This window comes from Thiemannella venezuelensis (assembly GCF_014203605.1).
Classification (GTDB): domain Bacteria; phylum Actinomycetota; class Actinomycetes; order Streptosporangiales; family Streptosporangiaceae; genus Planomonospora_A; species Planomonospora_A venezuelensis.
Genome location: NZ_JACHJJ010000020.1, coordinates 115344 through 172090 on the forward strand (window position 1 = coordinate 115344; position 56747 = coordinate 172090).

At 72.9% G+C, this 56747-nt stretch carries 38 protein-coding genes (1 of these 38 only partly in view); 24 read left to right on the forward strand and 14 right to left on the reverse strand.

The features are described from left to right. A protein-coding gene (locus FHS22_RS26070; RefSeq protein ID WP_184945743.1) for a thioesterase II family protein crosses the window boundary here: on the reverse strand, positions 1–394 show its 5' end (the start). Its footprint begins 875 nt before the window's first position; only the first 394 of its 1269 coding nucleotides appear in the window; its start codon is at positions 392–394; its stop codon lies beyond the left edge, outside the window. 259 nt (positions 395–653) lie between these two features. Here FHS22_RS26070 and FHS22_RS26075 point away from each other — a divergent pair, with 259 nt between their 5' ends. The 6 genes from FHS22_RS26075 (at position 654) to FHS22_RS26100 (ending at position 18227) form a co-directional block, all read left to right on the forward strand. Then, a complete protein-coding gene (locus FHS22_RS26075; RefSeq protein ID WP_184945745.1) occupies positions 654–7319 on the forward strand; it encodes a non-ribosomal peptide synthetase in 6666 nt (2221 codons plus the stop codon). Continuing rightward, positions 7316–10438 (forward strand): non-ribosomal peptide synthetase, encoded by a 3123-nt coding sequence (locus tag FHS22_RS26080; RefSeq protein ID WP_184945747.1) that lies wholly within the window; start codon positions 7316–7318, stop codon positions 10436–10438. The genes FHS22_RS26075 and FHS22_RS26080 overlap by 4 nt, the downstream gene beginning before the upstream one ends. Positions 10439–10496: 58 nt before the next feature. Next, on the forward strand, positions 10497–11405 hold the full coding sequence (locus tag FHS22_RS26085) for a hypothetical protein (protein WP_184945749.1): 909 nt from the start codon (positions 10497–10499) through the stop codon (positions 11403–11405). Positions 11406–11490: 85 nt separating this feature from the next. Further along, positions 11491–16002: a HAMP domain-containing protein gene (locus tag FHS22_RS26090; RefSeq protein ID WP_260408282.1), complete on the forward strand. Its 4512-nt coding sequence runs from the start codon at positions 11491–11493 to the stop codon at positions 16000–16002. Between the two features lie 158 nt (positions 16003–16160). Continuing rightward, positions 16161–17354 carry a chromate efflux transporter gene (gene chrA, locus FHS22_RS26095; RefSeq protein WP_184945753.1) on the forward strand — a complete coding sequence of 398 codons (1194 nt, stop codon included), beginning with the start codon at positions 16161–16163 and terminating at the stop codon, positions 17352–17354. A gap of 75 nt (positions 17355–17429) precedes the next feature. Next, positions 17430–18227 carry an SAM-dependent methyltransferase gene (locus FHS22_RS26100; protein WP_184945755.1) on the forward strand — a complete coding sequence of 266 codons (798 nt, stop codon included), beginning with the start codon at positions 17430–17432 and terminating at the stop codon, positions 18225–18227. A 68-nt stretch (positions 18228–18295) separates the two neighbouring features. Here the strand turns inward: FHS22_RS26100 and FHS22_RS26105 are convergent, their stop codons facing one another. Together FHS22_RS26105 and FHS22_RS26110 are read right to left on the reverse strand one after the other, a co-directional pair. Next, a complete protein-coding gene (locus tag FHS22_RS26105) occupies positions 18296–18817 on the reverse strand; it encodes an aspartate carbamoyltransferase (protein WP_184945757.1) in 522 nt (173 codons plus the stop codon). Beyond that, positions 18807–19238, reverse strand: coding sequence for a MarR family winged helix-turn-helix transcriptional regulator (locus FHS22_RS26110; protein ID WP_184945759.1), 432 nt, complete (start codon positions 19236–19238; stop codon positions 18807–18809). Before FHS22_RS26110 ends, FHS22_RS26105 begins: the two co-directional genes overlap by 11 nt. A gap of 291 nt (positions 19239–19529) precedes the next feature. Here FHS22_RS26110 and FHS22_RS26115 point away from each other — a divergent pair, with 291 nt between their 5' ends. The 3 genes from FHS22_RS26115 (at position 19530) to FHS22_RS26125 (ending at position 21908) form a co-directional block, all read left to right on the forward strand. Continuing rightward, complete coding sequence (locus tag FHS22_RS26115; RefSeq protein ID WP_184945761.1) at positions 19530–20090, forward strand: DUF4396 domain-containing protein; 561 nt, start codon at positions 19530–19532, stop codon at positions 20088–20090. 31 nt (positions 20091–20121) lie between these two features. Further along, on the forward strand, positions 20122–20790 hold the full coding sequence (locus FHS22_RS26120; RefSeq protein WP_184945763.1) for a TetR/AcrR family transcriptional regulator: 669 nt from the start codon (positions 20122–20124) through the stop codon (positions 20788–20790). Between the two features lie 134 nt (positions 20791–20924). After that, a complete protein-coding gene (locus tag FHS22_RS26125; RefSeq protein WP_184945765.1) occupies positions 20925–21908 on the forward strand; it encodes an MBL fold metallo-hydrolase in 984 nt (327 codons plus the stop codon). Positions 21909–21953: 45 nt separating this feature from the next. Here the strand turns inward: FHS22_RS26125 and FHS22_RS26130 are convergent, their stop codons facing one another. Together FHS22_RS26130 and FHS22_RS26135 are read right to left on the reverse strand one after the other, a co-directional pair. After that, a complete protein-coding gene (locus tag FHS22_RS26130) occupies positions 21954–23468 on the reverse strand; it encodes a carboxylesterase/lipase family protein (protein WP_184945767.1) in 1515 nt (504 codons plus the stop codon). A 102-nt stretch (positions 23469–23570) separates the two neighbouring features. Continuing rightward, positions 23571–24509, reverse strand: coding sequence for an ATP-grasp domain-containing protein (locus FHS22_RS26135; protein WP_184945769.1), 939 nt, complete (start codon positions 24507–24509; stop codon positions 23571–23573). A 341-nt stretch (positions 24510–24850) separates the two neighbouring features. On the opposite strand from FHS22_RS26135, the gene FHS22_RS26140 reads away from it, so the two are divergent. Both FHS22_RS26140 and FHS22_RS26145 read left to right on the forward strand, forming a co-directional pair. Beyond that, positions 24851–26623 (forward strand): ABC transporter ATP-binding protein, encoded by a 1773-nt coding sequence (locus FHS22_RS26140; RefSeq protein WP_260408283.1) that lies wholly within the window; start codon positions 24851–24853, stop codon positions 26621–26623. Then, the gene (locus FHS22_RS26145) at positions 26620–28509 is read left to right on the forward strand and encodes an ABC transporter ATP-binding protein (protein ID WP_184945773.1); all 1890 of its coding nucleotides are present in this window, start codon (positions 26620–26622) and stop codon (positions 28507–28509) included. The genes FHS22_RS26140 and FHS22_RS26145 overlap by 4 nt, the downstream gene beginning before the upstream one ends. 78 nt (positions 28510–28587) lie before the next feature. Here FHS22_RS26145 and FHS22_RS26150 read toward each other — a convergent pair whose 3' ends face one another. From FHS22_RS26150 to FHS22_RS26160, 3 genes are all read right to left on the reverse strand, one after another. Then, the gene (locus tag FHS22_RS26150) at positions 28588–29244 is read right to left on the reverse strand and encodes a response regulator (RefSeq protein ID WP_184945775.1); all 657 of its coding nucleotides are present in this window, start codon (positions 29242–29244) and stop codon (positions 28588–28590) included. 50 nt (positions 29245–29294) lie between these two features. Further along, the gene (locus FHS22_RS26155; RefSeq protein ID WP_184945831.1) at positions 29295–30443 is read right to left on the reverse strand and encodes a sensor histidine kinase; all 1149 of its coding nucleotides are present in this window, start codon (positions 30441–30443) and stop codon (positions 29295–29297) included. A gap of 126 nt (positions 30444–30569) precedes the next feature. Beyond that, positions 30570–31184 carry a hypothetical protein gene (locus FHS22_RS26160; RefSeq protein WP_184945777.1) on the reverse strand — a complete coding sequence of 205 codons (615 nt, stop codon included), beginning with the start codon at positions 31182–31184 and terminating at the stop codon, positions 30570–30572. Positions 31185–31681: 497 nt separating this feature from the next. On the opposite strand from FHS22_RS26160, the gene FHS22_RS39030 reads away from it, so the two are divergent. The 7 genes from FHS22_RS39030 (at position 31682) to FHS22_RS38405 (ending at position 40577) form a co-directional block, all read left to right on the forward strand. Further along, positions 31682–32557 carry a CHAP domain-containing protein gene (locus FHS22_RS39030; RefSeq protein WP_184945779.1) on the forward strand — a complete coding sequence of 292 codons (876 nt, stop codon included), beginning with the start codon at positions 31682–31684 and terminating at the stop codon, positions 32555–32557. Positions 32558–32757: 200 nt separating this feature from the next. Beyond that, entirely contained in the window at positions 32758–35001 is a 2244-nt protein-coding gene (locus tag FHS22_RS26170; RefSeq protein ID WP_184945781.1) for an alpha/beta hydrolase family protein, read from the forward strand. Between the two features lie 96 nt (positions 35002–35097). Further along, entirely contained in the window at positions 35098–36699 is a 1602-nt protein-coding gene (locus FHS22_RS26175) for a methyl-accepting chemotaxis protein (RefSeq protein ID WP_184945783.1), read from the forward strand. 121 nt (positions 36700–36820) lie between these two features. After that, the gene (locus FHS22_RS26180; RefSeq protein ID WP_184945785.1) at positions 36821–37726 is read left to right on the forward strand and encodes an amidohydrolase family protein; all 906 of its coding nucleotides are present in this window, start codon (positions 36821–36823) and stop codon (positions 37724–37726) included. A 92-nt stretch (positions 37727–37818) separates the two neighbouring features. Continuing rightward, entirely contained in the window at positions 37819–38064 is a 246-nt protein-coding gene (locus tag FHS22_RS26185; protein WP_184945787.1) for a DUF2277 domain-containing protein, read from the forward strand. Positions 38065–38098: 34 nt separating this feature from the next. Then, positions 38099–39193 (forward strand): LLM class flavin-dependent oxidoreductase, encoded by a 1095-nt coding sequence (locus tag FHS22_RS26190; protein WP_184945832.1) that lies wholly within the window; start codon positions 38099–38101, stop codon positions 39191–39193. Between the two features lie 268 nt (positions 39194–39461). Next, entirely contained in the window at positions 39462–40577 is a 1116-nt protein-coding gene (locus tag FHS22_RS38405; RefSeq protein WP_377297003.1) for a hypothetical protein, read from the forward strand. A 31-nt stretch (positions 40578–40608) separates the two neighbouring features. Here FHS22_RS38405 and FHS22_RS26200 read toward each other — a convergent pair whose 3' ends face one another. The 5 genes from FHS22_RS26200 to FHS22_RS26220 form a co-directional block, all read right to left on the reverse strand. Next, the gene (locus FHS22_RS26200; protein WP_184945788.1) at positions 40609–43272 is read right to left on the reverse strand and encodes a glycoside hydrolase family 3 protein; all 2664 of its coding nucleotides are present in this window, start codon (positions 43270–43272) and stop codon (positions 40609–40611) included. 289 nt (positions 43273–43561) lie between these two features. Continuing rightward, positions 43562–44560, reverse strand: a complete 999-nt coding sequence (locus tag FHS22_RS26205; RefSeq protein ID WP_338047953.1) for an ABC transporter permease — start codon at positions 44558–44560, stop codon at positions 43562–43564. After that, positions 44557–45513 carry an ABC transporter permease gene (locus FHS22_RS26210; RefSeq protein ID WP_184945792.1) on the reverse strand — a complete coding sequence of 319 codons (957 nt, stop codon included), beginning with the start codon at positions 45511–45513 and terminating at the stop codon, positions 44557–44559. The genes FHS22_RS26205 and FHS22_RS26210 overlap by 4 nt, the downstream gene beginning before the upstream one ends. Beyond that, positions 45506–47041, reverse strand: coding sequence for a sugar ABC transporter ATP-binding protein (locus tag FHS22_RS26215; protein ID WP_338047954.1), 1536 nt, complete (start codon positions 47039–47041; stop codon positions 45506–45508). The genes FHS22_RS26210 and FHS22_RS26215 overlap by 8 nt, the downstream gene beginning before the upstream one ends. Positions 47042–47109: 68 nt before the next feature. Next, positions 47110–48192 carry an ABC transporter substrate-binding protein gene (locus FHS22_RS26220; protein WP_184945794.1) on the reverse strand — a complete coding sequence of 361 codons (1083 nt, stop codon included), beginning with the start codon at positions 48190–48192 and terminating at the stop codon, positions 47110–47112. Positions 48193–48458: 266 nt separating this feature from the next. On the opposite strand from FHS22_RS26220, the gene FHS22_RS26225 reads away from it, so the two are divergent. Together FHS22_RS26225 and FHS22_RS26230 are read left to right on the forward strand one after the other, a co-directional pair. Further along, positions 48459–49271, forward strand: a complete 813-nt coding sequence (locus FHS22_RS26225; protein WP_338047955.1) for a DeoR/GlpR family DNA-binding transcription regulator — start codon at positions 48459–48461, stop codon at positions 49269–49271. Positions 49272–49379: 108 nt separating this feature from the next. Beyond that, on the forward strand, positions 49380–50903 hold the full coding sequence (locus FHS22_RS26230) for a sugar ABC transporter ATP-binding protein (protein ID WP_184945796.1): 1524 nt from the start codon (positions 49380–49382) through the stop codon (positions 50901–50903). A 42-nt stretch (positions 50904–50945) separates the two neighbouring features. Here the strand turns inward: FHS22_RS26230 and FHS22_RS26235 are convergent, their stop codons facing one another. Next, complete coding sequence (locus tag FHS22_RS26235; RefSeq protein ID WP_184945798.1) at positions 50946–51965, reverse strand: LacI family DNA-binding transcriptional regulator; 1020 nt, start codon at positions 51963–51965, stop codon at positions 50946–50948. A gap of 168 nt (positions 51966–52133) precedes the next feature. Here FHS22_RS26235 and arfA point away from each other — a divergent pair, with 168 nt between their 5' ends. The 4 genes from arfA to FHS22_RS26255 form a co-directional block, all read left to right on the forward strand. Further along, the gene (gene arfA, locus FHS22_RS26240) at positions 52134–53639 is read left to right on the forward strand and encodes an arabinosylfuranosidase ArfA (RefSeq protein WP_184945799.1); all 1506 of its coding nucleotides are present in this window, start codon (positions 52134–52136) and stop codon (positions 53637–53639) included. 3 nt (positions 53640–53642) lie between these two features. Then, positions 53643–54983 (forward strand): extracellular solute-binding protein, encoded by a 1341-nt coding sequence (locus FHS22_RS26245; protein WP_184945801.1) that lies wholly within the window; start codon positions 53643–53645, stop codon positions 54981–54983. Between the two features lie 61 nt (positions 54984–55044). Then, complete coding sequence (locus FHS22_RS26250; RefSeq protein WP_184945803.1) at positions 55045–55983, forward strand: carbohydrate ABC transporter permease; 939 nt, start codon at positions 55045–55047, stop codon at positions 55981–55983. Continuing rightward, positions 55980–56747 (forward strand): carbohydrate ABC transporter permease (locus tag FHS22_RS26255; protein WP_184945805.1); only part of this gene is annotated, 768 nt, incomplete at its 3' end. The genes FHS22_RS26250 and FHS22_RS26255, both read left to right, overlap by 4 nt.

The window sequence follows — 56747 nt, forward strand, 5'->3', positions numbered from 1 at the left end:
CCGCGGCCAGCGGCACCCTCCGGTCCGGGGGGTGGGCTGCTCCGGCGTAGAGCCTCAGCGGCGGGGGCAGGCCCCGGCGGCGCAGCTCGCGTGCCACCTCGAAGGCGATCCGCGCGCCCATGCTGTGCCCGTAGAGGGCGTACGGCCGCCCCGTGTACGGCGCGATCTCGTCGGTGATCTGCGGCACGGAGAACCCGGGCGGCTCCGCGATCCGGTTCTCCCGGCCGGGAAGCTGGACGGCGACGACCTCGACGGCGCCGGAGACGCCTTTCAGGCCGTGATAGGCACCGGCCGCCCCTCCCGCGTAGGGGAGGCAGACCAGTGCGGGGGCGGACGTGGAGCTGGGAGTCGGAAGGGGGGTCGGTCGCGTAATCGAGAGGGGCTCGATCGCCATCTGCCAGGCGCTCCTCCGCGGGACAACGCCGTCCCGTACGGTTCAGAGGGATTTAATACGCACGATAAATCACCTTATATCCACCCGCACAACCCGACGTCAACACGAATTAGGTGCTTCCGGTATCGAGTATTTCGGTCATCCTGATTCACGAAGCAGTCATTTATGACTTGTCTTCCATCTCGACTCAGCACGGGCAGATATGCATGAATGTCCTTCATCAGATGTAACGCGCCGCCCACCCGAAAGTGAGCCAGGTGTGACATCCTCGCCCGGCCTGTCCTCGAGCAACCTCCGGCTCTCCGACACCAAGCGGGCCCTCCTCGAGCAACGCCTGCGCCGCCGCACCCCCGTGCGGGCCCCGGCCGTCCCCCGGCGTCCTCCGGACCGGCCGGTCCCGCTCTCGTTCGGGCAGGAGCGGCTGTGGTTCATGGAGCAGTTCGCACCGGGAAGCGCCGCCTACACGATCCCGATCCCCCTGCGGCTGCGCGGCCCCCTCGACGCCGACCGGCTGGAGCTCGCCCTGCGCGCCGTCGTGGCGCGGCACGAGAGCCTGCGGATGCGCTTCCCCGCCGACGAGGACGGCCGCCCGTACGTCCTCATCGGGGAGACCCCCGACGTCGAGCTGCGCCGCACCGCCGCCGACGAGGCGTCCGCCGCGGACATCCTGAGCGCCGAGACGGCCCGGCCCTTCGACCTGGCCGAGGGACCGCTCATCCGCTCCACCCTGATCCGGCTGGCCGAGGACGACCACGCGCTGCTGATCACGGTCCACCACATCGCGGCCGACGGCTGGTCCACCGAGATCCTCACCGAGGAGCTCCGCGCCCTCTACGGCGGCGCCGACCTGCCCGACCTGGAGGTCCAGTACGGCGACTACGCCCTGTGGCAGCGCGAACGCCCGGTCGCCGAGCAGGACCTCGCCTACTGGCGGGAGCGGCTCGCCGGAGTCCCCCCGCTGGAGCTGCCCGCCGACGGCAGACGCCCCGCCCAGCAGACCTTCGCCGGCGCCGCGCACGGCTTCCGGCTGGACCGCGGGCTGGCGGACGCGGTGGCCGGGTTCGCCGGGGAGGGCGGCGCGACCCTCTACATGGCGCTGCTGGCGGCCTACCAGGTCCTGCTCGGGCGCCACTCCGGCCAGGAGGACTTCGCGGTCGGCTCGCCGGTGGGCGGCCGGCCCCGCCGCGAGCTCGAAGGCATGATCGGGCTGTTCGTCAACGTGCTGGCGATGCGCGCCGAGCTGGGCGGCGATCCGACCTTCCGGGAGCTGGTCGCCCGGGTCCGCCGCAGCGCCACGGAGGCCTACGCCCACCAGGAGCTGCCCTTCGAGCGGCTCGTCGGGGAGCTCGGAGTCGTCAGGGACGTCTCCAGGTCTCCGGTCTTCCAGGTCGTCCTCACCCTGCAGAGCTACCGGAACGACCGCCAGGGCGGCTGGCCGGGCCTGACGGCCGAGCCGTTCGACATCGAGGCCCGGGCCGCCCGCTTCGACCTGGAGCTCTTCCTGGAGGAGGAACCGGACGGGATCAACGGGATCTTCATCTACAACCGCGACATGTTCGGCGCCGAGACGGTCGCGAGCCTGGCCTCGCAGTTCGAGACGCTGCTGCGCGCGGCGGTGGCGGAGCCGGACGCCCGGATCTCGGAGCTGGAGATCGTCCCTCCGGGCGAGAGGGAGCGGATCCTCGCCCACGCCGCCGGCCCGCGCGAACCATGCGACCGCGAGGCCACCCTCGGCACGCTGTTCGAGGCGCAGGCGGCGCGGACCCCGGACGCCGTGGCCGTGGAGTTCGAGGACGTGCGGCTGACCTACGCCGAACTCGACGCGCGGGCGGGCCGGCTGGCCCGCCGGCTGCGCGGACTGGGGGTCGGCCCCGGTTCCCGGGTCGCGATCTGCGCCGAGCGGTCTCCGGAGCTGGTCGCCGGCCTGCTGGGCGTGCTGAAGGCGGGCGGGGCCTACGTCCCGCTGGACCCGGACTACCCGGCGGAGCGGATCGCCTTCATGCTCGCCGACGCCGAGGCCGCGGTCCTGCTCGTCCAGCGGACCGTCGCCGACCGCCTGCCGCCGACCGGCGCGGTCACCGTACCGCTGGACGAGGTGGGGGACGGCGCCCGGGACGAGGCGCGGGACGAGCCTCCGCCCGGCGGCCCGCCGCCCTCCGCGGGTCCCTCCGACATCGCCTACATGATCTACACCTCGGGGTCGACGGGCCGCCCCAAGGGCGTGCCCAACACGCACGCGGCGATCGTCAACCGGCTGGACTGGATGCAGCGCTCCCACCGCCTGTCGGCCGGGGACGCCGAGAACGCCGGGGACGCCGGGGACGTCGTGCTGCAGAAGACCCCGGCCGGCTTCGACGTGTCGGTGTGGGAGTTCTTCTGGCCGCTCGTCACCGGCGCCAGGCTCCTGCTCGCCCGCCCCGGCGGGCACCGGGACACCGCCTACCTGCGCGATCTGATCATCGAGCGGGGCGTCACGACGATGCACTTCGTGCCGTCGATGCTGGCGGCGTTCCTGACCGAGGAGGGGATCGAGCGCTGCACCTCGCTGCGGCGGGTGGTGTGCAGCGGCGAGGAGCTGGCACCGCACGTGGCCGAGCGGTTCTTCGCCCGGCTGCCGGGCGCGGAGCTGTACAACCTGTACGGCCCGACCGAGGCGGCCGTGGACGTCACCCAGTGGCGGTGCGTCCCGGGGGACGCCACGGTGCCCATCGGGCACCCGGTGCAGAACACCGAGCTGTACGTCCTCGACCGGCGGCTGCGTCCCGTGCCCTTCGGGGTCCCGGGCGAGCTGCACATCGGCGGGGTCCAGCTCGCCACCGGCTACCACGCCCGGCCCGGGCTGACCGCCGAGCGGTTCGTGCCCGACCCGTTCGGGCCGCCGGGCTCGCGCCTGTACAAGACGGGGGACCTCGTACGGCTCCGCCGCGACGGGGCGATCGTCTTCCTCGGCCGGATCGACACACAGGTCAAGATCCGGGGCCAGCGCATCGAGCTGGGCGAGATCGAGTCGGTCCTGCGCGAGCAGCCGGGCGTGGGCGAGGCGGTGGTGACCGTCCGGGAGGACGGCGCTCCCGGCGACCGGCGGCTGGCCGCCTACGTCGTGCCCGCGGCCCGGCCCGGCCCGGCGGCGCCGGAGACGGCCGCCGGCCCGGCGCCCGACCCGGCCGGCCTGCGCACGGCGCTCAAGGCCCTCCTGCCCGACGCGATGGTGCCCTCCGCGATCGTGGTGCTGGACGCGCTGCCGCTGAGCCCCAACGGCAAGCTGGACCGGGCCGCGCTGCCCGCACCGGAGCGGCACGGCGAGGCGGGCGGCCGGGGCGCCGAGCCCCGCACGCCCGCCGAGCGGGCCATCGCCGGGCTCTGGCGGGAGCTGCTCGGCGTGGAGACCGTCGGCGTGGACGACGACTTCTTCGAGCTGGGCGGCCACTCCCTGGTGGCCGTCCAGGCGGTCGCGCGCCTGCGCAAGGTGCTGCCCGGCCTGGACGGAGGGCGCGCGGTCGGGGTCATGGACCTGTTCAAGCACCCGACGGTGCGCGCCCTGGCCGAGCTCGTGGAGCGGGCGGACGTACCGCGCGGACCCCGGTCCCTGCTGTACGAGCTGACCCGGCCGGGCCCCCGGCGGAGCATCACCTACGTCTGCATCCCGTACGGCGGCGGCCAGGCGATGGTCTTCCAGCCGCTGGCCGACGCGCTGCCCGAGGAGTGCGCGCTGTACGCGATGGCCTTCCCCGGCCACGACCCCGGCCTGCCCGACGAGGAGACCAAGCCCCTGGACGAGATCGCCGACCAGTGCGTCACGGAGATCCTGGAGGGCCTCGACGGCCCGCTGGCGATCTACGGTCACTGCGGCATCGGCGGTGCGCTCGCCGTGGAGGTGGCCCGGCGGCTGGAGGCCCGCGGCCGGGAGCTGGAGGCCGTCTACATCGGCGCGATCTTCCCGTTCGCCCGGCCCACCGGCCGCATCGCCGGCCCCCTGGGCCGGCTGCTCCGGACGGACCGGCTGCGCGGCGACCGGGCCTACGAGAACCGGATGAAGTCGATGGGCAACGACGTCTCCGGGCTCGACGAGGAACAGATCAGGTTCATGGTGCGCAACCAGCGGCGGGACACCCTGATCGCCGAGGAGAGCTTCACCCGCCTGCTGCAGGAGGAGATCGCCCCGCTCCGCGCGCCGGTCGTCTCGGTGGTGGGCGAGCAGGACCCCGCGACGGACTACTACCTCGAGCGCTACCGGGAGTGGCACTTCCTCAGCCCGGTGACGGCGCTGGTCATCCTCGACGAGGCCGGGCACTACTTCCTGAAGTACCGGGCCGAGGACCTGGCAGAGATCCTGACCAACACCCACATCGCGATGGGGTACGGCGCCGCGCACACCCTCGACCGGACCTCGCGCGGCCCCGCCGCGGGCTGGTGGATCGAGGAGACCTCCGTCCGCCCGCCCGGGGCCCCGGACGCCTCCGGGGGCACCGCCCCGGAGGCGGCCACCGCCCCGGAGCCGCCGGCCGCCCTCGCGGGCGGGAACGGCGCGCCGCCGGCGACGCGCGCGGGCGGCCGTACGGCACCGGCGGCCCGCACGCGGGAGCGCCCGCCGCGCCGCCGGGACGCCCGCCCCGCACCCGAACCCAGCATGCGGCGGTTCATGGTCGTCGCCCTGGCCCAGCTGGTCACGATGACGGGAACCGCGATCACGGACTTCGCGATCCCCGTCTGGATCTATCTGGCGACCGGGTCGCTGGTGGACTTCGCGCTGTTCACCGCACTGTCGATCATGCCGGGAGTGGTGGCCGCGCCGCTCATCGGCGCGCTGGTGGACCGGGCGGGCAAACGCCGGATGATGGCCGTGGGCGGCTGCCTGGCCGGGGGGACCCAGCTCGTCCTGGGCGCGCTGCTGTGGACCGGGAACCTGGAGATCTGGCACTTCTACCCGCTGACGGCCTGCCTGTCGGTCGCCCTGATCTTCCAGCGGCTGGCCTTCACCACCGCGCTCCCCCAGCTGGTGCCCAAGCAGTACCTGGGCCACGCGGCCGGCCTCGTGCAGATGGTGATGGGCACCTCCCAGTTCGTCGCGCCGCTGGCGGCCGTGGCGCTGCTGTCCTCCATCGGCCTGGAGGGCATCCTCGCCGTCGACGTGGCCAGCTTCGCGGTCCTGCTGGGCGTGCTGGTGCTCGTGCGCTTCCCCGCCACCATGGCCCATGTGCGCAGGGAGACGCTGACGGCGGAGATCGCAGGCGGTTTCCGGATGTCGTTCGGCAACCGCCACCTGCGGGCCGCCCTGCTGTACTTCGCGGCGCTGAACGTGATGCTGGCGGCGCTGCTGCTGTCGATCTCGCCGCTGGTGCTGTCCTTCGCCACGCTCTCCACCGCCGGGCAGATCTCCTTCGCCGGCGGCGTGGGCGCCACCCTGGGCGGCCTGGCGGTCGCGCTGTGGGGCGGCCCCCGCCGGCGGCGGATGCGGGGGGTGCTCCTGGCCACGCTGCTGCTGAGCTTCTTCGCGGTCGTCACCGGCCTGCACGCCTCGCCCCTGGTGGTGGGGGCCGGCGCCTTCGGCCTGTGGTTCAGCCTCTCGATCGTCAACGGCGTCTTCATGACGATCGTGCACGTGAAGGTGCCGCAGCGCTTCCACGGCCGGGTCATGGCGGTCAACCAGATGATCTCGTGGTCGACGCTGCCGCTGGGCATGGCCGTGGTCGCGCCGCTGGGCGAGCGCCTGCTGGAGCCCCTGCTGGCCCCCGGCGGCGCGCTGGCCTCCAGCGTGGGCGCCGTGATCGGCGTGGGCGAGGGCCGGGGCATCGCCTTCATGTACGTCATCCTCGGCCTCGGCATCGCCGTGCACGTGCTCGTCTCGATGCGGATCCCCGTACTGGCCCGGTTCGACGACGAGGTCCCCGAGGCCACGCCCGACGACCTCGTCGGCGCCCAGGCCCTGCGCGAGCGGGCGGGCAACCGGGTCAGCCTGGCCTGGAGCGCGCCCGCGTTCGCCAAGGCGCTCACCATGCCGCTGTCGCCGGAGAAGGCCTCGGCCCTGCTGGGCGCAGAGGTGGAGCGGGTCGTGCTGCGCACCGGAGGGGAGATCAGCGCGGTCTACGAGGTCCGCTGCGCCGACCGGAGCCTGCCGCATCCGGATCTGATCGTGAAGCTCTACCCCGACCTGTTCACGGCCAGGCTCCGCAAGGAGATGCTCGTCTACGACCTGCTGCGCGGCAGCGGCGTGCCGGCGCCCTCCGTGGTGAAGTGGGACGAGTCCAGGCGGGACCTCCCCCACGCCTACCTGGTCATGACGAAGGTCGAGGGCAGGCCCCTGTCGGAGGTGTCCGGGGCCCTGCCCGAGCCGGTGATCGCGGGCCTGTACCGGGAGATGGGGACCGCCCTGCGCGCCCTGCACGGGGTCGAGCTGCGGGAGTTCGGCCCGGTCGACGGGGTCCGCGAGCCGGACAACGAGGCCTACCTGGGCGGGCAGCTCGACCTGCGGACGGCCCAGTTCGCCGAGTTCGGCGGCGACCCGGCCCTGCACGCCGAGATCGTCGGGTACGTCGCGGCCCGGCGGCACCTGCTCGCACGCTGCCGCACGCCCGTGCTCTGCCACCACGACTTCCACGAGCGGAACGTGATGGTCGCGGAACACGACGGATCGTGGCACCTCACCGGTGTGATCGACATGGAGAACGCCCTCGGCGGCGACCCGCTCATGGACCTGGCGAAAACCGACTACTTCGCGGTCAGGGGAGATCCCGTGCGCCGCCGGGAGCTGCTGGCCGGGTACGGCGGGCTGCCCGCCGACTGGGCCGAACGCGTCGCCCTCTACCGGCTCTACCACGCGCTGGACCAGTGGGGATGGCTGGCCACCATCGGCGAGACCGACACCCTGGCCCCCATCACCGACGAGATCCGCGCCTGCCTGAAGGACCCACCGAAGGAGAACCGTTGACCGACGTCTTTCCCGCCTCGTTCGCCCAGGAGCGGATCTGGTTCCTGAGCGAGCTGCAGCCGGGGCTCGCGGTGTACAACATCGCCGCGTGCTCCGCCCTGCCCTGGATGCGGCCGGTCGACCCCGGGCTGCTGGAGCGCGCGCTGGGCCTGATGGTGCGCCGGCACGAGCCGCTGCGCACCGCTCTCGCCCTCCGGGACGGGCAGGTCGTGCAGGCCGTCGCCGCCGACGTCCCGGTCTCCCTGGCCAGGAGCGACGTGTCGGGCGCGGACGACCCCCGGGCGGAGTTCGAGCGGATCGCCGCCGAGGAGTCGGCGGCGCCGTTCGCCCTCGACCGGGCCCCGCTCTGGCGGGCCCGGCTGGTCCGGCTGGGGCCGGGCGAGGACGAGTGGCGGCTGCTCTTCGTCGCCCACCACACGGTCTACGACGCCTGGTCCGCGCAGATCTTCGCGGAGGAACTGGCCGAGCTCTGCACGGCGCTGCGCGAGGAGCGTCCGCCGCGCCTGCCGGACCTGGCGATCCAGTACGCCGACTACGCCGTCTGGCAGCGCGACCGGCTCGCCGACGGCGCGCTCAAGGCCGACCTGGACTACTGGCGGGAGAAGCTGGCCGGGAGCGTCCCGCTGGAGCTGCCGCCGGACCGGCCCCGCCCGGAGGAGTTCGGCTACGCCGGCGCCACCGTCGGGTTCTCCGTCCCGGACGGCACCTCCGGGCGGGTGGCCGAACTGGCCAGGCGGACCTCCACCACGCCGTTCATGGTCCTGCTCACCGCGTTCGCCGCGCTGCTGGCCCGATGGACGGGCCGGACGGACGTCGTCGTGGGCTCCCCGGTGGCCGGACGCGAGACACCGGAGCTGAACCCGCTGATCGGCATGTTCGTCAACACGCTGCCGCTCCGGATCGACCTGGGCGGCGACCCGGCGTTCGGCGAGGCGCTGGAGAGGGTCCGCACCACGGTCCTGGAGGCCCTCGACCACCAGGACGTGCCGTTCGCCAAGCTCGTGGAGGCCCTCCGGCCGCCGCGGGACCCCGGCCGGACCCCTCTCTACCAGATCGGCTTCAACCAGCTCCCGATCGACGCGCACGGCAGCCAGCTCTCCACCGGCACGGCCAAGACCGACCTCACCCTGGAGGTGCAGAGCCCGCAGGGCCGGCTGGGCGGCTGGATCGAGTACAGCACCGAGCTGTTCGAGGAGGACACCGTCCGCCGCCTGCTCTCGGCCTTCCTGGTCCTGCTGGAGGCGGCGGTGGCCGACCCGGAGCGGCCGGTCTCCCGGCTCCCCCTCCTGGACGCCGGGGAGCGTGACCGGATGCTGGGCTCCTGGCACGGCCCCGCCTCGCCGTACCCCGCCCGCTGCCTGCACGAGCTGGTGGCCGAGCAGGCGGCGCGGACGCCGGACGCCCCGGCGGTCGTGTCGGGCGGCGCGGGCGGCGCGGGCGGCACGGTGACGCTGACCTACGCCGAGCTGGAGGCGCGGGCCGACGGCCTGGCCAGGCGGCTGCGCCAGCGCGGGATCCGGGCGCAGGCCCCGGTGGCGGTGTGCCTGCCGCGGGACGCCGAGCTGATCGTGGCGCTGCTGGCGGTGCTGAAGGCCGGGGGCTGCTACGTGCCTCTGGATCCCGACTACCCGGCCGACCGGCTCCGGTTCATGCTGTCCGACTCGGGCGCCGGGCTGCTGCTGACCCGCTCGACGCTGGTGGGGCGCCTGCCCAGCGACCACCCGCCGGCGGTCCTGCTGGACGCGCTGATGTCCGGGCCCCTCCCGCCGCTGCCCCCGGAGAGCGCCTCCCCCGACTCCCTCGCCTACGTCATCTACACCTCCGGCTCGACGGGCACCCCCAAGGGGGTGATGGTCCCGCACCGGGGCGTGGTGAACCTGGTCACCGGCCTGGGGTTCACCCCGGCGGAGCGGATGCTGCTGCTGACCTCGCTCTCGTTCGACATCGCCGCGCTGGAGATCTTCGGGCCGCTGCTCGCGGGCGGGACCGTGGTGATCGCCCCGCCGTACGGGACGAACGGCCTCGGCGCGCTGATCGCGGAGGCGGGGGTGACCACGGTGCAGGCGCCGCCCTCGGTCCTGGAGGAGATCGTCCGGCGGCTGCCCGCCGGGCTGCCCCGGGTGTTCAGCGGCGGCGAGCCGCTCTCCGCCCGCCTGGCCGGCCGGATCCACGAGGTCGCCGGGGAGCTGTGGAACCTCTACGGGCCGACGGAGACGACGATCTGGTCGGCGGTCCACCGGGTGCCCCGGGACGCCGGGACCGTCCCCATCGGCCTTCCGGTGGCCAACACCGTCGCCCACGTGCTGGACGGGGCGATGGAGCCGGTCCCGCCGGGGGTGGCGGGCGAGCTGTACCTGGGCGGCGACGGCCTGGCCCGCGGCTACCACGGCCGCCCCGGCCTCACCGCGGAGCGCTTCGTCGCCGACCCATTCGGGCGCGGTTCCCGGCTCTACCGGACCGGTGATCTCGTACGGCGGGCGCCCGACGGCACGATCGAGTTCCTGGGACGCGTCGACGACCAGGTCAAGGTCCGGGGCGTGCGGATCGAGCTCGGCGAGGTGGAGGCGGCGCTGTCCGCCCATCCCGGGGTGCGCAGGGCGGTCGCGGCGGTGCGGGACGACGCCCCCGGAGGCCGGGCGCTGGTCGCCTACGTCGACACGGAGGTACCCGCCGGGGAGCTGCGGGCGTTCCTGCAGAACCACCTGCCCGCGACGATGCTGCCCAGCCTGTACGTGCGGGTCGGCGACTTCCCGCGGCTGCCCAACGGGAAACTGGACCGGGCCGCCCTGCCCGCGCCGCACACGGGCGGTGAGCCGTCCCCCGCGGCCGGGCCGTCCACCGCGGGCGAGGAGCTGGTGCACGAGATCTGGTGCGAGGTCCTGGGCCGGGCGGACCTGGGGATCGACGACGACTTCTTCGACGCCGGCGGCCACTCGCTGCTCGGCACCAGGGTGGTCGCCCGGATCAGCTCCGAGATCGGCATCGACCTGCCGCTGAACGTCCTGTTCACCACCCGTTCGATCCGCCGTCTCGCGGTCGTCGTCGAGGAACGGCTGGCCGCCGAGATCGACCAGCTGTCCGAGGAGGAGGCCGAGTCGCTGATCGACGGACGCTCCTGAGCCGCGGAAGCGGCGGGCCGGACGCGGTGGGAGGCGGCTATCGGGGTAGGCGGGGGGCATGGCACCTTCCTCAGCCGGCCGGCCGGGAACGCCCGGCCCCGCCGCGACGACGTCCGAGCCGCCCGAAACGTCCAGCCGGTCCGGGACACCCGGCCGGACCGGGACGCCCGGCTGGGCCGGGGCCGTGCACGCCCTGGCCCGCGGCGCCGCCGCGCTGCGCGGCGGGCGGGCCCTGCACACCCGCGGGCAGTCCTTCCTCGCGGCCTTCCGGGTCGTCGACCATCCCGACATCTACCTGGGCATCCCGGTCCTCGACGAGCCCGGGGAACTGCAGGTGCCGGTGCGCCTGTCGAAAGGCGCCTCCCTGCCGGGGCGGCTGCCCGACGCGCTCGGCCTGGCGATCCGGCTGCCGTGCGGCTCCGCTCCGGACGGCGATCTCGACCTGCTGCTGACCACGACGGGCTGGCCGAGGTTCCTGCCCTTCCCCAGCACCGGATTCGCCTCCGGCGTCTTCTCCACGCTGGTCTCCTACCGGCACGCGACCGGGCGGATCCGCTTCCTCGCCGTCCCCGCGGAGCCCGGCCGGAGACTCTCGGCCGACCCCCGCGAGCTCGTGCCGGCGGTCCAGGCCGCACCGCTGAGGTTCGTGCTGGGCATCGAGGGGTTCCACCGGCGGCCGCTGGCGTATCTGACGGTGCACACTCCGTTCCCGGAGGGCGAGGCGCAGACGTTCGACCCCGTGGTGAACAGCCATCCGGCCCTGCAGTTGCACGGGTGGCTGCGGCAGGCCCGCGCCGCCGCGTACGCGGGCTCCCGGCTCGGCCGCAGCAGTCCCCGGAGCGGACGGGACCGGCCTCAGGAGGGGGGCGGCCGGGGTCACCTCACCCGCCAGGACGACCAGGGCGAACAGCAGAATTCCGGACGCCTTCCGGAGCGCGTTCCCTCAAAAATCCACGGAAACGGATAAGTCAACCAACCGTCAGGCCATTTCCCGACTCGCTTGGTCATACCATTGCCTGACCTGTTCTAGGCCGAGAAATGCGATGGTGGACATGGCTGAGACCGCCGACACGGCGAGGCGCAGGATCGCGAAGGCCGGAGGTGTGGAGGAACTGGACCTGCGCCAGCTCCTGGCCGGCCTCACCGCCGTGCGTGACGGCGACTTCGGGACCCGTCTGCCCGACGAGGGCGACGGCCTGCTGAAGGAGATCGCCACCGTGTTCAACGGCATGGTGGACCAGCTCTCCCTGTTCACCTCCGAGGTGACGCGCGTGGCCCGCGAGGTCGGCACCGAGGGGCAGCTCGGCGGCCAGGCCGAGGTGCCGGGCGTCTCGGGCACCTGGAAGGACCTCACCGACTCGGTCAACGCCATGGCCGGCAACCTCACCGACCAGGTCCGCGACATCGCCCAGGTGGCCACCGCGGTGGCGACCGGCGACCTGTCGCAGAAGATCACCGTGGACGTCCGCGGCGAGATCCTGGAGCTGAAGAACACCCTCAACACCATGGTCGACCAGCTCTCCTCCTTCGCCGACGAGGTCACCCGCGTGGCCCGCGAGGTCGGCACCGAGGGGCGCCTGGGCGGCCAGGCCGACGTCAAGGGCGTCTCCGGCACCTGGCGCGACCTCACCGACTCGGTGAACTACATGGCCGGCAACCTCACCAACCAGGTGCGCTCCATCGCCCAGGTCACCACGGCGGTCGCCAAGGGCGACCTGTCGCAGAAGATCACCGTGGACGCCCGGGGCGAGATCCTGGAGCTGAAGAGCACGATCAACACCATGGTCGACCAGCTCTCCTCCTTCGCCGACGAGGTCACCCGCGTGGCCCGCGAGGTCGGCACCGAGGGGCGCCTGGGCGGCCAGGCCGACGTCAAGGGCGTCTCCGGCACCTGGCGCGACCTCACCGACTCGGTGAACTACATGGCCGGCAACCTCACCGACCAGGTCCGCAACATCTCGCAGGTGGCCACCGCGGTCGCCAAGGGCGACCTGTCGCAGAAGATCACCGTCTCGGCGCGCGGCGAGATCCTGGAGCTGAAGAACACCCTCAACACCATGGTCGACCAGCTCTCCTCCTTCGCCGACGAGGTCACCCGCGTGGCCCGCGAGGTCGGCACCGAGGGGCGCCTGGGCGGCCAGGCCGACGTCAAGGGCGTCTCCGGCACCTGGAAGGCGCTGACGGAGTCGGTGAACGTGATGGCCGACAACCTGACGGCGCAGGTCCGCAGCATCGCCGAGGTGACGACCGCGGTCGCCAAGGGCGACCTGTCGCAGAAGATCCGGGTGGACGCCCGGGGCGAGATCATGGAGCTGAAGGAGACCATCAACACGATGGTCGACCAGCTCTCGGCGTTCGCCGACGAGGTCACCCGCGTGGCCCGCGAGGTCGGCACCGAGGGCAACCTCGGCGGCCAGGCCACCGTCCGCGGGGTGTCGGGCACCTGGAAGGACCTCACCGACAACGTCAACGTCATGGCCTCCAACCTGACCAGCCAGGTGCGCTCCATCGCCCAGGTGGCCACCGCGGTCGCCAAGGGCGACCTGTCGCAGAAGATCACCGTGGAGGCCAAGGGCGAGGTCGCCGCGCTCGCGCAGACCATCAACACGATGGTCGACACGCTGTCGGCGTTCGCCGACGAGGTCACCCGCGTGGCCCGCGAGGTCGGCACCGAGGGCGAGCTCGGCGGCCAGGCCCGCGTGCCCAACGTGGCCGGCACCTGGAAGGACCTCACCGACAACGTCAACTCGATGGCCGACAACCTGACCAGCCAGGTGCGCTCCATCGCCCAGGTCACCACGGCGGTCGCCAAGGGCGACCTGACCAAGAAGATCGACGTGGACGCCCGGGGCGAGATCCTGGAGCTGAAGACCACCATCAACACCATGGTCGACCAGCTCTCCTCCTTCGCCGCCGAGGTCACCCGCGTGGCCCGCGAGGTCGGCAGCGAGGGCAGGCTGGGGGGCCAGGCCGAGGTGGAGGGCGTCTCGGGCACCTGGAAGCGGCTGACCGAGAACGTCAACGAGCTCGCCGGCAACCTCACCCGCCAGGTCCGCGCGATCGCCGAGGTGACCAGTGCGGTGACCTCCGGCGACCTGACCCGCTCGATCACCGTCGACGCCTCCGGGGAGGTGGCCGACCTCAAGGACAACATCAACTCGATGGTGAAGTCGCTGCGCGAGACCACCTTGGCCAACCAGGAGCAGGACTGGCTCAAGTCCAACCTGGCCCGGATCTCCGGTCTCATGCAGGGCCACCGCGACCTGGCCGTCGTGGCCGAGCTGGTGATGAACGAGCTCGCCCCGCTGGTGCGCGCCCAGTACGGAACGTTCCTGCTGGCGGAGGAGGCCCCGGGCGGGCCGGAGCTGCGGGTGGTCGGCGGCTACGGTCACCGGGAGACGGGCCGCCGCCACGGTTTCGGCGGCTCCCTGGTGGGTCAGGCCGCCGTCGCCAGGCGCCCCCTCCTGGTCGAGGACATCCCCGCCGGGTACATCACCATCTCCTCCAGCCTGGGATCGGCCGCCCCGGTCAACCTGATCGTGCTGCCGATCATCGTCGAGGACCAGGTGCTCGGCGTGATCGAGCTGGCCAGCCTCAACCGGTTCACCGCGGTGCACCGGGCCTTCCTGGAGCAGCTGGTGGAGACCATCGGCGTCAACGTCAACACCATCGTCGCCAACGCCCGCACCGACGCCCTGCTCGCCGAGTCCCAGCGGCTGGCGACCGAGCTGCAGATGGGCCAGGAGGAGCTGCAGCGCTCCAACGCCGAGCTGGAGGAGAAGGCGGAGCTGCTCGCCCGGCAGAACCGCGACATCGAGACGAAGAACAGCGAGATCGAGCAGGCGCGCCAGGAGCTGGAGGACCGCGCGCAGCAGCTGGCGCTGGCGTCCAAGTACAAGAGCGAGTTCCTCGCCAACATGAGCCACGAGCTGCGCACCCCGCTCAACTCCCTGCTCATCCTGGCCCAGCTGCTCGCCCAGAACCCGGCCCGCAACCTGACCGCCAAGCAGGTCGAGTACGCCAACGTCATCCACTCGGCCGGCACCGACCTGCTCCAGCTGATCAACGACATCCTCGACCTGTCCAAGATCGAGGCGGGCAAGATGAACCTCAGCCTCGAGCCGCTGCCCCTGCGGCAGCTCCTGGACTACGTCGAGGCGACCTTCCGCCCGCTGACCACGGAGAAGGGGCTGCGGTTCGACGTCGCGGTGGCCTCCGACGTCCCCGCGGAGCTCCTCATGGACGAGCAGCGGCTCCGGCAGGTGCTGCGGAACCTGCTGTCCAACGCGGTGAAGTTCACCGAGAAGGGCTCGGTCGGGCTGCGGGTCGAGCGGATCGGCAGGGCGGACCTGCCAGGGGCGCGGGGGCAGGGGACCCTCGCCTTCCACGTGGTGGACACCGGGATCGGCATCGCGGAGGAGAACCTCTCCCAGATCTTCGACGCCTTCCAGCAGGCCGACGGGACCACCAGTCGCCGGTACGGCGGGACCGGGCTGGGCCTGTCGATCAGCCGCGAGATCGCCGCCCTGCTCGACGGCGAGATACGGGCCGTCAGCGCGGTCGGCAGGGGCAGCACCTTCAGTCTCTACCTGCCGATCATCGAGGCCGCGCCCGGCGTGAAGGCGGCGGGGAACGAGCCCGGTGAGGAGGCCCCGGAACCGCCCGCGGAGCCTGCGGCGCGGCCCGCCGTACCGGAGGCGGACCGGCCGGCCGACGGGAACGGGCGCCGGCTGCTCGTCGTGGAGTCCCGCCCCAACGGGCTGCTCTCCCAGCTCGCCGAGAGCGTGGCGGCCGACCTGGCCGAGACGCACGGTCCGGTCCGGGTCTCCACCGCCAACGAGCCGGGCTCCGCGCTGGAGGCCCTGACCCGCGACGACTACCACTGCATCGTCCTGGACCTGGGCATGCGCCAGGACGCGGCGGCGGAGTTCCTGCGCATCCTCGACGGGAACCCGGCCCTGCGCGAGCTGCCCGTGCTGGCCCACCACACCCGCACGCTCACCCGCCCGCAGGAGAACCTGCTGCAGGGCCGTTCCAACACCCAGTCGCTGGAGCGCCTGCCCAGCCTCGACGAGCTGCGCGAGCGCATCACCCTGCACCTGTCGGCGCAGCAGCCCGGTGACGTGCTCCCCCTCGTCCAGCCCAGCCCCGACGAGCGGCCCCGGGAGCCGGAGCACACCGACACCGTCCTGGCGGACCGCAAGGTCCTGGTCGTCGACGACGACGTGCGCAACGTGTTCGCGCTGACCAACATCCTCGAGCTCCACGGCATGCAGGTGCTCTACGCCGAGAACGGCCGCAAGGGCATCGAGACGCTCTCGCGCAACGAGGACGTCGACCTGGTCCTGATGGACATCATGATGCCGGAGATGGACGGCTACGCGGCCACCGCCGCCATCCGCAAGATGCCGCGCTTCGCCAAGCTGCCGATCATCGCGGTCACCGCCAAGGCCATGCAGGGCGACCGGGAGAAGGCCCTGTCGGCGGGGGCGAGCGACTACGTCACCAAACCGGTCGACGCCGAGGAGCTGCTCGCCCGCATGCAGCGGTGGCTGGACATGTGAGACCCCGGACCGGGCACCGCGCGGAGGACGCCGGCGGTGGCGTCCGCACGGTGGGCCACCGGACCGCGCCGCGGCCCCCGGCGGCCTTCCGGCGTCCGGCAGGTGTTCACCCGGATGGTGCATACTGCCCGACCGGATGCCTCATGTGAAGGAGACCGATGAGCGACTCGGGCGGCGGGCCCGGCGACGGCGGGCGCCCCGCCCGCCCCGGCCGGGTTCTGGGCGAGGTGGCCGCGGTCTTCCTCAAACTCGGCGTGATCGGGTTCGGCGGGCCGGCCGCGCACATCGCGATGATGCGCGAGGAGCTGGTACGGCGGCGCGGCTGGGTCTCCGACGGGCGCTTCCTCGACCTGGTGGGGGCGGCGAGCCTCATCCCCGGGCCGAACTCCACCGAGGTGGCCATCCACCTCGGCCACGAGCGGGCCCGCTGGCGGGGACTGATCGTCGCCGGGGTGTGCTTCATCGTCCCGGCGTTCGCCATCGTGCTCGCCCTGGCCTGGGCGTACGTCCGCCACGGCCGGACACCCGCCGCAGAGGGACTGCTCTACGGGATCAAACCCGTGGTCGTGGCCATCGTGGTGTGGGCCCTGGCCGGCCTGCTGCGGACCGCGGTCAAGGGGTGGCTGACCGGCGCCGTCGCCGCGGCCGCGCTGGCGGCCTACCTCCTCGGCGCCGGTGAGCTCCTCGTGCTGGCGGCCGGCGGGCTGGTGGTCATGGCGGTGCGTACCGGGAGGGGCCTGCTCCCGGGCGCAGGCGTGCACGCGCTCACCGGTCCGCTGCTGGTCGCGCTGCCGGGCGGATCCCGCCTCGCCGACCTCACCGGCGGTCAGCCGGCCCAGCTCTTCCTCACCTTCCTGAAGATCGGTTCGGTGCTGTACGGCAGCGGCTACGTCCTGCTCGCCTTCCTGGAGGGCGACTTCGTGGAGCGGCTCGGCTGGATCACCCGGGTGCAGTTGCTGGACGCGGTCTCCATCGGGCAGGTCACCCCCGGTCCGGTGTTCACCACCGCCACCTTCGTCGGCTACGTGGTCGCGGGACTGCCCGGCGCGGTCCTGGCGACGGTCGGGATCTTCGCCCCGTCGTTCGCCTTCGTCGCGCTGCTGACCCGGATCGTCGACCGCGTCCGGGACCGGGTCTGGTCCTCGGCGTTCCTCGACGGCGTCAACGCCACCGCGCTGGCCCTGATGGCGGGGGTCACCGTAGAGCTTTCCGGCGAGGCGATCGTGGACCCGCTCACCGCGGTCCTGGCCGCGGCCGCCCTGCTCCTGCAGTGGCGCACCCGGCTCAACACCGCCTGGCTCATCGCCGCTGCCGCGGCGATCGGCCTGGCGCGCGAGCTCCTCATGGGGTGACCTGCGGACCTTACGCACACCGGCCGCCGCTCGATACGATCTTCACCTGACCTCGCCGCCGAAGGAGACCGCTCCATGACCGAGCAGACCCGCGTGCCCGCCGGTGTCGACCCCAGCATGCCGAGCTCCGCCCGCGTCTACAACTACCTGCTCGACGGCAAGGACCACTTCGAGATCGACAGGGCCGTCGCCGCCCGCCTCCTGGAGGCCGCACCGGACACCCGGCTGGTCGCCAAGGCCAGCCGGCGTTTCCTGCTGGGCGCCGTCCGCCACATGGCGGAGAGCGGGGTGCGCCAGTTCCTCGACCTGGGCGCGGGCATCCCCGCCTCGCCGAGCGTGCACGAGGTCGCGCAGGAGGTCCACCCCGGCGCGCGGACCGTCTACGTCGACTACGACCCGGTCGTGAAGCTGCACAACGAGGCGCTCCTGGCCGACGGGAAGGACGTGGCCAGCCTCCAGGCGGACGTCCGCGACCCCGCGGGCATCCTCCAGGCCCCGGAGGTCACCGGGCTCGTCGACTTCTCCGAACCCGTGGGGGTCCTGCTGGTCGGGGTGCTGCACTTCGTCACCGACGAGGAGGACCCCGCCGGGATCGTGCGCGCCTTCCGCGACCGCATGGCCCCGGGCAGCCATCTGCTACTCTCCCACGCCATGGCCGAGAGCGACCCGGGGGCCAAGGCCCGGCTCCTCGCCTCGACCGCGGGCTCTCCCGCGCAGCCGGTCTTCCGCACGCACGAGCAGGTGCTGGCCCTGTTCGACGGGTTCGACCTCGTCGAGCCCGGGCTGGTGCCGGTGCAGGACTGGCGGCCCGACCTGGAGGAGCCCCCGACGGGCATGCGCTTCGACGGCGGGCTCGGCCGCGTCGACCGGTAGCGCGGGACCGCGCGTCTTCGCAGGAACCACCGGGCTCCGGAGGAAGAGAGGGCGCCCGGAAGGGCGGGTCATCCGTGTTCGGCGTGCCGGCCGTGGTCGGCGACCTGGGCGTCGAACCACGCGTGCAACGCCGTGACCAGGGACGCGTCGGTGGTGGTGTAGGTGATCCGGGCGCCGGCGGGCAGCTCGGCGTAGCGGATGTCGATGCGGTCGTGGCCTCGTTCGAGGTCGTGCAGGCCCGGCATCCCGCCCCCGTGGATGGAGGCGGGGTCGCCGTAGTCGCCCTTGCCGAACGCCGCGGCTTCGGCGGTCAGGTGCTCGCGGATCGACCTGACCTGCCCGGCGTCGGCCGGGTCGTCGGAGGTGACCGTCTGCACGCCGCCGGTGGCCGACTTGGCGAAACGGTGCGTGGTGCGCTCCAGGTCGAACGGCATCACCTGCCGGCCCCTGGCGGCGATCTCGGCCTGCCGGGCGGCCGGCGCCTGCTGCTCACCCCGGCCGATGAGCGCATACGCCGTCGCGGCGGCGGCGAAGGCGACGGCCGCGAGCACGGCGGTGAGCGCCCGGGCGCGCCGATGCTCAGAATTCATCCATGGCCTCCGTGAGGACGGTCAGGGCGCGCAGCACGTCGGCGCGTTCGCCCTCGGGGATACGGTCCAGAACGGCGGAGAACCGCTCCGCCCTGGCCGCGGCCAACCGGGCGGCGGCCTCCGCCCCGTGCGGAGTGAGCCGGACCAGCACGCCGCGCCCGTCGTCGGGCGCCGGCGCGCGCTCGGCCCAGCCGCGGTTGATGAGCTGCGTGACCAGCCGGCTGGTGGTGCTCTTCTCCAGCCGGAGCCGGTGCGCCAGCAGGCTCTGCCGCAGCGCGCCGCCCCTGGCCAGCTCGCCCAGCGCATGAGCCTCCGAGGTCGGGACGGGCTGCCCGCAGGGGGTCTGGTCCGGCTGGTGGAGGCCGAAGGCCCGGACGAACCTGGCCACGGCCTCCTGAAGGTCTGATGCCTCAGCAGACATGGTTCGACCGTACAACTATTTGGTTCGACCATGCAACCGGCCGCGGAGCCCGGCCGGGAGGGGTGCACTTCGGGCAGGACCCAGGTCCCACCGGTGGCACGACAGGACCCCGGTCCCACCTGCGGCGCGGCAGGATCCGGCCGGCAGGAGGGCGCCGGCCGAAGCCGCCCCGCCGCCCGGGGTGCGCGGGGTGCGCGGGCGGTGGCGCCGTCGCGGCGGACCGGTTGCCATATACCCCCCAAGGGTATAAATTCAGACGTGCCGGCACCACTCGGCAACGGAGGAGAAGAGATGTCCGAACCGACCCACCGCACCGCACACGGGCAGCAGGAGGCGAGCGACAGGCGCGCCGGCCACCATGGGCACGACCACCGGTCGCACGCCGGCCACGAAGGACACACCGGACACGCGCCGAAGGCGACCTGGGGGACGGCCGTCTCGGCGACCCTGCACTGCCTCACCGGCTGCGCCATCGGCGAGGTCCTGGGGCTGGTCATCGGCACCGCGCTGGGCTGGTCCACCGCGCCCACCATCGCCGCGGCCGTGGCCCTGGCCTTCTTCTTCGGCTACCTGCTCACCCTCGTCCCGCTGCGCCGCGCCGGCGTGGGCCAGGGCACCGCGATCAAGCTCGCCCTCGCCGCCGACACCGTCTCCATCGCCGTCATGGAGATCGTCGACAACGGCGTCATGCTCGTCGTCCCCGGAGCCATGGACGCCGGCCTGACCAGCGGCCTGTTCTGGGGCGCGCTGGCACTGGCCTTCCTGGTGGCCTTCCTCGTCACCGCCCCGGTCAACAAATGGATCATCGGCCGGGGCGGGGGCCACGCCGTCGTCCACGCCTACCACCACTGACATCACGCACCCGCGGGGACGGAGGACTCCCATGAACCGGCCCGACCGCCGAGCACGCCGCACCCGGCGCGCCGTCCAGGACGCGCTGGTCGAGCTGATCCTGGACAAAGGCTACGGCGCGGTCACCGTCACCGACCTGGTCGACCGCGCCGACATCGGCCGCTCCACCTTCTACTCCCACTTCTCCGGCAGGCAGGACGTCCTGTTCAGCAACATCGACGAGGTCGCCGACCTCCTGCGCCCCGGCCGCGGGGACGGGACGGGACCGGCCCTCTCCTTCGCCCTGCCCCTGCTGGAGCACATCGACGAGAACCGCCACCTGGTCCGCGCCCTGACGGGCCCGGGCAGCGACACGGCCGTCCAGGACCGGATCCGGCGAGTCCTGTCATCGATCATCCGCGCCGAGCTCCTCACCGCCCGGCCCGCCGGCGCTCGGCCGAGCGCCGATCTGGACGTGGTCGTGGCCTGCGCCGTCGGCGCGTTCATGGCCCTGGTCTCCCGCTGGACGGACGGCGACACGGCGGAGACGCCCGCACAGTTGGAGGCGGTCTTCCGCAGGATGCTGTCCGCCGCGCACGCGGACCTCCCCGGCGACCCCCCGGGACCGGCGGGCAGAAGGACCGGCGGGCAGGACCCGCCTGCGACCTCCGGCGACGCCGGGCCGGGCCGGGCGATGCCGTCCGGGCGGATGCGTTCGTGAACAGGGGACCCCGGAATGTCCGGTACCGGACACCATCGCCCGACCTGGTCGTTGACCCTCGAATCCGCTGAGCGGTACTTCCTTCTCCGACAACCTTCGCCTGATACGGAGAGCCATCCTCCGCGGAGCCGCTCATGCCCCTGTACGTCCCGCCCCAGCCCGCACCCGTGACCATCGGGCGCCGCACCATCGTCCCGCTGATCGACGCCGCCGGAGACGTGCTACCGCCCGAACGGCTGTTCCCCGGCCTTCCGGCATCCGACCTCGCCCGCCTGCTCGCCGCCGACGGCATGCGCGAGCCGATGGTCGTCACGGGCTTCGCCATCGTCGGAGCCGGCACCACGATCCTGGTCGACACCTGCCTCGGCGGGAGAAAACAGGGCAGGAACGGCCCCTTCCCCGGTTTCACCTCCCGGTGGATGACCACCCTCGCCGAAGCCGGCATCGATCCCGCCGCCGTGGACACCGTCGTCAACACCCACCTCCACCACGACCATGTCGGCTGGAACACGACCGACACCCTGCGACCGGCCTTTCCCGCCGCGCGCTACCTTCTCGCCGAAGCGGAGTACGGCCGTCTCGCCGACGGAGGCATCCGGCACGCCGAGCGAATCGCCCAGTGCGTCCATCCGGTGGAGAAGGCCGGGCAGCTGGACCTGGTCGCCGGAGCCCACCGGATCGACGACGGCGTACGGCTGGTTCCCGCACCCGGGCACACTCCCGGCCATCTCATCGTGGAGATCACCGACGAGGGCCGGACCGCCGTGATCGCAGGCGACCTGCTCCACCACCCCCTGCAGCTGACCCGGCCGGACATCTCCTCATCCTTCTGCGACGACCCCGAGCAGGCCGCCGAATCCCGCCACCGGGTGCTGGCGGACCTCGCCGCCCGCACCGGCGTCCTGCTGGCCGCCCATCTCCCCCGTGCCGGAGAGATCCACCGGCGAGGCGGCGGCTTCGCCCTCCAGGAAGCCTCCTCGCGCTCCGTCCGGCCGCCGGGGCCTCCGGAAGCGGTCGCCCGCCGACCGGCGGAGCCCGCCCGGAGGAACCCGGCAGGTCCCGCGGGCCCACGGGTCCGCGGCGCGCAGGCCGACGGAGCCGACGGCCGATCCGCGTGAGAGGAGCCGGCGGCGGGCCCGCGGGCGGCACGGTCCGGCACGGACCTACAGGTCCCGCCAGAGGCGGCCCTCCTCCGCGAGGGGGGCGTGGGCGAGGCGGCCGGGGGCGTCGAAGATCCAGGTGGGATGGTCGTGCTCGCCGTACGGCGGCCAGCCGGGATCCCCGGAGGCGACGAACGCGACCCACGCCGCGTGCATCTCCCGGGCCAGGACGGCGGGCGGGGTGGGGCCGCACATGCGGCCCACGCCCTCGGCGTCGAGGTTGTCGAAGACGAACGGCAGGTCCACGCAGTGGCCCGCGCCGACCATCCCGTCCCGCGCGGGCGAGCGCCAGCGGACCTCGTAGGCGTGGACCGGCCGGCCGGCCGCCGCGGCGGCCTCGGTGAGGCGGAGGGTCGGCACCCGGAAGATCCGGTCGGTCAGGATCTGGGCCAGGACCTCCAGCCCGGCGGGGATCCTCTCCTCGTAGAAGCGGCGGGCCTCGGGCCCGGCCTCCAGAGCGCGCAGCGCCCGCTCGTACTCCTCCCCGCCGAGCGGGCCGGGCCAGGCGCGGACGGCCTCGTTGAACTCCTCGGCGGTGGCCCCGACGAGCAGCGCGGCGGGATGCGCCGAACCGTCCTTGATCATGTCGTACGGGCTCCTGGCCACGACCTCGCCGTCGTTGACGGGGTTGAAGCCCTTGGGCCCCGGGGCGAAGATAGCGTCGAGCGGGCCGGGACGCCGTTCACCGGCGCCCTGCCCGTCGGACCCCTGCCCGTCGGGGTTCCCCTCACCCGACCCGTCGCCGGGGTCCAGCGAGCCGTACGCGGCGACCAGCTCCTCCGGGGCGAAGGCCGAGAACGCCTCACGCGTGGGCGGCACGCCGAGCCTCCGGGCGAGCGCACGGGCGGCCGCGCGGGCCGGTTCGACCGGCTCCCAGGCCACCGCCCCGCCGCTCATGTCGATCACCCGGTGGAGCAGCCCGGCGGCGGCGGGCACCGCGAGCAGGGTCACGCTCGCCTGACCGCCCGCCGACTGCCCGCCCACTGTCACCGCGCCGGGATCGCCGCCGAAGGCCGCGATGTTGTCGTGGACCCAGGTGAGCGCCCGCACCCAGTCGAGCACGCCCAGGTTGACCGGGGCCCCGTCGAGCGGGAGGAAGCCCTCGACGCCCAGCCGGTAGTTGACGGCGACGAACACCACCCCGTCACGGGCGAAGGTCGTCCCCCGGTACCACGGGCTGGCGTTGCTGCCCCCGTTGAAGGCGCCGCCGTGGATCCAGACCAGCACCGGCAGCCCGGCCGCGCCGGGGTCGGGCGTGAAGACGTTGAGGTTGAGGCAGTCCTCCCCCGCGATGAGCGGCTCGGGCACGCCCTCGGTGTAGTCGCTCGGCGGCTGCGGGGCGGTCGGCCCGTAGGCGTGGCAGTAGCGCACCCCGTCCCACGGGCTGGGCGGGACCGGCGCGGTGAAGCGCAGCCCGCCGGACGGAGGGGCCGCGAAGGGGATTCCGAGGAACTCGGCCACACCACCGGCCCAGTGCCCGCACACCCGTCCGCTCGTGGTCACCACCTGGGGGTCCATGCCTTTTCCCTACCCCGCCCCGGCCTCCGAGGACCGGAACCGGGCCGGCCGGAGCCGGTGACGGGCCGCGGCCCGGGTGACCGCGCTTCAGGTGACCGCGCTTCAGGTGGTGGCCGCGAGGGGCTCCTCGCCCGCGGCCGCCAGGATCTCCTCCGGCGACGCCGCCCCGGACAGGGCGAGCGAGGCGTTCTCCCGCACCTTCCGCTCGATCAGGTCCAGGATGGGGCCGCGCAGGTCCACGTGCTCGAACCCGCCGAACGCGGGGAAGGAGTTGGTCTCCAGGATGACCGGGCCGTCCGCGCCGCGCAGCAGGTCGGCGCTCATCAGGTCGAGGTCGGCCGCGCGGGCCGCACGCTCGACGACGCTCACCTCCTCCTCCGTCAGCTCGACCGGACGGCACACGTCGCCGGGCCCGTTCGAGCGGAAGTCGCCGGGACGGCCGCCCGTCTGCTCGACCGCCGCGACGAACCTCCCCCCGATGACGATCACCCGGTGGTTGAGCCCCGCCGCCTCGGCGACGAACCGCTGCACCAGCAGCGGGATCCCCCGCTCGCGGATCGAGGCCGCCTTGGCCAGCAGTTCGCCCTCCTCCCGGGCGAGGGTGACCTCGGCCCCCCGCGCCCCGTCCGGCTGCTTGAGCACGACGGGGTAGCCGTACTCCCGGGCGAACAGCCGCAGCTCCCGGTCGTTGGGGCAGAAGGCGGTGGCGGGGGTGGGGACGCCGTGCGCCGCCAGCCGGACGTGTGTGGCGAACTTGTCGGCCGAGCGCAGCACGGCGCCCACCGAGTTGAGGTGCGGGATGTCCTCCTCCACCGCGCCGAGGACGATGAGCCCGTCCAGGGCGTCGGTGGACATCTGGTGGATGATCCCGTCCACCTCCAGCGGGACGCCGCCGGCGCAGAGCCGCGGGCCGCTGCCGTCGAGCGCCACGCTCAGCTCGTTCCACGGGGCGACGCGCGGCAGGTGCCCCCGGCGCAGCGCCCCCTCCTCCAGGTATCTGATGTCATCGTTCGCCGGACCTTCGCCAGTTATGATCAGCAAGCGGAGTCCGGAGCCGTTTACCCCTTTTTCCATACTCTCCGTATTTCCGTGATTACATAAAGTGATATCCCGTCGGAAGCAACGGTTCTCCCCCTCCAGCGGGACGCCTCCGGCCCGCCTCCCCCGGCTCCGCCGTACGGAAAACCGTTTGACGGCCCCCTTAGCCTTAACGGGCTCTTCGCCTGGGAATGGTGAAGGGCGTCAACTGAAGACCGTGAGGAGCGTGCTGCCTGCCGATGCCCCCTGATACCGAGTCCACCGGCCCAGAACCCCGCACCCGACAACCCCGCACCCGATGGCTCCGCCGCCCACGCCTCACCAGGATGGGCTCGCTCTGGCGGATGAAGTCCTATCTCCGCCCCTATTCCGGCCGCCTGACCGCCATCTGGCTGACGTCCTTCACCGGAATCGCGATCGGCATCGCCATCCCGCTGGTCGGAAAGCAGATCGTCAACGGCCCCGTCGCCCGCGGCGACACCGGCGCCCTGTTCCCCCTGGCCCTGCTCGCCCTGGCGCTGGGCGCGGTCGAGGCACTGTTCGTCCTGGTACGCCGCTGGCTGCTCGCCGACGCCGTCATCGGCCTGGAGACGGCCATCCGCGACGACCTCTACCGGCACCTGCAGCGGCTGCCGATGAGCTTCCACGGCGCCTGGCAGTCCGGCCAGCTGCTGTCACGCGTGACGACCGACCTGTCGACCATCCGGCGGTTCCTCGGGTTCGGCATGCTCTTCCTCGTGCTGATCACCGTGCAGATCACCGCGGTGACCGTGCTGCTGTTCCAGATGTACTGGCCGCTCGGCCTGCTGGTCGCCGGATCGGCGGTGCCGGTCGTGGTCGTCTCGATGCGGTTCGAGAAGGGCTACATCGCCATCTCCAGGCAGGTCCAGGACGAGCAGGGCGACCTGGCCACCGTCGTCGAGGAGTCCGCGGGCGGCATCCGCACGATCAAGGCGTTCGGCCGCGGCGGGCACGTCTTCGACGTCTTCGACGACGGCGCGCGCAAGGTCTACCGGACCTCGATGGAGAAGGTACGGCTCTCCGCGAGGTTCTTCACCTTCCTGGAGGTCGTCCCGAACCTCACCCTCGCCCTCGTGCTGCTGCTGGGCGCGCTCGCGGTCGGCTCGGACCGGCTGCTGCCGGGCGACCTGATGGCGTTCACCGTGCTGATGCTCCAGCTGGTGTGGCCCATCTCCTCGCTCGGGTTCATCCTGGCCATGGCGCAGGAGGCCATGACCGCGGCGGACCGGGTGGCGGAGGTGCTCGACACCGACCCGGACATCGTCGGTGGCGCGAAGGCGATCGACCGGCCCCGCGGCCACCTGCGCTTCGAGGGGGTGGAGTTCCGCTTCCCCGGCGCGGCCGAGCCGGTGCTGCGCGACGTCTGGCTGGAGGTACGGCCGGGCGAGACGGTCGCCGTCGTCGGCGCCACCGGGTCGGGGAAGACCACGCTGACCTCGCTCGTCCCCCGGCTGCACGACGTCACCGCGGGACGGGTCACGATCGACGGCCGGGACGTGCGCGACCTGCCGCTGCCCGTGCTCCGCTCGCTGGTGGCCACGGCCTTCGAGGAGCCGACGCTGTTCTCGATGAGCGTCCGGGAGAACCTCGCGCTGGGCAGGCCCGACGCCACCGACGAGGAGATCGAGGCCGCCATCGAGGTGGCGCAGGCCGGCTTCGTCCACGGGCTGCCGTGGGGACTGGCGACCCGGATCGGCGAGCAGGGGATGTCCCTGTCCGGCGGCCAGCGCCAGCGGCTCGCCCTGGCCCGGGCCGTCCTGTCCCGGCCGAAGATCCTCGTGCTGGACGACACGCTGTCGGCGCTGGACGTCGAGACGGAGGCCCTGGTGGAGGAGGCGCTCCGGCGCGTGCTGCGGGACGCCACCGGGATCGTCGTCGCACACCGGGCCTCGACCGTGCTCCTGGCCGACCGGGTCGCGCTGCTGCTGGACGGCACGGTCGCGCACGTCGGCCGGCACCACGAGCTGATGGCGGCGGTGCCGGAGTACCGCGCACTGCTCTCCGCCGGACTGGACGCCGACGACGCGGACGACGACGCGGACGACGGCCTCGACGACGACCTGGACGGGCTGGACGCGGAGGGGGCGCTGCGGTGAGCGGTCAAACCACCACACAGGGGACGCAGGACTGGCGCGGCGTGGCCGCCGAGGACCGGGACGAGGTCCCGGAGCAGGTGTCGTTCCTGCTGCGCGACCGCTCCCGGCGGCTCCTGGCCGATCTGCTGCGGCCGTACCGGCGCCGGATCGCCCTGCTCGTCGCGGTCATCGTGGTCTGCAACGCCGCCTCGCTCGCCATCCCCCTCCTGGTGCAGGTGGGCATCGACTCCGGCATCCCGCCGATGCGGGCGGGCGAGGGGCCGGGCACGCTGCTGGCGGTCGTCGCGGCGGCGCTGGCGGCGGCGGTGACCCAGGCGGCGACCCGGCAGGCCTTCCTGACGATGGCCGGGCGGATCGGCCAGGGCATCATCCTGGAGCTGCGCCGGCGGGTCTTCCGCCACTTCCAGCGGCTCTCGCTCTCCTTCCACGAGGACTACACCTCCGGCCGGGTCGTGTCCCGGCTCACCTCCGACATCGACGCCATCTCCGAGATGCTCCAGTCGGGCTTCGACAGCCTCGTCACGGCCGTGCTGACCCTGGCCGGGACCGCGGTCCTGCTCCTCGTCCTGGACGTGCACCTCGGCCTGGTCGCGCTGCTGCCGCTCCCGGTGCTGCTGCTGTTCACCCGCTGGTTCCGGCGGCAGTCGAGCATCGCCTACCGCCGGACCCGGGAGACCGTGGCGCTGGTGATCGTGCACTTCGTGGAGTCGATGACCGGCATGCGCGCGGTCCAGGCCTTCCGCGGCGAGCGGCGCAACCAGGAGATCTTCTCCCGGCTCAACGCCGACTACCGGGACGCCAACATCCGGAGCATGCGCCTGATCGCGGTCTTCATGCCGGGCGTCAAACTGATCGGGAACGTCACGATCGCCGCCGTCCTGTTCTACGGCGGGTGGCTGGCCATCGACGGCCAGGTCACGGTGGGCGTGCTCACCGCGTTCCTGCTCTACCTGCGCCAGTTCTACGAGCCGATGCAGGAGATCAGCCAGTTCTACAACACCTTCCAGTCGGCCGGGGCCGCGCTGGAGAAGCTCTCCGGCGTGCTGGAGGAGCGGCCCGCGGTGGCCGAGCCGCGCGAGCCGGCGGCGCTGGAGCGGCCCCGGGGACGGCTCCGCTTCGACGGGGTGGAGTTCTCCTACCTGGACGGCACCCCGGTGCTGCCCCGGCTGGACCTGACGGTCCCGGCGGGGCAGGTCGTGGCGCTGGTCGGCGCCACCGGGGCGGGCAAGACCACGCTGGCGAAACTGGTCGCCCGGTTCTACGACCCGGGCGCCGGCCGGGTGCTGCTGGACGGGGTCGACCTGCGGGACCTGTCCGAGGACGCGCTGCGCCGGGCGGTCGTCCTGGTGACGCAGGAGAACTTCCTGTTCACCGGCTCGATCGCGGACAACATCAGGTTCGGCCGCCCCGGCGCGGACGCGGACGAGGTCGCCGCGGCGGCCCGCGCCGTCGGCGCCCACGGTTTCGTCTCGGCCCTCCCCGACGGCTACGACACCCAGGTCGGGAAGCAGGGCGGCCGCCTGTCGGCGGGGCAGCGGCAGCTCGTGGCGTTCGCCCGCGCCTTCCTCGCCGACCCCGCCGTGCTGATCCTCGACGAGGCCACCTCCAGCCTGGACGTGCCCGGCGAGCGGCTGGTGCAGCGGGCCATGCGGACGATCCTCACGGACCGGACCGCCCTGATCATCGCCCACCGGCTCTCGACCGTCGAGATCGCCGACCGGGTGCTGGTGATGGACGGCGGCCGCATCGTGGAGGACGGCCCGCCCGCCCGGCTCATCGCGGAGGCGGGCCGCTTCGCCGGCCTGCACCGGGCCTGGCTGGACAGCATCTCCCACCGCGGCCCGGGAGGGGCCCCGGATCTCCAGGAGTCACCCGGGCGGAACTGACCGCACCCCCGAGGGCCCCGCGGCGGCGGTCGCCGATCCCGCCGCGGGGCCCGCGCGGGCGGCCGCGCACAGGACCGCTCAGAGCAGACCCCGGTCACGGGCGTAGATCGCCGCCTGGGTGCGGTCGCGCAGCCCGAGCCTGCCGAGGATGCGGGAGATGTGGTTCTTGACCGTCCCCTCGCTGAGGTAGAGGCTCTCCGCGATCTCGCGGTTGGTCGCGCCGCGGGCGACCAGCCGGAGCACCTCCGTCTCACGGCCGGTCAGCGCCGGGTCCGTCCGGTCGTCGGGCGGGGCGGCGGCCCCGGGGCGGGTGAGCGCGGAGGCCAGGCGCGCCGCCGCCGCCGGGTCGAACTGCACGACACCGGCGTGCGCGAGCCGGACGGCGGCGGCGAGCTCCCGCGCCGGGAGGTCCTTCAGCAGGTAGCCGCTGGCGCCCGCGCGCAGCGCCTGCACGACGTACTCCTCGTCGTCGAAGGTGGTGAGCATGACCACGCGGCAGGCCGGGGCGCGCCGCCGAAGCTCCGCGACGGCGCTGACCCCGTCCATCACGGGCATGCGGACGTCCATCAGGACCACGTCCGGCCCGAGCTCCACCGCCTTGTCGACGGCGTCGCGGCCGTCGGCGGCGGTCCCCAGGACGGTGATGCCGTCCTGGATGCCGAGCAGCGAGGCGATGCCCTCGCGGATCAGCCGCTGGTCGTCGGCGACCAGGACGCTCACCTGCTCACCGGCCATGGCCCGCCTCCCGCGCGGGACCCGGGAAACCGCCGATCATGCCGTGCCCCTCATGCCGTGCCCTCTCGCGGGATGGTGACCGTCAGGCGGGTGCCGGTCCCCGGGCCGCTGTCGAGGTCGACCCGGCCGCCGACGAGCTCGGCCCGCTCCCGCATGCCGAGCAGGCCGAACCCCTCCCGCCCGGGCGGCAGGCCCGTGCCGTCGTCGGCGACCGTCAGCCGGGCGCCGGACTCGTCGAAGGCGACGGCGACCGAGACGCGGGTGGCGCTGGCGTGCCGCCGGGCATTGGTGATCCCCTCCTGCGCCGCGCGGTAGAGGGCGGTGAGCGTCGGGACGCCGTACCCGCTCTCGTCGCCGGTGAACTCCAGCGTGACGGCCACCCGGCCGTCGTCGGCCTGGCCGTCCACGAGGTCGGCGAGAGCGGTGGAGAGGCGGAACGGCGCGGGCCCGGCGCGCAGCGTGCGGACCGAGTGCCGGACGTCCTCCAGAGCCCGCCTGGCCGAGCGGTGCGCGTCGTCGAGCGCGCGCTGCGCCTGCGCCGGGTCGCGGTCGCGGAAGGCCGTGGCCTTCTCCAGGAGCACGACGACGGCCGTGAGGTGGTGACCGAGGTCGTCGTGGATGTCACGGGCGACCCGGTTGCGCTCGGCCGCGGCCGACAGCTCGGCGACCTGGGCGGAGTAGGCGGCGAGCCGCCGGTTCGACTCCTCCAGCCGTGCCCTGCCCCGCCGCTCCTCCACCGCCGTGGCCGCCATCGCGATGGCCAGGACCAGTCCGACGCAGAACATCAGCAGGTCGGTGATCTGCTCCACGTCGGTGTACCAGCCGGGAGCACCGAGCGCGTAGCCCGCCGCGGCCAGCCCCGCGCAGCCCACGGCGAGCACGACGGCGACCGTACGGCCGAAGGCGAAGTAGGCCGTGAACGGCACCAGGACGAACAGCACCCGCGACAGCCCCGAGCCGTCGGCCGCGGCCGCGGCGGCGAACAGGGCGACGCGCGCGCAGAGCAGCGCGGCCGCGGGCCACGGCGGGGTGCCGCCGGGCCGGATCCTGCGCTCGACCAGGTCGACGGCGAACAGGGCGGCGAGAGCGCCGGCGAACTGCGCCGGACGGGTGGTGCCGAGGCCCGCCAGCCCGGCGTACAGGCCGGACGCCAGGACCGTGCCGTAGAGGACGGGCGAGACCCAGGGGACGGGCCGCATGGGGGACACGGTGCCAGCCTACGGCCGCCGCGCGGCGCGGCCCGTGGCGGGGAGGGCTCGCGCCGCCCGGCGGGCACGGCCGGCGGGCCGCAGGGCGCGCCGGCCGGGCATCCTGTGCCGCACGGCCTAACGACCGCCCGCCGGCACCGCCGGGACGCCCTGCGGCCCGGCCGAACCGGCCGGCGCCGCCGCGGACCACACCGACGCCGAGAGCCAGACCAGCACCGCGCACACGGCGACGTGCACCGCGCTGGTGAGCGGGGTGTCGGGCAGCGGCGCCAGCGCGGTCAGCAGCACGAGCGAGACCATGTAGGCCCACGCCGCCGGGCGCGGGAACACCCGGGCGCGCAGCATGGACACGCCGAACAGCACGGTCCCGACGACGAAGACCCCGATGCCGCCGAACACCGCGATCCTGGTGGGACCGGCGAGCAGGGCCGTGGCGACCGGCCCGTCCAGATAGAAGATCACCAGGTTCAGCGCGAAGGACACCCCGGCGAACAGCCCGAGGCCGATCAGGTTCACCGCGTACGCCACGGCGCCGAATCGTCCGGCCGCTGCGCTCTGGTGCAGGTAGAAGGCGGTCAGCGCGGGCGTGCCGAGAACCGCGCCGAGGCCGATGACGAAGCTCGTGGCGGTGGTCTCACCGGTGAACGCCTCGACGGCGCCGGGCACTCCGATGGACAGTCCCAGCAGGACTCCGCAGGCCGCGCCGTAGCGCGCCAGCCATGATGGGGGCATTCGAGGACTCCTTGTCCGTGACGGGCGGGGGAACAAGCCGACCCTAGGAGCGGCGGGCGGCGCGCCGGGAGTGCCGGGCGGCCTCACCCCCGGCCGGAGGTCACGGGCGGCACGCGTGCCGGGCCGTGCCGGACGGCACGTGTCCTCCGGCACGGCTCCGGGACGGCTCCGGGACGGCTCCGGGACGGCTCCGGGACGGCTCCGGGACGGCGGGACCCGGCCGGGACCGCCTCCCCCGTGCCCTCGTCACGGATCGTGTCCGGGCCCTTTTCCTCAGTAGCGGTTTTCCTCAGCAACGACCGATGTGCGCCGAATAGGCGGCCGACAACAGCACAAGCGCGCAGACCACCGTTCGCCCGCGGGTCTGCGTCGAGCACCGGCCGGTGGTCTTTTCGCGCCCGAGGACACCCCGGACGGCCCCCTCGGTCGGCGGGAGCCCCCACCCCATCGTGAGGCCCCATCCGCGCAGCGGGCGGCAGGAAGAAGGGGACGTATCTTTGTCCGTTCTGTCGCGTGTCGCGTACCGCGGGGGCCTGTCCGCCGGGCTCGCCGTCGCCGGTGCCATCGGCTTCGCCGTCCTTCCCGCCGGAGCGGCGGCCGCCGACGTCCCGGGGATCACCGACGAGCAGTCCGCCCCGGCGCCCTTCGCGGAGATGCAGGCGCGGATCGCCGAGATCGAGACCGAGCTGCAGGCGCTCCAGGATCCGTCCGCGTTCGCGCAGCCGCAGACCACGCGGAGCACGGGGGCCGCGGAGAACGCGGGGAGCACGGGGACCACGACGGCGGACCGGGCGCAGCGCGCGGAGATCCCCGGCCTGACCCCTCGGACGGCGGCGCAGCAGGACCCGTCCCAGGCCCTGGAGACCCTGGAGGCCCTGGCCTCGGGAGGGCAGAGCCAGGGCACGGCGGCCTCGGGCGGCTCCCGGGTGCAGCAGGTCGTCTCCACCGCCCTCGGCAAGGTCGGTGAGGGCGAGGACACGAACGGCACCTCCTTCTACGGCAAGTGGTACGACAAGCACACCAAGCAGAGGGGCTTCGCCGCCGCGCCCTGGTGCGACATGTTCCTGTCCTGGGTGGCCGTCCAGCACGGACTGCAGGAGCAGATGGGCGTCTTCGCCTACACCCCCTGGCACGCCGAGTGGTTCAGGAAGCAGGGCCGGTTCGACCGTACGCCGCGCGTCGGCGACCTCGTCTTCTTCGACTGGGGCGGTTCCAAGAGCATCTCGGCCATCGACCACATCGGGATGGTGACCGGCGTCAACTCCGACGGCACGGTCTCCACGGTCGAGGGCAACGTCAGCGACAAGGTCGTCACCCGCAAGCGCGGCATGGGCACCATCGTCGGCTTCGGCCACCCGGCCTACGAGGGCTGACCCGGCGGGCCGGCGCGGGAGCCGTACCCGACCGGTCCTCCACCCCGGTTCACGAGGCGCGATCACTCTCCGTTGCATATCATTCACTTGGCGTTCCAGCGTGTCCCGCACCCGGCGACGTCCCCGTCCCGCGTGCGGGCGCGCCGGAGCGCCGCCAGTGCCAGGAGGAGTGCTCGACCCGAATCCGGCAGGTGAACCGCATGCCCGTCGAAGAACCGTCCGCCGGCGGCGCCCGCACGCACGTCACCGAGCTGCGCATCCACGGGGTGGCGGGGGCCACGCCCGGCTCCGTCCTCTATCCCGGCTGCCCCGGCCAGGTGAGGTTCCTCGGCGACCGCTCCCGCGACGGGGTAGGCATCTACGTCCCGTCCGACCGCGGTCCCGCCGTCTCCTGGCGGCGGGAGGCCTACATCTGGGGCGGTCTCACCTCGGGTTCCCGGTCACGGGCGTTCTGGCTGCTGATGCTCCCCTTCGCCCTGGCCAACATCGCCTTCTACATGACACCCCGGCGGACGGCGGACGGCCGGGAGTCCCTGGCCCGGCTCCGGCGGACGGTGGACGCCGGGCAGCGGCTGTTCGCGCTCTCCCTGACCGGCGCCCTGGTCACCGCCCTCGCCGGGGCGTCGATGGACGTCGTCGGCTGGCAGGCGACCCGCACCGGTCACGCCTTCGCCCCCCTGGCGTGGCTGGCCACCGCCGGCGAGGAGACCGCCGCCCGGCGGCTCGCCCTGGCCTCGTTGCTCCCCGCACTGGTGCTGGTCCTGGTCTGGTCGCTCGGCAGGGTGTCCTGGGCCCGTTTCGACAGGCGCAGGCCGGGCGGGGGCGCGCCCGACCCCCTCGCCGAGGGCGTGCTGCTGGCCGACCGCCGCATGTGGAACGGCGGCGATCCCGTGGGGCGCCTCCGCTCGCTCCACGTCGCCTTCGGGTTCGTTCTGGTCTCCCTGGTCCTGGCGCTGCCCCTCGCCTCCGCCCCGGTGTTCGGCGCGATCGTCCTCGCCGGGTCGGCGGTGCTCCTGCCGGTGGTCGTGCTGGTGGCCCTGCCGTACGCCGCCGGACGGCACCGGCCGGATGAGGAACCGGCCTGGGCGTCCCCGCTGACGAGGTCCTGCGCGCTGCTCCGCACACTCGCCCTGGCCCTGTACGGCCTGGCCTTCACCGCCGGCGCGGTCACGGGAGGGGAGCCCGTGCCGGCCGCCCGCGGGGCGCTCCCGGGTTTCCACGGCGTCCTGGGGGCGCTCTTCTCCACGCAGGTCTGCCTGCTGGCGGGCATCGCCGCGGGAACGGCCGTCCTCGCCCTCCGCAGCCGGCAGCCGGCCGACGCGGGCGTGCCGTACTCCAGGGCGATGGGAGGGCTGGCCGGGCCGGTGACGCTCCTGATGTCCTGGGCGCTGACCGCGGTCTTCTCCATCGGGCTGGCGTTCGCCGTGGCCGAGGCCGTGGGGACGCCCTCCTTCACCGGCGGCGACGGGGGGATCGTGCTGTCGGATCCCTACTGGTGGTCGACCCTGGCCATGCTCCTGGCCGCCCTCGCGGTCATCCTGCTGGCGCTGTGGCTCCTGCTGACGTGGCGGCGGGAGACGAAGCGGCTGCTCGCCGAGATCCGCGAGAGGTATCCCGTGCACACCGAGCACGTGAGCCGCGCCTGGGCCGCGGCCCGGCTGACGGACAGGACCGACGCGGTGATCACGGTGATCGCGGTGATCACGGCCGTCTCGGCCGCGCTCGCCGCGATCCTGGTCACCATGGGCCTCGGCGGCGTGCCGACGGGACCGGCCGTCGCCCTGGGCGTCGCGGTCACCGGCGGCGTGGCCGTCGGGCTCGTCTACGTCGGCTGGCGAGCGTACGAGCACCCCGCTCTGCGCTCGACGGTGGGCGTGCTGTGGGACGTCACCACGTTCTGGCCCCGCGCCACGCACCCCCTCGCCCCGCCGTGCTACGCCGAGCGCGTCGTCCCCGACCTCCTCGACAGGGTCCGGACCCTGGTCCGGGAGGAGGGGCACACCGTCGTGGTGTCCGGCCACAGCCAGGGCAGCGTCATCGCGGCGGCGCTCATCCTGCAGCTGGACCCCGAGGACCGCCGCCACATCCGCCTGCTCACCCACGGCTCGCCGCTGCGCCGTCTCTACGCGCGCTTCTTCCCCGCCTACTTCGGGCCCGGCGCGCTCCGCGCCGTCAGGGACGCCGTCGCGCGGCAGCCCGGCCCGGCGCGCGACTCCCACTGGCGCAACCTCCACCGGCACTCCGACCCCATCGGAGGTCCGGTGTTCACCTCCGGCTACCCCTGGACGCCCGCCGAGGGCGGCGTCGACGAGCCGCTGTGGGATCCGGCCGACCCGGCGCGCGGCGGGCCGGGAGACCCCCGGAAGCCTCCGCGGATCTTCGGTCACCTCGACTACTACCTCGACCCGGCGTACGACGCGGCCCTGCGGCGGCTGATCGCCTAGGGCGGGCGGCGGGACCGGCTCCGGCCCGGGCGCCGTACCGGCCGCTCCGCGGGCCCTTTCCCTCAGGGGCGCCCGGCGGGAGCCGATGACGGTTCCGTGGCCACGGAGAAATTCACAGAGGCATCCGCGACGCGCACGGCCGGGTCATGGCTCCATGACCGTCCGATCCGCGTCAAACTCGGCCTGGTCGTCGGCATCGCACTGCTGGGTCTGACCGCCACGGCCGGCATCGGCGTCGGCGGACTGCGCATCGCGGAGGAGCGGGCGCGCGACCTGGAGGCGTCGGCGAAGCTGACGCGTGCGGCGCTTGAGGCGGACATGGCGCACGACGCCATCCGCGGCGACGTGCTCCGCACCATGGTCGGCACCGCCTCCGCCGAGCGGGCGGAGGCTCTCAGCGATCTCGCCGAGCACTCCTCGGTGATGCGCGAGAAGCTGGCCTACTTCGCCGGTCCGCAGGCGCCGGCCTCCGTACGGCTGGCGGCCGAACGGACGGCCCCCGCCGTAGAGGACTACCTGGCGCTGGCCGAGAGCGCCGCGAACGAACCGGACGCCCGGACGTACGAACGGTTCGGGGAGGCGTTCACCGCGGTCGAGAACGAGCTGCCCGCGATCGGCGACGCACTGGACGCGCACGCCGCGACCGTCGTCGCGGGCGTCGCCGAGCAGCGGCGCGAGGCGACCTGGACGCTCGTGGCCATCGGCGTGCTCGCCGCCGGCCTGCTGGCCGGGTTCGCCCGGCTGATCGGCCAGGGCATCCTGCGCCCGCTGCGGAAGGTGTCCGAAGTGCTGGCCGCGATGGTCTCGGGAGACCTGTCGCGCCGGACGGACGTGGCGTCCGCCGACGAGATCGGCGCCATGGCCCGCATGCTCAACACCGCGATCGGCAGTGTCCGGGAGACGGTCGACGCCCTGACGTCGTCCGCCACGACGGTCGCCGTCTCCGCCGAGCAGATGACCCAGGTGTCCCGGCGCATCGCCGCCTCCGCCGAGCGCACCAGCGGCCAGGCGGACTCCGCCTCCGGCACGGCGCGGACGGTCGAACGGGACATCGCCGCGACCGCGCGCGGCAGCGAGGAGATCAAGGCGTCGATCTCCGAGATCTCCCGCAACACCACGGCGGCCGTGAGCGTGGTGGGCGAGGCGGTGACCATGGCCGAGCGGGCCAACACGATCATGGAGGAGCTGGGCACCTCGTCCGCCGAGATCGGCAGCGTGGTCAAGACGATCACTTCGATCGCCGAGCAGACGAACCTGCTGGCGCTGAACGCCACCATCGAGGCGGCCCGCGCCGGCGAGGCGGGCAAGGGCTTCGCCGTGGTGGCCGGGGAGGTCAAGGACCTGGCGCAGGAGACCGCCCGCGCGACCGAGGACATCGCCCGCCGGGTGGAGGCCATCCAGGCCGGTACGGCCGGCGCCGTCGAGGCGATCGGCCAGATCTCCTCGGTGATCGCGCGGATCGACGAGTTCCAGACGGTCATCGCCTCGGCGATGGAGGAGCAGAGCGCCACGACCGCCGGGATGACCCGGAGCATGGAGGAGGCCGTACGGCACAGCGGCGAGATCGGCCAGAGCGTCACGGCGATCGCCGCCACCGCCCTGGCGACCTCGGAGGACGCCGCCACCTCGCTGCAGACGGCCCGCGAGCTGTCGGCCATGGCCGAGCGGCTGCGGAACGCGGCCGCCAGGTTCGGCTGACCCGGGCGGTGCCCGCGGGCGGCCGGTGACCGGCCGCCCCGACGGGACGGCGGCGGCCGCCGCTCGCCCGCGTACGCCCGTGCCTGCCAGGATGGCGGGGACGAAAGCGGAGGTGACCGGTATGACGGACATCGAGGTGGCCGGTACGGCGCAGACGGCCGAGAACGAGCGGGTGACCGGCTTCTGGCGGGCGCTGGGGCTGCCGGGCCTGATCGACGTGCACACGCACTTCATGCCGGAGCGGGTGCTGGCCAAGGTCTGGGACTACTTCGACTCCGTCGGCCCGCTGACCGGGGTGCCGTGGCCCATCACCTACCGCGTCGAGGAGGACCGGCGGGTGGAGACGCTGCGCGGCTTCGGGGTGCGCCGGTTCACCTCCATGCTCTACCCGCACAAGCCCGATATGGCCGCCTGGCTCAACTCCTGGTCGGCGGAGTTCGCCTCCCGGACGCCGGACTGCCTGCACACCGCGACCTTCTTCCCCGAACCGGGGGCGGTGGACTACGTCACCCGCGCCGTCGAGGGCGGGGCCCGGGTGTTCAAGGCCCATCTCCAGGTCGGCGGCTACGACCCGGGCGACGAACTGCTGGACGGAGCGTGGGGGCTGCTCGCCGAGGCCGGGATCCCGGTCGTCACCCACTGCGGCTCCGGCCCGGCCCCGGGCCGGTACACCGGGCCCGGACCCATCGGGCGGGTGCTGGCCCGCCATCCGCGGCTGCGCCTCGTCGTCGCGCACATGGGCATGCCCGAGTACGGCGACTTCCTCGACCTCGCCGAGCGCCACCCGGAGGTGCTCCTGGACACCACGATGGCCTTCACCGCCTTCAGCGAGGCCTTCTCGCCCTACCCGCGCGAGCATCTTCCCCGCCTCGCCGACCTGGGCGACCGCATCCTGCTCGGCACCGACTTCCCGAACATCCCCTACCCGTACCCGGAGGCGCTGGAGAGCCTGGCCGGGCTGGGACTGGGCGACGGCTGGCTGCGCGCCGTGTGCCACGACAACGCGGCGCGGCTGTTCGGAGTGTAGGCGGGCCGGCGGCCGCGCCCCGCGTCCCCGGTCACACCGTTCCGGGCCGGATCCGGGCCGGCACTGTCGGCGGGATGCCGTACGGTCCTCACATGTGCCGAAGCATCAAGACACTCCGCGAGCCCTACGCCGAGGACGTGACGGAGGACGACGTGCGCGCCGCCGCACTGCAGTACGTCCGCAAGATCTCCGGGTTCCGGGCCCCGTCCGCACGCAACGCGGTCGCCTTCGAGCAGGCGGTGGAGGCCGTCGCCGCAGCGACGCGGGCCCTCCTGGACGACCTCGAGGTGCGGCCCGCCGGCGGCGGGAGCGGGCCGGGCTCGCCGCGCCTAAAATGATTGAAGTTTGAACGGCGCGAGGACGGCGGGCATCATGCAGTTCGGGATCTTCAGCGTGGGCGACGTCACCGCCGACCCCACCACCGGCAGGGCTCCGAGCGAGCACGAGCGGATCAAGGCGATGGTCGCCGTCGCGCTCAAGGCCGAGGAGGCCGGTCTCGACGTCTTCGCCACCGGCGAGCACCACAACCCGCCCTTCGTGCCGTCGTCCCCGACGACCATGCTCGGCTACATCGCGGCCCGGACCGAGCGGCTCATCCTGTCCACCGCCACGACGCTGATCACCACCAACGACCCGGTCAAGATCGCCGAAGACTACGCCATGCTGCAGCACCTGGCCGACGGGCGCGTCGACCTGATGCTCGGCCGCGGGAACACCGGGCCGGTCTACCCCTGGTTCGGCCAGGACATCCGCCAGGGCATCCCGCTGGCCGTCGAGAACTACGCGCTGCTGCACCGGCTCTGGCGCCAGGACGTCGTGGACTGGGAGGGCCGTTTCCGCACGCCCCTGCAGGGCTTCACCTCGACGCCCCGGCCGCTCGACGGGGTGCCGCCGTTCGTCTGGCACGGCTCCATCCGCAGCCCCGAGATCGCCGAGCAGGCCGCCTACTACGGCGACGGCTTCTTCGCCAACAACATCTTCTGGCCGAAGGAGCACTTCATCCGCCTGATCGGCCTGTACCGCGAGCGCTTCGCCCACTACGGCCACGGCACCCCCGAGCAGGCGATCGTCGGACTCGGCGGCCAGGTGTTCATGCGCAGGAACTCCCAGGACGCCGTGCGCGAGTTCCGCCCGTACTTCGACAACGCCCCCGTGTACGGCCACGGCCCCTCACTGGAGGAGTTCACCGCCCAGACCCCGCTGACCGTGGGCAGCCCTCAGGAGGTCATCGACAAGACCCTGACCTTCCGGGAGTCCTTCGGCCACTACCAGCGCCAGCTGTTCCTGATGGACCACGCCGGACTGCCGCTGAAGACCGTGCTGGAGCAGCTCGACATCCTCGGCGAGGAGGTCGTTCCGGTGCTGCGCAAGGAGTTCGCCGCCGGCCGTCCGGCCACGGTGCCGGACGCCCCCGTCCACGCCTCCCTGCGCGACGGGAGACCGGGCGACGGGCCGTCCGCGCCCTGACCTCTCCGCGCCGGGTCCGCGCCCCGACCTCTCCGCGCCGGGTCCGCGCCCCGACCTCTCCGCGCCGGGTCCGCGCCCTGACCTCTCCGCGCCGGGAGCGGTGAGGCTTTCCCTCCGGCGGCAACCGTCCCGCACCCTGAGCGCACTGCTCCCGCCACGTCCGGCGGGCCCAATGGAGGGAGAGGGCCGGTCCGCGGCCCGGACTTCCGAATGGGAGCCCCCGTGGTGCAGGGACGCCCTGCCTCATCGTGAAGGATCTTCGTTCTCCATGACCTCTGCCGCCCGCGCCGTCTCCCGTGCCCGTCTCCTCACCGCCGTCCTGGGCCTGGCCCTGACCGCCGGGGCGACCGCCGCCGGCGCGGCCCACGCGGAGACCGAGCGGAAGGTCATGCTGAAGGGCTCCACCACCGCCTCCTACTTCTGGGACGACGGCTCCGGCCGCGCCGGGGACACCGGCCTGCCCGCCTCCGGCAAACCCATGCAGAAGGGCATGGCCGCCAGTCCGTCCTGGCCGCTGCTGACCGAGGGATACGTCCTCTACAAGGGCAGGAAGGCGCCCTTCTTCGTCGGCGACCGCGGCCCCGGGGAGCCGTCCGGCCGCGGCATCATGCTCGACCTCGACGCCAAGACCTTCGCCGACCTGACCGGCGGCACCTTCGACCCCCGCACGCTGACCGTGCGGGGCAACGGCGGTCTCGGCCACATCAAGGTCCGGTACGTCATCACCAAATGGGGCCCGGGCGCGGGCAGGAAGAACCACCCCGTCCCGTTCTCCACCCGCGCCTGGTCGGTCAGGGACGACGACCCGGCCGAGCCCGTGCTGCTCGCCGAACCCGCCGCGGCCCGGCCCGAGCAGCCGGAGAGCCCGCCCGCCGCCACCGGCGGGAGCACCCCCGCGGCGGCACCGGGACGGCCCGCCGCCCCCACCGCCTCGGCGCCGGCCCCGGCCGGGACCGGGACGGCTCCCCCGGCCGCACCCGCCACCGCGGAGCCGTCCGCCGGAGCCGGGACGCAGGCTCCCGCCGCCGCGGGCCTGCCTCCGGTCCCGGGCCTGCCGCCCCTGCCGTCGCTGCCTCCGCTCCCGCCCCCGCCGAGCCTGCCGCCCATCCCACCGCTGCCAGGCGTCCCGAGCCCGCGGCCCACCGCCGCCGTACCGAGCGCGCAGCCCGCTCCGGCCCGGATCGTCGCCCCGGGGCCGGCCGGCGAGGAACCGGATCCGGCCGTGGACCTGGCGGCGGCCGAGGCCGTGGCCGCCCGCTCGGCCTCCGGCGGCCCGGGTGGCATCCCCGCCGGACTGCTCCTCTCCGCCGTGGTCGCCGTCGGCGGCGCCGCGTACCTCGGAGGCCGGTTCCTCTCCGGACGCCCGGCCGCCTCGGACGGCTGACGGCCCGGTCGTCAGCGCGGCACGGTCACCGTCAGGTCAGGTCCGTGCACTTCTTCGCGTCGGGGTCCGCCGCCGCCTTCGGGACCCAGCGGACGTTCGCGAACGACGCGGAGAACGCGCCCTCGGTGTAGACGAGGAAGGGCGTGTTGACGTTCTCCAGGTCGAGGCCCCCCTCCGCGAAGCAGGAGATGGGGATCTTCACGGTCGTCTTCGTCCCCGGCGTCATCCCCTGGAACAGGGAGGTCGCGACGACCTCCGCCAGGCACGGGTAGACGCAGTGGGTGCTGATGACGGTCCTGGCGGCCGGCGCCTGGTGGACGATGGTGTCGAAGACCAGGGCCGCGTCGGCGTTGAGGTAGCCGCGCAGATCGGTTCCGCCCGCCGGGTTCTGCAGGTAGATCTGGGCGGGGCCGGTGCCGGTCCAGGTCGCCTTCAGGCCGTCCTGCTGCACGTTGACGTCGGACTGCACGACGTTGATCTCGGCGTGCGCCGCCTGGCCGTCGGGGCCGATCTCGGTGCCGCCCCAGTTCTCCGCCGAGCCGATGAAGCTCTTGTACGGGGCGACGTCGGTGCGGTTGAAGATCTCCAGGTCCTCGCTCGCCTCACCGCCGCCGCCGGTGGAGCCGCAGGGGAACTGCGGAGCCGTCTCGTCGAGCGTCCCGATGGAGCTCGCCTGGCCGGAGCGCAGGCCGTACCCGAGCGGGAAGAGCGGGTCGTACCCCTCGTCGCCCTTGTTGAGCGGGGTCTGGCAGGCGCTCTTCGGCCAGGAGTACGGCAGCCTGCCCGTGTAGCCCTCGTGGTGCCTGCCCCGGACGAGCAGATCGGCGACGCCGCCGCCCTCGGTGCCCGGCAGCCACGCCACGACGAAGGCGTCGGAGCGGTTGAGCTCCTTGTTGACCCAGAGCGGGCGGCCGGTGACGTAGACGGTGACCACGGGCGCGCCCTTGCCCTTGACCTTGTCGAGCACGGCGAGGTCGCCGGGATAGAGCCTCGCGGCCTCCAGCGTGCGCCGCGACAGGTCGCCGACGCCCTCCGCGTACGGCGTCTCGCCGATCACCGCGATGACCGCGTCGTAGGCGGCGGGGTCGACGCCGTCGGCCGTCTCGCTGAAGGTGACGTCGGCCTCGCCCAGCGCCTCGCGCAGACCGCCGAGGATCGTCGTGCCGTTCGGGAAGTCGGCGTTGGTGTTGCCGGTGCCCTGCCAGGTGAGGGTCCAGCCGCCGGTCTGGTTCTGCATGCTGTCGGCGCTCTTGCCGACCACGAGGACCTTGGAGTTCCTGGCCAGCGGGAGCACCCCGCCGTTGTTCTTGAGCAGGACCTGCGACTTGCGCACGGCCTCCCGGGCGAGCCGCTCGGCCTCCAGCGCGTCGGCCGACCCCGCGAAGCGGCGCTCGGACGGCTTGCGCCCGTCGAGCACGCCGGCGCGCAGCTTCACGCGCAGGATCCGCGTGACGGCGTCGTCGATGCGCGCCATCGGGATCTGGCCGCTCTCGACCTGGGCGACCGTGTTGGCGATGAACGCCTTCCAGTCGTTGGGGACCATGACGACGTCGATGCCCGCGTTGATCGCCTGGGCGCAGCTCGCGTTGGTGCAGCCGGGGACCTGGCCGATGCCGTTCCAGTCGGAGACGACGACGCCGTCGAAGCCCATCTTCTGCTTGAGGATGTCGGTGACCGCGCGCTTGCTGCCGTGCAGCTTGCCCTCGGTGATGCCGAGTTCCTCGTTGGTCCAGCTGTTGAACGAGACCATCACGGTCTGGGCTCCGGCGGCGAGCGCGCTGTAGTAGCCCTGGCCGTGCAGGTTGATCATTTCGGCCTCGGACGAGGGGTTGACACCCTGGTCCACGCCCTTGAGGGTGCCGCCGTCGCCGATGAAGTGCTTGGCGGTGGCGATGACGCCGTCACTCCCGATCCCGCGCGGGTGCCTGCCCTGCAGGCCCTTGACGGCCTCGTAGCCGTAGGCGCGGGTGATCCGGGGGTCCTCGGAGAAGCCCTCGTAGGTGCGGCCCCACCGGTCGTCGCGGACGACGGCGAGGGTGGGGGCGAAGGCCCAGTCCTGGCCGGTGGCGCGGATCTGCTCGGCGGTCGCCGCTCCGATGTCGCGGACGAGGCACGGGTCCAGCGCGGCGCCCAGGCCGATGTTGTGCGGGAAGACCGTCGCGCCGTAGACGTTGTTGTTGCCGTGCACGGCGTCGATGCCCCAGATGACGGGGATCTTCGTCCGCGTCGCGACCGAGGCCTCCCAGTAGGCGTCGGCGAGGTCGAGCCAGGCCTGCGGCGAGGCGTGCTTGTCGCGTCCGGGCCACGAGCCGCCGCCGTTGAGCACCGAGCCGATGCCGTACTGCGTGACCTCCTGGGGGGTGATCGCGGCGATCTCCGGCTGGGTCATCTGGCCGACCTTCTCGGCGAGGGTCATCCCGGCCAGGATCTTCGACACCCGCCTCTCGTCCACGGGGTTCTGCCTGATCCGGCTCTTGACCCTGGGCCAGTCGGAGAACGCCGGCAGGTCCTTCTCGATGCGGGCGCAGCCGAACCCGCCGAGAGAGGGATTTCCGATCACCGGCTGCCGGTCTCCGGTCGCGGTCTCCGCGGCCGCGCCCGGAACTCCGGTGATGCCTGAGGCCAGTACGGCGAGGCCCGCGAGCGCCGCGAGAGCGCTCCTGCGGACGCCCTGTCGGGCGGGGGGTCTGGTCATCGAGGATCCGTTCTTCGGGAACTGCAGAGGCGTGGCGGTCCCCCGAGTCGCACAGTGCAGATCCTGACCTTGCGGCATCGGTCGAGTCAATAGCCATTTGAGAGCGCTCTCTCAAGAGATCCGGCGACCCGCCCGCGGAGGCGGGGCGGGGAAAGAGCCCCACCAGCTCTTTCCCCGCTCCACCCTCCTCCCAGACCCTCGGATCCCGCCCGGTCCGGAACCGCACCCGAGAGCGCTCTCTAAGGGGCGGAGGGGGCGCGTGCCGCCCGTCCGCGCGCTCCGGCGCGGGTCAGGTGTCCTCACGCACCCGGCCGAGGACCCGGTGCGTGACCACGACGACGGCGAGGAACGCACCGCTGACCACCTGCTGGAAGGAGGAGGTCAGCCCGCCGACCTGGTTGATCAGGTTCTGGATCACGCCGAGGAGCAGCGCTCCGGCGATCGTGCCGCCGAGCGTGCCCGCGCCGCCGGTGAGCAGCGTCCCGCCGATCACCACGGCCGCGATCACGTCGAGTTCGAGCCCGATGCCGAGGATCGTCACGCCGGACGAGAGCCGGGCGGCGTTGAGCGCGCCGGCCAGTCCCGCCAGCAGGCCGGAGACCAGGTAGACCACGACCTTGGTGCGGGCCACCGGGACGCCCATGAGGGCGGCGGCGTCCTCGTTGCCGCCGATCGCGTAGACGTTCTGCCCGAACCCGGTGCGCTGCAGGAAGACCGCCGCCACGGCGAGGACCAGGAGCATGACGAAGAACGGGTAGCCGACGTCGAAGACGCCGCCCTGCCCGATGCGGGCGAACAGGTCGTCCTCCACCAGGTAGGTGGTGGCGCCCTCGTCGGTCAGGGAGAGCATCAAGCCGCGGGCCGCGAGCAGGCCCGCCAGCGTGACGATGAACGGCGCCATCCTGGTCCTGGCGATGATCAGCCCCTGGACCAGGCCGAAGGCCCCGCAGACCACGAGCGGCAGCGCCAGCGCGACGGCCGCGCCGTAACGGGAGCCGTAGGCCGCCAGCACCCCGCCGAGCACGAAGAGCGAGCCCACGGACAGGTCGATGCCGCCGGAGATGATGACGAACGTCATGCCGATCGCGATGATCGCCAGGAACGAGGAGGCGGTGGCGATGTTGCCGAGGTTGGCCGGCGTGGTGAAGGAGTCGAACGCGACGGTGCCGGCGACCAGCAGCACGGCGAGCACGAGGAGCGCCCCGTGCTGCTGGAAGAGGCGGCCCGCACGCTCGCGGGAGGTCTGCGTGGCCGGCACCGGCGGGGCCGGGGTGGTCTGCGTGGTCACCGGCGCTCCCGCGCTGCGTAGACGGCCGCGAGGATGATCACGGCCTGGGCCATCTGGGTCCATGACTGGGGCAGGTTGTGCTTGATCAGGGTCGCCTGGAGCAGCTGCATGAGCAGCGCGCCCATCACGGTGCCGAGCACGCGGACCCGGCCTCCGGTCAGCGGGGTGCCGCCGACCACGACCGCGGTGATGGCCGACAGCTCCATGAACAGCCCGAGCGAGGTGGGGTCGCTGGCCTGGAGCCGTGAAGTGGCCAGTACGCCGGCGACTGCGGCGAGCATGCCGGACAGCACGTAGACGGTCAGCAGCACCCGGCGGACCGGCAGTCCGGAGAGCCTGCTGGCCTCGCGGTTGCCGCCGACGGCGACGAGCTGCCGCCCGAAGGTGGTCCGCTTGACGAGGAACGCGACGGCGGCGGTGAGCACGACGGCGACGATCACCACGATCGGCACGCCGGCCAGCGAGTCGCTGCCCAGCGCGACGAGGGTCGGGTTGGTGAACTCCCGCAGCTGCGGGAGGAACACGTTGGCCAGGCCCCGCACGCCGACCAGGAGGGCGAGCGTGGCGACGATCGGCTGCACTCCGACGACGGCCACCAGGGCGCCGCCCGCCCCGCCGATCAGCGCTCCGGCGAGGACGGCCATGGCGATCGCGGGCAGCGCGCCGTACCCGAGGTAGAGCGCCACCACGGCGGAGGCCAGGGCCATCACCGAGCCGACCGACAGGTCGACGCCCTCGGTACCGATCACCAGCGCCATCCCGAGCGCGACGATCACGATCGGCGCGACCTGGACGAGCTGGGTGCGGAAGTTGTCGACGGCCAGGAAGTGCGGGGTGAACACCGCGTTGAAAGCGAACAGCGTGACGACCGCCGCGTACACGCCGTACTCCTGGAGCCAGGCGATCACCCGGGTCCGGCCGGCCGCGCCCCTGCGCAGGACGGTGTCAGTCATCGTTCTCTCCCGCGATCGCGGCCATGATCTTCTCTTCCGTCACCTCTGCGCCGCTCAGCTCGCCGACGACCGCTCCGTCGCGCAGGACCACGACGCGGTCGGAGCCCTCGACGAGCTCCTCCAGGTCGGAGGAGATCAGCAGCACGGCCAGCCCTTCCTTCGCCAGCTCGTCGATGAGCGTCTGGACCTCCGCCTTGGCCCCGACGTCGATGCCCCGGGTGGGCTCGTCCAGCAGCAGGACCTTCGGGTTCATCGCCATCCACCGGGCCAGCAGCACCTTCTGCTGGTTGCCGCCGGACAGCTCGGCCACCCGCTGGCCGGGACCCGCGGCCTTGATCCGCAGGCGGCGCATGAACGTCTCCACGACCCGGTCGACGTCGCCCTCGGAGACGATCCCGGCGCGCGAGAGCCTCGGCAGGGCCGCCAGCACGATGTTCTCCCGCACCGAGAGCGTGGGGATGATGCCCTCGGCCTTGCGGTCCTCGGGCAGCAGGTTGATCCCGGCGCGGATGGCCGCGGCGACCGATCCGCCCGGCACCGGCTTCTCCGCCACGGCGACCTCTCCGGAGTCGAGCGGCAGGGCGCCGGCGATCGCCTTCGCCGTCTCGCTGCGGCCGGAGCCCAGCAGCCCGCCCAGGCCCACGATCTCGCCGGGCCGTACGGCCAGCGACACGCCGTCGAGCACGTGCCTGCGGCTGAGCCCGGTGGCCCGCAGCACGGGAGCGGCGTGCGAGTGGTGCCTCCCGCCGAACTTGGTCAGGCCCTCCGCCGCCACCTCGGCCAGGTTCCGGCCGAGCATCAGCGAGATCAGCCGGAGCCGCTCCAGCTCCGCCAGCGGGCCGGTGTGCACGACGCGCCCGTCGCGGAGCACGGTGACCCGGTCGCAGAGGCGGTAGAGCTCCTCCATCCGGTGGCTGACGTAGACCACCGAACGGCCCTGCTCCTTCAGCTCGGCGATCGTCCGGAACAGCTTGTCCACCTCGCGCGGCTCCAGCGAGGAGGTGGGCTCGTCCATGATGACGACCCGCGCGTCGGCCTGGACGGCCCGGGCCAGGGCGACCATCTGCTGTGCGCCGAGGCCGAGGGAGCCCAGCGGCCGGCGCACGTCCGAGCGCACGCCGTACCCGCGCAGGATCTCCGAGGCCCGCTCGCGCATCCCCGCGAAGTCGATGAGGCCGAACCTGCTCCTGGGCTCGCGGCCGAGGAACAGGTTGCGCGCCACGCTCATCTGCGGGACGAGGTTGACCTCCTGGTAGATGGTGGAGATCCCGGCGCGCTGGGCCTCCAGCGGGCTGGCGAACTCCACCCGCTCGCCCCGGTACCTGATCTCACCCGCGTCGAGCCGGTAGACGCCGGTCAGCACTTTGATCAATGTGGACTTGCCCGCGCCGTTCTCCCCGACGAGGGCGTGCACCTCCCCCTGGCCCAGGGCGAAGGAGATGCGGTCGAGCGCGGTGACCCCCGGGAAGACCTTGAGGGCGCCGTCGGCCTCGAGTACGGGGCCGCCCGGCACGGGACTGCCTGACACGGGGCTCCTTTCTGCGTGACGGGGCACACGCGCCGGTGCGGCGCGTGTGCCCGGGCCGGCGGACGGGGTCAGTAGGCCTGGGAGACGGAGTCCTTGGCGTTGGTCTCGTCGTACTCGCGGTCGGAGATGACGACCTTCTCCGGGATGCTCTCACCGTTCAGGAACTTCTGGGCGGTCTCGAAGGCCAGGGCGCCGAAGCGCGGGTTGGACTCCACCACCCCGTAGATCCAGCCGTCGACGATGCCCTGGACCGCGCCGCGGGTGCCGTCGATCGAGACGATCTTGACGTCGCCGGCCTTCTTGCCCGCGCCCTTGAGCGCGGTGACCGCGCCCAGGGCCATCTCGTCGTTCTCCGCGTAGATGCCGTCGATGTCGGGGTTGGACTGGATCAGCTGCTCGGTGACCTGCTGGCCCTTCTCCCGGGCGAACTCCCCGGTCTGCTCGAAGGTGATCTCGATGTCGGGGGCCTTGGCCGCGATCTGCTCCTTGAAGCCCTGGGTCCGCTCCGTGGTGACGTTGTTGCCGGGGGCGCCGAGCAGGATGGCGACCTTGCCCCTGCCGTCCAGCGCCTTGATCATCTGGTCGGCGGCCCGCCTGCCCTGCTCGACGAAGTCCGAGCCGATGAAGGTCAGGTAGTCGGTGCAGTGCTTGGCGTTGATCTTCCGGTCGATCGTGATGATCGGCACCTTCTTCGCCGCGGCCTGCTGGAGCACCGGCTCCCAGCCGTCGGAGTTGAGCGGGGCGATCACCAGCAGCTGCGCGCCCTGGGCGATGAGCTGCTGCACGTCGCTGATCTGCTTGGAGAACTGCGACTGGGCGTTGGTGACCTTGAGGTCGGCGATTCCGATCTTGGCTGCCTCATCCTTGATCGACTGGGTCTCGGCGATGCGGAACGGGTTGGCCTCCTTCTCCGACTGGGAGAAGCCGACCACCGCGGTCTTCAGATCGAACGCGGTCGCACCGTGCCGGTCGATCGTGCATCCCGCGCCGGCCGGACCCGAGGGGGTCTTCACGACCTGCTGCTGGGCGTCCGAACCGCCCGGCGCCGGCGACGCGGCCGTGTTCTCCGACTTCGCGCATCCGGAGACGACGAGCACGGCGGCGGCGAGCAGCGTGGCGGCACGCGCGGTACGGCCTGCGGACAGGGACATCCGTCCTCCTGGGGGAAGAGAACCATTGGCTGGGTGGTCATAGAGTGATAGAACTCGGCAACAAAGCAGTAAAGAAACGGTCGCTTAGCGGTCACATTCGATCTAAATCGATCAGAGAACGACAGATAACGATCGGTTGCGATCGAAGGTCATGGGAAGGCAGCCGGAACGCCGAGTTCTCCGCCTCCGGCGGCCATGTCACCCATCCGTAACCCGGGCTCCTTATGATCGGAGCCGATCAGCACGAGTCGCGGGGTGAGCAGACAGTGACGGACGGGAAGACGCACGACACGGCAGAGGGCACCCGGCCGGTGTTCGCCGCCGAACGGCGCCAGCGCATCCTGGACCTGGTGCGCGCCAACGGCGCCGTCTCCCTGCGCGACCTCGCCCGGGCCGTCGGGTCCTCCGAGGTCACCGTCCGCCGCGACGTGCGGATACTCGAGGGAGAGGGCCTGCTCGACCGCCACCACGGCGGGGCGACCCTGCCCGGCGAGCTCTCCCGCGAACCGACCTACTCGCAGAAGACCCAGCTGTCCGGCACCGAGAAGACCGCCATCGCCGACCTGGCGGCCTCCCTGGTCGAGGACGGCGACGCGATCGCCATCGGGGCCGGCACCACCACCCAGGCGTTCGCCCGCCGGTTGACCAGGCACAGCGAGCTCGCCGTCGTCACCAACTCGCTCCTGGTGGCCCAGGCGCTGGCCGACTGCCCCCGCATCGAGGTGGTGATGACCGGGGGCACGCTGCGCGGCTCCATCCACGCGCTGGTGGGCAGCCCCGCCGAGCACGCGCTGGCCGGGCTCCGGGTGCGCCGCGCCTTCATCTCGGGCAACGGGCTGACCGCCGAACGCGGCCTGTCCACCCCCAACCTCCAGGTCGCCAGCGTCGACCGGGCGATCGCGCGGGCCGCCGAGGACGTGGTGGTCCTCGCCGACCACACCAAGATCGGCATCGACACCATGGTCCAGACCGTGCCCACCGAGGAGATCACGCACCTGGTGACCGACGACGGCGCCTCGCGGGAGGTGCTGGACGACCTGGCCTCACGCGGCGTGCGCCTCCACGTGGCGCGCGGCTAGCCCTCCCTGTCCGACTGTGATCGAAACTCCTTTCGTTTCTTTACGGAATCGTTTCATTCCTCGTTCACCATCGTGACACGCTCCCCGGAGCGATCCATGGAGGGGCATATGGCAGCCAGCGACCGGGTCGTCGAGGCGGCGGGAATCGTCAAGGACTTCCCCGGCGTCCGAGCCCTCGACCACGTCTCCTTCTCCCTCGCCCGGGGCGAGGTGCACGCCCTCGTCGGGGAGAACGGCGCGGGCAAGTCCACCCTGGTCAAGGTGCTGACCGGCGTGTACCGGCCGGACGCGGGGAGGCTCCGGCTGCACGGCGAGGAGGTGCGCTTCACCGGCCCGCCGGAGGCCCAGCGCGCCGGGATCTCCACCATCTATCAGGAGGTCAACCTCGTCCCGCAGATGAGCGTGGCGCGCAACCTGTTCCTCGGCCGCGAGCCCAGGAGCAGGTTCGGCCTCATCGACTTCGCGGCCATGAGGCGGCTGAGCGGGGAGATCCTGGGCGAGTACGGCCTGAGCCTGAACGTCCACCGGCCGCTGGGCGCCTTCGGGCCGGGGGTCCGGCAGCTGGTCGCCCTGGCCCGGGCCGTGCAGGCCGACGCCCGGGTGGTGGTCATGGACGAGCCCACCTCCTCGCTGGAACCGCGGGAGGTCGAGACCCTCTTCGCGGCGATCGCCCGGCTGCGCGCGCAGGACCGATCGGTGATCTACGTCAGCCACCGGCTGGAGGAGCTCTACCGCCTCTGCGACCGGGTCACCGTGCTCCGCGACGGGCGCGTCGTGCACACCGGCCCGGTCGCCGGCCTCGACCGCCTGCGGCTGGTGTCGCTGATGCTCGGCCGCAACCCGGCCGACATCGCCGAACGGGGCACCACGAGTTTCACCGGCTCCCACCCCGAACCGGCCGACACCCCCGTCCTGCGCGCGACCAACCTCGTCAGGGCCCCCGACCTGAAGGGCGTCTCGCTGGCCATCCGGCCCGGCGAGGTCGTCGGGCTGGGCGGGCTGGTCGGCTCGGGGCGGAGCGAGACCGCCAAGGCCATCGCGGGCGCCCTGCCCCTGGACTCGGGCGAGGTGACGGTCGCCGGCCTGCCGGTGCGGGGCCGTACGGTCAGGAACGCCATCCGCGCCGGCATCAACCTGCTGCCGGAGAACCGCCGGACGGAGGGGCTGATCCCCTCCCTGTCCGTCCGGGAGAACATCGCGCTGGCCGCCCTGCCCCGGCTCTCGCGGGCGGGCATCGTCTCCGAGCACCGGATCGACCGCGTCGTCGAGACCTTCGTCCGGCGCCTCGGCATCAAGGTCACCGGTCCCGGCCAGCGGGTGGCCGAGCTGTCCGGCGGCAACCAGCAGAAGGTGCTGCTGGCCCGCTGGCTGGCGATGAACCCGAAGGTCCTGCTGCTGGACGAGCCCACCCGGGGCATCGACGTGGGCACCAAGGCCGAGGTCCAGGCCTTCATCGACGAACTGGCCGTGGAGGGCCTGGCCGTGCTGCTCGTCTCCTCCGACCTGGAGGAGCTCGTCGAGGGCTCCGACCGCATCGTCGTGCTGCGGGACGGGGTCGTCGTCGCCGAGCTCAACGGCCCGGACGTCACCGCCGACGTCGTCATGGCCGCGATGGCCACGCCTCCCCCGTGATCCGGCCCTCCCCCGGCGCCCGGCCCGTTCCCGGCCGGGCGGTCAGGCGCCGCCGGGCAGGCCCGGCCCGGACGCGGTGCTCTCGCGCACCATGAGCCGGTAGCCGGCCCGCACCTCCTGCGGCGCCCGGCCGGAGCGGCCGTCGATCCGCTGCCTGAGCAGGTCCACCGCGATCCGGGCCAGCTCGCTCTTGTCCGGGGCCACGGTGGTGAGGGTCGGCGTGCTGTAGCGGCCGTCCTCGATGTCGTCCAGCCCGGCCAGCGCGATGTCCCCGGGCACCCGGAGGCCGGACGCGAGGATCGCCCGCATCGCCCCCAGGGCCAGCAGGTCGTTGAAGCAGAACACCGCGTCGGGCCGGTCTCCCGTGAGCAGCGCGGTCATCGCCGCGAACCCGTCGGCCCGGTGGTAGCGCTCCACGGCGGCCACCGTCTCCGGCAGCCCGTGCGCGGCCATCGCCTCGCGGTAGCCGGCCAGCCGGAGCGGGGCCGTACCGCTGACGGAGCTGTCCTGCACGCCCAGCGCGGCGACGCGGGTGCGCCCGAGCCCGATCAGGTGCTCGGTGACGTCGCGGGCCGCCCGGACGTTGTCGATGGCCACGTGGTCGGCCGGACCGTCGTGGATGCGCTCGCCCAGCAGCACCAGCGCCGTGTCGTCGGTGCGGGCCGCCAGCTCGTCGGCGCCGATCGCGATGGGGCTGAAGATCAGGCCGTCCACCCGGTGGTCGCGGACCCCGTCCAGGATCTGCCGCTCGCGCTGCAGGCTCCCGTCGGTCTGCTCGATGATCACCAGCCACCGCTGCTCGGCCGCGGCGTCGATGACGAACCGCGACAGCTCCGCGAAGTAGGGCGCGTCGAGCTCGGGCAGGGCCAGCGCGATCACGCCGGTGCGCCCCTGCCGCAGGTTGCGTGCCGACAGGTTGGGCCGGTAGTCGAGCCGGGCCAGCGCCTCCTCCACCTTGGCGCGGGTGGCGGGTGAGACGTGCGCGTACCCGTTGACGACGTTGGAGACGGTCTTCACCGAAACCCCCGCCAGGTCCGCGACGTCACGCAGGCTCGTTCCCACCCGCTTCACCTCCCTGGTCGTACGGCTGCGGCCAGCCGTACACGTTGCGACGGGGTCGATCGTAACGCCCCGGTATCGACCTCCGCGCACCCTGTTTACAACGTTGGAACAACGTTGTAGAAACTGACCCACCTGGAAGAAACACCGCGTTAACAGAGAGGTCGTGTCTTGACGGCCACCGCTCGTCTCACCCTTGATCCCGCCTTCCGGATCGCCCCGGTGGAGCCCCGGCTCTTCGGCTCGTTCGTCGAGCACATGGGCCGGTGCGTCTACACCGGCGTCTTCGAGCCCGGCCACCCGCTGGCCGACGCCGACGGCTTCCGCACCGACGTGCTGGAGCTGACCCGGGAGCTCGGCGTCACCCTGGTCCGCTATCCGGGCGGCAACTTCGTCTCGAACTACCGCTGGGAGGATGGCGTCGGGCCGGTCAGGGAGCGGCCCGCCCGGTTGGACCTGGCCTGGCGGAGCCTGGAGGGCAACGCCTTCGGGCTCAACGAGTTCATGGCCTGGGCGGCCAAGGCCGGGGTGGAGCCGATGATGGCGCTCAACCTGGGCACCCGCGGCGTGGCCGAGGCGCTGGAGCTGGTGGAGTACGCCAACTACCCGGGCGGCACCCGCCTGTCGGACCTGCGCCGCGCGCACGGCGCGGACAAGCCGCACGACGTGCGGCTGTGGTGCCTGGGCAACGAACTGGACGGCCCGTGGCAGATGGGCCACAAGACCGCCCTGGAGTACGGCCGGCTCGCCGCCGAGACCGCGCGGGCGCTCAAGCGCTTCGACCGGGACCTGTCCCTGGTGGCCTGCGGCAGCTCCAACAGCGGCATGCCGACCTTCGGGGCGTGGGAGGCCGAGACGCTGGAGGCCACCTACGACATGGTCGACTACATCTCGCTGCACGCCTACTACGACCCCTCCGACGGCGACGCCGACTCCTTCCTGGCCAGCGGCGCCGACATGGACCACATGATCCGCTCGATCGCCGCCACCGCCGACCACGTGGGCGCCAAGCTGCGCAGCCGCAAGAAGATCAAGCTCTCCTTCGACGAGTGGAACGTCTGGTACCAGAGCCGCTTCCACGGCGAGTCCTCGCTGGAGTGGGCCGAGCATCCCCGGCTGATCGAGGACGACTACGACGTCACCGACGCGGTCGTGGTCGGCAGCCTGCTGATCACGCTGCTGCGCAACGCCGACCGGGTGGGCGTCGCCTGCCAGGCCCAGCTGGCCAACGTGATCGCGCCGATCAGGACCGAGCCGGGCGGTCCCGCCTGGCGGCAGACGATCTTCCACCCCTTCGCGCTGACCGCCCGGTACGCCCGCGGGGAGGTCCTCCGGGTGGAGCCGGAGTGCGCGGCCATCACCACGGGCAAGTACGGAGAGGTGCCCGCGGTCTGGGCCACCGCCACCCACCGGGAGGCCACCGGCGAGATCACGCTGTTCGCGGTCAACCGCGACCGGCACGGCCCCTGCGCGCTGGACGTCGCGCTCCCGGCCGGTCTGGTCGCGGTGGAGCACCTGGAGCTCGCCGACGACGATCCGTCGGCGCGCAACTCGGCCGCCGACCCCGCGCGGGTCGTCCCGCGGCCCGGCACCGGCCTCCGCGTGGAGAGCCGCCGCGCCACCCTTACCCTTCCGCCAGCTTCATGGACTATTGTCCGCTTCGCCCCCCAGGAGTAAGACATGACCAGTTCCTTCTCCCGCCGCTCCTTCCTCGGCCTGACCGGCGCCGCCGGTCTCACCGCCGCGCTGGCCGCCTGCGGAGGCGGTACGAAGATCGGCTCGGGCTCCTCGGCTCCCGCCTCGGCCGCGCCCACGTTCTCCGGCGGCGAGTACACCGGGCCGAAGGTGACCCTGGACTACTGGAACGGCTTCACCGGCGGCGACGGCCCGCACATGCGGGCCATGGTGGAGGCGTTCAACAAGGAGTTCTCCGGCCGGATCGAGGTCCGCAACGTCACCCGGCGCTGGGAGGACCTCTACCCCGCGATGCCGACGGCCATCTCCGCGGGCAAGGGCCCCGACGTGGCGGTCATCCACAACGACTGGATCGGGACCTTCGCCGCCCGGCAGACGCTCATCCCGCTGGACGACGTGGTCGGCGCGCTGGAGCTGACCGAGGCGGACTTCATCCCCGCGGTGTGGAACGCCGGTGTCTTCGACGGCAAGCGCTACAGCGTCCCGCTGGACGTGCACAGCCTGGGCGACTACTGGAACCGCAAGCACCTGGAGAAGATCGGCCTGACCGAGGCGCCCGCCGACAAGGACTCCTACGAGAAGGCGCTGGCCGGGCTCAGGGACGCCGGGATCGCCACCCCGTTCTGGATGCCGAACAAGTGGCCGGCGCACCTGATGTTCATGTCCCTGCTCTGGCAGCACGGCGGCGAGCTCTACAGCGAGGACGGCGCGAAGGCGCTGTGGGGCTCCGACCAGGGCGCGCAGGCGCTGGGCTGGATGGTGGAGCAGATCGACAAGGGCTACAGCCCGGCCAAGGTCGCCATCGACACCCAGTACGCCGCGTTCAAGAACGACAAGGTCAGCTTCACCTGGGACGGTATCTGGCAGATCAACGACCTGAAGACCAACGCGAAGTCCCTGGAGTGGGGCCTGTCCCCGGTGCCGAACATCGGCGGCACCCCGGCGGTGTGGAGCGCCTCGCACAACTTCGTGCTCACCTCCCAGGCGGGCAAGGACCCGAACAAGGTGCAGGCCGCGAAGTTCTTCATCGACTCCATGAGCCGCCAGTCGACCGAGTGGGCCAAGGCCGGGATGATCCCCGCCCGCAACTCCGCCCGGCAGGACCCCGCCGTCGCCGACCTCCCCCAGGTGGGCATGGCCAAGGACGTGGGCATCTTCCACTTCCTGCCCGCGCTGCCCGGCGTCGGCGACGTCCAGTCCAAGGCGCTGGAGCTCGCGGTGGCCAAGGCCGTGCTCAAGGAGGCGAGCCCGGCCGAGGCCCTGAAGGAGGGCGTGGCCACCGCCGACAAGCTCCTGGCCGACAACAAGCGGAAGTACGGCCGGTGACCCCGGTACGGCCGGCGCCCGCGCGGGCGCCGGTCATCCGCCCGGTTCCCGGGAGGCGTGGATGAGCGTGCTGTCCCGGCCCAAGAGCCCGTCCGGGGCGGCGGCCCCCGCCGCCCCGGCGGGAGCCGCCAGGAGGATGCGGTGGTGGACGCCGTACGCCTTCCTCACGCCCTACCTGCTCCTGTTCTCCGTCTTCATGATCCTGCCGATCGGCTTCGGCTTCTGGACCAGCCTGCACGAGTGGGACATCAACCTCCCGGCCAAGCCGTTCGTCGGGCTGGGCAACTACGCCGACCTGTTCGACCCCGGCAGCGTGGACGGCGGGCGCTTCTGGACCGCGATGCGGGCGACCGGGATCTTCACCCTGTTCTCGGTCCCCCTGCTGATCGTGCTGCCGCTGCTGGCGGCGCTGCTGATGAACGGCCGCTTCCGGGGGCGGAACCTCTACCGGGCCGTCTACTTCGCGCCCTACGTGCTGGGCGTGGCGGTCGTCGGCTTCCTCTGGCGGTTCCTGCTGGACGGCAACATCGGCCTGGTCAACCACTACCTCGGCCTCGACGTGCAGTGGACCACCGACGAGCCTCCCGTCTGGATCGCCCTGGTCGGGGTGACCGTGTGGTGGACGCTGGGCCTGAACGCGGTGATCTTCCTCGCCGGGCTCCAGGACATCCCGCGCGAGCTGCACGAGGCGGCGATGGTCGACGGCGCCTCGGCCTGGCGCAGGTTCCGCGCGGTGACCCTGCCGGGCCTGCGGCCGGTCACCGTGTTCGTGGTCAACGCCACGATCCTGGCCTCGGCCAACATGTTCGGACAGTCCTACCTGATCACCGCGGGAGCCCCGGCGGACCGCACCAAGACCGCGATCTACCTCATCGCCGAGACCGGACTGCGCCAGTTCGACATGGGCACCGCCTCGGCCATGAGCTTCATCCTGGCCGCCTTCCTGATGGCGGCCAGCGCCCTGGTCTTCGGGGCCTTCAGGGACAGGAGCCGGCGATGACCCGTGACATGCGCGGCCTGCGGCGGGCGCTGCTCCACCTGGTCCTCGCGGTGGTGGCGGCGCTCTACCTCAGCCCGCTGGTCTACATGGTCTCCACCTCGTTCAAGACCCGCGAGGGGGCGGGGTCCACCGAGCCCCGGTGGATCCCGGACCCCGCCACCACCGACGCCTACCGGGAGATCCTGAACAGCCAGGACAGCCCGATCCTCACCTGGTTCGTCAACAGCCTCGCCGCCGCCACCGGCCACGCCGCGCTGGTGCTGGTCACCGCGGCCCCGGCCGCGTACGCGCTGGCCAGGCTCCGGTTCCGGGGACGCGGCACGATCTTCACCGTGGTGGTGGCGACGCTGTTCGTGCCTCCGGTGGTGCTGCTGATCCCCAACTTCCTCATCGTCAACGAGCTCGCCTGGGTCGACAGCCTTCCCGCCGTGATCGTCCCGGCCGCGGCGGGCGCGTTCGGGGTGTTCTTCCTGCGGCAGTTCTTCCTGACGCTCCCCGGTGAGCTGGAGGAGGCGGCCGAGCTGGACGGCTGCAACCGCTGGCAGATCTTCACCACCGTCGTCCTCCCGCTGGCCCGTCCCGCCCTGGTGACGCTCTTCCTGCTGTCGTTCCTCACCAACTGGAACGACTTCCTCTGGCCGATCTACGTCCTGCTCAGCCCGGAGTCCCTGACCCTGCCGGCGGGCCTGGGCAACTTCCAGGGTGCCAACAGCATCCGCTACGACCTGCTGATGGCCGGGGCGGTCATCGCCAGCCTGCCGGTG

Bases quoted from the DNA above. Each gene is read 5' to 3' on its own strand.
- FHS22_RS26190 (WP_184945832.1), top strand. From the start codon at position 38,099: ATGCAGTTCGGGATCTTCAGCGTGGGCGACGTCACCGCCGACCCCACC.
- FHS22_RS26085 (WP_184945749.1), top strand. From the start codon at position 10,497: ATGGCACCTTCCTCAGCCGGCCGGCCGGGAACGCCCGGCCCCGCCGCG.
- FHS22_RS26090 (WP_260408282.1), top strand. From the start codon at position 11,491: ATGGCTGAGACCGCCGACACGGCGAGGCGCAGGATCGCGAAGGCCGGA.
- chrA (WP_184945753.1), top strand. From the start codon at position 16,161: ATGAGCGACTCGGGCGGCGGGCCCGGCGACGGCGGGCGCCCCGCCCGC.
- FHS22_RS26245 (WP_184945801.1), top strand. From the start codon at position 53,643: ATGACCAGTTCCTTCTCCCGCCGCTCCTTCCTCGGCCTGACCGGCGCC.
- FHS22_RS26115 (WP_184945761.1), top strand. From the start codon at position 19,530: ATGTCCGAACCGACCCACCGCACCGCACACGGGCAGCAGGAGGCGAGC.
- FHS22_RS26185 (WP_184945787.1), top strand. From the start codon at position 37,819: ATGTGCCGAAGCATCAAGACACTCCGCGAGCCCTACGCCGAGGACGTG.
- FHS22_RS26160 (WP_184945777.1), bottom strand. From the start codon at position 31,184: ATGCCCCCATCATGGCTGGCGCGCTACGGCGCGGCCTGCGGAGTCCTG.
- FHS22_RS26125 (WP_184945765.1), top strand. From the start codon at position 20,925: ATGCCCCTGTACGTCCCGCCCCAGCCCGCACCCGTGACCATCGGGCGC.
- FHS22_RS26155 (WP_184945831.1), bottom strand. From the start codon at position 30,443: ATGCGGCCCGTCCCCTGGGTCTCGCCCGTCCTCTACGGCACGGTCCTG.
- FHS22_RS26180 (WP_184945785.1), top strand. From the start codon at position 36,821: ATGACGGACATCGAGGTGGCCGGTACGGCGCAGACGGCCGAGAACGAG.
- FHS22_RS26220 (WP_184945794.1), bottom strand. From the start codon at position 48,192: ATGTCCCTGTCCGCAGGCCGTACCGCGCGTGCCGCCACGCTGCTCGCC.
- FHS22_RS38405 (WP_377297003.1), top strand. From the start codon at position 39,462: ATGACCTCTGCCGCCCGCGCCGTCTCCCGTGCCCGTCTCCTCACCGCC.
- FHS22_RS26105 (WP_184945757.1), bottom strand. From the start codon at position 18,817: ATGAATTCTGAGCATCGGCGCGCCCGGGCGCTCACCGCCGTGCTCGCG.
- FHS22_RS26230 (WP_184945796.1), top strand. From the start codon at position 49,380: ATGGCAGCCAGCGACCGGGTCGTCGAGGCGGCGGGAATCGTCAAGGAC.
- FHS22_RS26200 (WP_184945788.1), bottom strand. From the start codon at position 43,272: ATGACCAGACCCCCCGCCCGACAGGGCGTCCGCAGGAGCGCTCTCGCG.
- FHS22_RS26250 (WP_184945803.1), top strand. From the start codon at position 55,045: ATGAGCGTGCTGTCCCGGCCCAAGAGCCCGTCCGGGGCGGCGGCCCCC.
- FHS22_RS26150 (WP_184945775.1), bottom strand. From the start codon at position 29,244: ATGGCCGGTGAGCAGGTGAGCGTCCTGGTCGCCGACGACCAGCGGCTG.
- FHS22_RS26130 (WP_184945767.1), bottom strand. From the start codon at position 23,468: ATGGACCCCCAGGTGGTGACCACGAGCGGACGGGTGTGCGGGCACTGG.
- FHS22_RS26100 (WP_184945755.1), top strand. From the start codon at position 17,430: ATGACCGAGCAGACCCGCGTGCCCGCCGGTGTCGACCCCAGCATGCCG.
- FHS22_RS26140 (WP_260408283.1), top strand. From the start codon at position 24,851: ATGAAGTCCTATCTCCGCCCCTATTCCGGCCGCCTGACCGCCATCTGG.
- FHS22_RS26170 (WP_184945781.1), top strand. From the start codon at position 32,758: ATGCCCGTCGAAGAACCGTCCGCCGGCGGCGCCCGCACGCACGTCACC.
- FHS22_RS26110 (WP_184945759.1), bottom strand. From the start codon at position 19,238: ATGTCTGCTGAGGCATCAGACCTTCAGGAGGCCGTGGCCAGGTTCGTC.
- FHS22_RS26210 (WP_184945792.1), bottom strand. From the start codon at position 45,513: ATGACTGACACCGTCCTGCGCAGGGGCGCGGCCGGCCGGACCCGGGTG.
- FHS22_RS26120 (WP_184945763.1), top strand. From the start codon at position 20,122: ATGAACCGGCCCGACCGCCGAGCACGCCGCACCCGGCGCGCCGTCCAG.